The 57,671-nt window shown below is 63.7% G+C and carries 50 protein-coding genes and 4 tRNA genes (2 of these 54 cut by a window edge); 14 read left to right on the forward strand and 40 right to left on the reverse strand.

Translation table 11 applies throughout. From position 1 onward, the window contains the following. From pstC to BJG93_RS10970, 6 genes are all read right to left on the reverse strand, one after another. Nucleotides 1-380: the beginning of a phosphate ABC transporter permease PstC gene (pstC, locus tag BJG93_RS10945; RefSeq protein ID WP_027198298.1), read on the reverse strand. The gene continues 622 nt to the left of window position 1, outside the view; only the first 380 of its 1,002 coding nucleotides appear in the window; the start codon lies at nt 378-380; its stop codon lies beyond the left edge, outside the window. 160 nt (nt 381-540) lie between these two features. Next, nucleotides 541-1,572, reverse strand: a complete 1,032-nt coding sequence (gene pstS, locus BJG93_RS10950) for a phosphate ABC transporter substrate-binding protein PstS (RefSeq protein WP_027198299.1) — start codon at nt 1,570-1,572, stop codon at nt 541-543. Nucleotides 1,573-1,912: 340 nt separating this feature from the next. Continuing rightward, nucleotides 1,913-3,271, reverse strand: a complete 1,359-nt coding sequence (glmM, locus tag BJG93_RS10955; protein ID WP_027198300.1) for a phosphoglucosamine mutase — start codon at nt 3,269-3,271, stop codon at nt 1,913-1,915. A 29-nt stretch (nt 3,272-3,300) separates the two neighbouring features. After that, the gene (gene folP / locus BJG93_RS10960; protein WP_034480077.1) at nt 3,301-4,197 is read right to left on the reverse strand and encodes a dihydropteroate synthase; all 897 of its coding nucleotides are present in this window, start codon (nt 4,195-4,197) and stop codon (nt 3,301-3,303) included. Between the two features lie 83 nt (nt 4,198-4,280). Beyond that, nucleotides 4,281-6,170 (reverse strand): ATP-dependent zinc metalloprotease FtsH, encoded by a 1,890-nt coding sequence (gene ftsH, locus BJG93_RS10965; protein WP_027198302.1) that lies wholly within the window; start codon nt 6,168-6,170, stop codon nt 4,281-4,283. Nucleotides 6,171-6,358: 188 nt separating this feature from the next. Then, complete coding sequence (locus tag BJG93_RS10970; RefSeq protein ID WP_027198303.1) at nt 6,359-7,021, reverse strand: RlmE family RNA methyltransferase; 663 nt, start codon at nt 7,019-7,021, stop codon at nt 6,359-6,361. A gap of 189 nt (nt 7,022-7,210) precedes the next feature. Here BJG93_RS10970 and BJG93_RS10975 point away from each other — a divergent pair, with 189 nt between their 5' ends. Continuing rightward, nucleotides 7,211-7,738, forward strand: coding sequence for a YhbY family RNA-binding protein (locus BJG93_RS10975; protein WP_027198304.1), 528 nt, complete (start codon nt 7,211-7,213; stop codon nt 7,736-7,738). 200 nt (nt 7,739-7,938) lie between these two features. Here BJG93_RS10975 and BJG93_RS10980 read toward each other — a convergent pair whose 3' ends face one another. The 7 genes from BJG93_RS10980 to gloB all read right to left on the reverse strand — a co-directional run bounded on the left by BJG93_RS10980 (nt 7,939) and on the right by gloB (nt 18,257). Continuing rightward, nucleotides 7,939-8,448 carry a DUF4149 domain-containing protein gene (locus BJG93_RS10980; RefSeq protein ID WP_027198305.1) on the reverse strand — a complete coding sequence of 170 codons (510 nt, stop codon included), beginning with the start codon at nt 8,446-8,448 and terminating at the stop codon, nt 7,939-7,941. Between the two features lie 20 nt (nt 8,449-8,468). Next, the gene (gene greA / locus BJG93_RS10985; RefSeq protein WP_027198306.1) at nt 8,469-8,945 is read right to left on the reverse strand and encodes a transcription elongation factor GreA; all 477 of its coding nucleotides are present in this window, start codon (nt 8,943-8,945) and stop codon (nt 8,469-8,471) included. Nucleotides 8,946-9,096: 151 nt separating this feature from the next. Beyond that, on the reverse strand, nt 9,097-12,351 hold the full coding sequence (gene carB / locus BJG93_RS10990; RefSeq protein WP_027198307.1) for a carbamoyl-phosphate synthase large subunit: 3,255 nt from the start codon (nt 12,349-12,351) through the stop codon (nt 9,097-9,099). A gap of 157 nt (nt 12,352-12,508) precedes the next feature. Continuing rightward, on the reverse strand, nt 12,509-13,663 hold the full coding sequence (carA, locus tag BJG93_RS10995) for a glutamine-hydrolyzing carbamoyl-phosphate synthase small subunit (protein ID WP_027198308.1): 1,155 nt from the start codon (nt 13,661-13,663) through the stop codon (nt 12,509-12,511). 451 nt (nt 13,664-14,114) lie between these two features. Then, nucleotides 14,115-15,356 carry an MFS transporter gene (locus BJG93_RS11000; protein WP_027198309.1) on the reverse strand — a complete coding sequence of 414 codons (1,242 nt, stop codon included), beginning with the start codon at nt 15,354-15,356 and terminating at the stop codon, nt 14,115-14,117. A gap of 261 nt (nt 15,357-15,617) precedes the next feature. Then, nucleotides 15,618-17,306 carry a transglycosylase SLT domain-containing protein gene (locus tag BJG93_RS11005; protein ID WP_027198310.1) on the reverse strand — a complete coding sequence of 563 codons (1,689 nt, stop codon included), beginning with the start codon at nt 17,304-17,306 and terminating at the stop codon, nt 15,618-15,620. Between the two features lie 159 nt (nt 17,307-17,465). Continuing rightward, the gene (gloB, locus tag BJG93_RS11010) at nt 17,466-18,257 is read right to left on the reverse strand and encodes a hydroxyacylglutathione hydrolase (RefSeq protein ID WP_027198311.1); all 792 of its coding nucleotides are present in this window, start codon (nt 18,255-18,257) and stop codon (nt 17,466-17,468) included. Between the two features lie 18 nt (nt 18,258-18,275). Between gloB and BJG93_RS11015 the strand changes: the two genes are divergently transcribed. From BJG93_RS11015 to BJG93_RS11035, 5 genes are all read left to right on the forward strand, one after another. Then, on the forward strand, nt 18,276-19,154 hold the full coding sequence (locus BJG93_RS11015) for a class I SAM-dependent methyltransferase (RefSeq protein WP_027198312.1): 879 nt from the start codon (nt 18,276-18,278) through the stop codon (nt 19,152-19,154). After that, on the forward strand, nt 19,151-19,597 hold the full coding sequence (gene rnhA / locus BJG93_RS11020) for a ribonuclease HI (RefSeq protein WP_027198313.1): 447 nt from the start codon (nt 19,151-19,153) through the stop codon (nt 19,595-19,597). The genes BJG93_RS11015 and rnhA overlap by 4 nt, the downstream gene beginning before the upstream one ends. An 80-nt stretch (nt 19,598-19,677) precedes the next feature. Beyond that, nucleotides 19,678-20,412, forward strand: a complete 735-nt coding sequence (gene dnaQ / locus BJG93_RS11025; RefSeq protein ID WP_027198314.1) for a DNA polymerase III subunit epsilon — start codon at nt 19,678-19,680, stop codon at nt 20,410-20,412. Between the two features lie 47 nt (nt 20,413-20,459). Beyond that, nucleotides 20,460-20,534 (forward strand) — tRNA-Val (locus BJG93_RS11030). A 517-nt stretch (nt 20,535-21,051) separates the two neighbouring features. Further along, nucleotides 21,052-22,926, forward strand: a complete 1,875-nt coding sequence (locus tag BJG93_RS11035; protein ID WP_027198315.1) for an ABC transporter ATP-binding protein — start codon at nt 21,052-21,054, stop codon at nt 22,924-22,926. 84 nt (nt 22,927-23,010) lie between these two features. On the opposite strand, the gene BJG93_RS11040 is transcribed toward BJG93_RS11035, so the two are convergent. The 3 genes from BJG93_RS11040 to BJG93_RS11050 all read right to left on the reverse strand — a co-directional run bounded on the left by BJG93_RS11040 (nt 23,011) and on the right by BJG93_RS11050 (nt 25,803). Then, on the reverse strand, nt 23,011-23,475 hold the full coding sequence (locus BJG93_RS11040; protein ID WP_027198316.1) for a DUF2214 family protein: 465 nt from the start codon (nt 23,473-23,475) through the stop codon (nt 23,011-23,013). Between the two features lie 157 nt (nt 23,476-23,632). After that, nucleotides 23,633-24,481 carry a hypothetical protein gene (locus BJG93_RS11045; RefSeq protein ID WP_027198317.1) on the reverse strand — a complete coding sequence of 283 codons (849 nt, stop codon included), beginning with the start codon at nt 24,479-24,481 and terminating at the stop codon, nt 23,633-23,635. A gap of 257 nt (nt 24,482-24,738) precedes the next feature. Next, nucleotides 24,739-25,803, reverse strand: coding sequence for a glycosyltransferase family 4 protein (locus BJG93_RS11050; RefSeq protein ID WP_027198318.1), 1,065 nt, complete (start codon nt 25,801-25,803; stop codon nt 24,739-24,741). A gap of 696 nt (nt 25,804-26,499) precedes the next feature. Between BJG93_RS11050 and BJG93_RS11055 the strand changes: the two genes are divergently transcribed. Next, nucleotides 26,500-28,335, forward strand: a complete 1,836-nt coding sequence (locus BJG93_RS11055; RefSeq protein WP_027198319.1) for an ABC transporter ATP-binding protein — start codon at nt 26,500-26,502, stop codon at nt 28,333-28,335. Nucleotides 28,336-28,413: 78 nt separating this feature from the next. Here BJG93_RS11055 and otsA read toward each other — a convergent pair whose 3' ends face one another. Both otsA and otsB read right to left on the reverse strand, forming a co-directional pair. Further along, complete coding sequence (gene otsA / locus BJG93_RS11060) at nt 28,414-29,892, reverse strand: alpha,alpha-trehalose-phosphate synthase (UDP-forming) (protein ID WP_027198320.1); 1,479 nt, start codon at nt 29,890-29,892, stop codon at nt 28,414-28,416. A 52-nt stretch (nt 29,893-29,944) separates the two neighbouring features. After that, complete coding sequence (gene otsB / locus BJG93_RS11065; protein ID WP_027198321.1) at nt 29,945-30,694, reverse strand: trehalose-phosphatase; 750 nt, start codon at nt 30,692-30,694, stop codon at nt 29,945-29,947. A 487-nt stretch (nt 30,695-31,181) separates the two neighbouring features. On the opposite strand from otsB, the gene BJG93_RS11070 reads away from it, so the two are divergent. Genes BJG93_RS11070 through BJG93_RS11080 form a run of 3 tightly spaced genes read left to right on the forward strand, consistent with a single transcriptional unit; the run spans nt 31,182 to nt 33,209 of the window. Further along, nucleotides 31,182-31,796, forward strand: a complete 615-nt coding sequence (locus tag BJG93_RS11070) for an SCO family protein (protein ID WP_174566100.1) — start codon at nt 31,182-31,184, stop codon at nt 31,794-31,796. Between the two features lie 28 nt (nt 31,797-31,824). Then, nucleotides 31,825-32,286 carry a copper chaperone PCu(A)C gene (locus BJG93_RS11075; RefSeq protein ID WP_027198324.1) on the forward strand — a complete coding sequence of 154 codons (462 nt, stop codon included), beginning with the start codon at nt 31,825-31,827 and terminating at the stop codon, nt 32,284-32,286. A gap of 38 nt (nt 32,287-32,324) precedes the next feature. Then, nucleotides 32,325-33,209, forward strand: coding sequence for a cytochrome c oxidase assembly protein (locus tag BJG93_RS11080; RefSeq protein ID WP_027198325.1), 885 nt, complete (start codon nt 32,325-32,327; stop codon nt 33,207-33,209). A gap of 11 nt (nt 33,210-33,220) precedes the next feature. Here the strand turns inward: BJG93_RS11080 and BJG93_RS11085 are convergent, their stop codons facing one another. The 7 genes from BJG93_RS11085 to uvrC form a co-directional block, all read right to left on the reverse strand. Next, nucleotides 33,221-33,721: a GNAT family N-acetyltransferase gene (locus tag BJG93_RS11085; protein ID WP_027198326.1), complete on the reverse strand. Its 501-nt coding sequence runs from the start codon at nt 33,719-33,721 to the stop codon at nt 33,221-33,223. A 186-nt stretch (nt 33,722-33,907) separates the two neighbouring features. After that, nucleotides 33,908-34,657 (reverse strand): TraB/GumN family protein, encoded by a 750-nt coding sequence (locus BJG93_RS11090; protein ID WP_027198327.1) that lies wholly within the window; start codon nt 34,655-34,657, stop codon nt 33,908-33,910. A gap of 430 nt (nt 34,658-35,087) precedes the next feature. After that, nucleotides 35,088-35,161, reverse strand: a tRNA-Cys gene (locus BJG93_RS11095). A 124-nt stretch (nt 35,162-35,285) separates the two neighbouring features. After that, nucleotides 35,286-35,361 (reverse strand) — tRNA-Gly (locus BJG93_RS11100). 63 nt (nt 35,362-35,424) lie between these two features. Beyond that, nucleotides 35,425-35,500: transfer RNA gene (locus BJG93_RS11105), tRNA-Gly, on the reverse strand. Between the two features lie 189 nt (nt 35,501-35,689). Beyond that, nucleotides 35,690-36,283, reverse strand: coding sequence for a CDP-diacylglycerol--glycerol-3-phosphate 3-phosphatidyltransferase (gene pgsA, locus BJG93_RS11110; RefSeq protein ID WP_027198328.1), 594 nt, complete (start codon nt 36,281-36,283; stop codon nt 35,690-35,692). 191 nt (nt 36,284-36,474) lie between these two features. After that, nucleotides 36,475-38,706 carry an excinuclease ABC subunit UvrC gene (gene uvrC / locus BJG93_RS11115; protein ID WP_027198329.1) on the reverse strand — a complete coding sequence of 744 codons (2,232 nt, stop codon included), beginning with the start codon at nt 38,704-38,706 and terminating at the stop codon, nt 36,475-36,477. A 244-nt stretch (nt 38,707-38,950) separates the two neighbouring features. On the opposite strand from uvrC, the gene earP reads away from it, so the two are divergent. The 4 genes from earP to BJG93_RS11135 all read left to right on the forward strand — a co-directional run bounded on the left by earP (nt 38,951) and on the right by BJG93_RS11135 (nt 43,138). Further along, nucleotides 38,951-40,144 (forward strand): elongation factor P maturation arginine rhamnosyltransferase EarP, encoded by a 1,194-nt coding sequence (gene earP / locus BJG93_RS11120; RefSeq protein WP_027198330.1) that lies wholly within the window; start codon nt 38,951-38,953, stop codon nt 40,142-40,144. Between the two features lie 391 nt (nt 40,145-40,535). Next, nucleotides 40,536-41,093, forward strand: coding sequence for an elongation factor P (efp, locus tag BJG93_RS11125; RefSeq protein ID WP_027198331.1), 558 nt, complete (start codon nt 40,536-40,538; stop codon nt 41,091-41,093). Between the two features lie 266 nt (nt 41,094-41,359). Beyond that, complete coding sequence (locus BJG93_RS11130; RefSeq protein ID WP_027198332.1) at nt 41,360-41,566, forward strand: CsbD family protein; 207 nt, start codon at nt 41,360-41,362, stop codon at nt 41,564-41,566. Nucleotides 41,567-41,755: 189 nt separating this feature from the next. After that, a complete protein-coding gene (locus BJG93_RS11135) occupies nt 41,756-43,138 on the forward strand; it encodes a sigma-54-dependent transcriptional regulator (protein ID WP_027198333.1) in 1,383 nt (460 codons plus the stop codon). Between the two features lie 110 nt (nt 43,139-43,248). On the opposite strand, the gene nagZ is transcribed toward BJG93_RS11135, so the two are convergent. The 15 genes from nagZ to fabF all read right to left on the reverse strand — a co-directional run. Next, nucleotides 43,249-44,277 (reverse strand): beta-N-acetylhexosaminidase, encoded by a 1,029-nt coding sequence (gene nagZ / locus BJG93_RS11140; RefSeq protein WP_027198334.1) that lies wholly within the window; start codon nt 44,275-44,277, stop codon nt 43,249-43,251. 66 nt (nt 44,278-44,343) lie between these two features. Beyond that, a complete protein-coding gene (acpS, locus tag BJG93_RS11145; protein WP_027198335.1) occupies nt 44,344-44,811 on the reverse strand; it encodes a holo-ACP synthase in 468 nt (155 codons plus the stop codon). A gap of 24 nt (nt 44,812-44,835) precedes the next feature. Then, the gene (pdxJ, locus tag BJG93_RS11150) at nt 44,836-45,600 is read right to left on the reverse strand and encodes a pyridoxine 5'-phosphate synthase (RefSeq protein WP_027198336.1); all 765 of its coding nucleotides are present in this window, start codon (nt 45,598-45,600) and stop codon (nt 44,836-44,838) included. Beyond that, entirely contained in the window at nt 45,597-46,502 is a 906-nt protein-coding gene (gene recO / locus BJG93_RS11155) for a DNA repair protein RecO (RefSeq protein ID WP_027198337.1), read from the reverse strand. Before recO ends, pdxJ begins: the two co-directional genes overlap by 4 nt. Then, a complete protein-coding gene (gene era, locus BJG93_RS11160) occupies nt 46,489-47,388 on the reverse strand; it encodes a GTPase Era (protein ID WP_027198338.1) in 900 nt (299 codons plus the stop codon). The genes recO and era overlap by 14 nt, the downstream gene beginning before the upstream one ends. 54 nt (nt 47,389-47,442) lie before the next feature. Continuing rightward, nucleotides 47,443-48,723 carry a ribonuclease III gene (gene rnc, locus BJG93_RS11165; protein ID WP_027198339.1) on the reverse strand — a complete coding sequence of 427 codons (1,281 nt, stop codon included), beginning with the start codon at nt 48,721-48,723 and terminating at the stop codon, nt 47,443-47,445. Nucleotides 48,724-48,897: 174 nt separating this feature from the next. After that, nucleotides 48,898-49,791 (reverse strand): signal peptidase I, encoded by an 894-nt coding sequence (lepB, locus tag BJG93_RS11170; RefSeq protein WP_027198340.1) that lies wholly within the window; start codon nt 49,789-49,791, stop codon nt 48,898-48,900. Nucleotides 49,792-49,809: 18 nt separating this feature from the next. Further along, nucleotides 49,810-51,603 carry a translation elongation factor 4 gene (lepA, locus tag BJG93_RS11175; RefSeq protein WP_027198341.1) on the reverse strand — a complete coding sequence of 598 codons (1,794 nt, stop codon included), beginning with the start codon at nt 51,601-51,603 and terminating at the stop codon, nt 49,810-49,812. Between the two features lie 227 nt (nt 51,604-51,830). Further along, nucleotides 51,831-52,103, reverse strand: coding sequence for a glutaredoxin family protein (locus BJG93_RS11180; RefSeq protein ID WP_027198342.1), 273 nt, complete (start codon nt 52,101-52,103; stop codon nt 51,831-51,833). Then, nucleotides 52,100-53,614: a DegQ family serine endoprotease gene (locus BJG93_RS11185; protein WP_027198343.1), complete on the reverse strand. Its 1,515-nt coding sequence runs from the start codon at nt 53,612-53,614 to the stop codon at nt 52,100-52,102. The genes BJG93_RS11180 and BJG93_RS11185 overlap by 4 nt, the downstream gene beginning before the upstream one ends. Before the next feature lie 37 nt (nt 53,615-53,651). Beyond that, on the reverse strand, nt 53,652-54,692 hold the full coding sequence (locus BJG93_RS11190; RefSeq protein WP_027198344.1) for a MucB/RseB C-terminal domain-containing protein: 1,041 nt from the start codon (nt 54,690-54,692) through the stop codon (nt 53,652-53,654). Between the two features lie 4 nt (nt 54,693-54,696). Beyond that, nucleotides 54,697-55,314 carry a sigma-E factor negative regulatory protein gene (locus BJG93_RS11195; RefSeq protein WP_027198345.1) on the reverse strand — a complete coding sequence of 206 codons (618 nt, stop codon included), beginning with the start codon at nt 55,312-55,314 and terminating at the stop codon, nt 54,697-54,699. 90 nt (nt 55,315-55,404) lie between these two features. Then, nucleotides 55,405-56,004: an RNA polymerase sigma factor RpoE gene (gene rpoE / locus BJG93_RS11200; protein ID WP_027198346.1), complete on the reverse strand. Its 600-nt coding sequence runs from the start codon at nt 56,002-56,004 to the stop codon at nt 55,405-55,407. A gap of 100 nt (nt 56,005-56,104) precedes the next feature. Then, entirely contained in the window at nt 56,105-56,623 is a 519-nt protein-coding gene (locus tag BJG93_RS11205) for a protein YgfX (RefSeq protein ID WP_407675276.1), read from the reverse strand. A 14-nt stretch (nt 56,624-56,637) separates the two neighbouring features. Continuing rightward, nucleotides 56,638-57,671 carry the 3' portion of a beta-ketoacyl-ACP synthase II gene (fabF, locus tag BJG93_RS11210; RefSeq protein WP_027198348.1) on the reverse strand. Its footprint extends 205 nt past the window's final position, so the window shows 1,034 of its 1,239 coding nt (coding positions 206-1,239); its start codon lies off the right edge, out of view; it ends in the stop codon at nt 56,638-56,640.

A 57,671-nucleotide genomic window follows, 5' to 3' on the forward strand; every position in this document is an offset into this window, starting at 1 on the left:
CCGAGCGGCCGGCGCAGCCAAGCGGGCGACTGTTCAGTCAGAAACAGCGCGATGCCGAAGCTAACGGGTACCGCGATGATGAGAGCGATGATCGACGTCGCGAGGGTGCCGTAGATCGGCACGAGCGCCCCAAATTGCTTGCTGGGTGGATCCCAGACCGCCGTCCACAGGAACGCGAGACCGAACTCGCGAATCGACGGCATCGAGGCGATTATGAGGGACAAGATGATGCCGCCCAGCAGCAACAGCGTGACGATGGCGGAAAGGCGTGCGAGGCCACCGAAGATCACATCGCCGGAGCGGCCAGGCGCTTTCTGCTGCGACGCGCTGCCAGGCGGAGTGGCCCGGCTCGTGCCGGACGCTAAATGAATATCGGACATGAGAGCCTGAGGGACCTGTTTCCAGTTGCCGGACGACACATGTCGGGCGGTCGGTGATGCATGCGGCGCATGCCGCGTGAATGCCACCGGCCGTTCTCGCACGAGCACGGCCGGGGTGCTACGGGGCGCAGTCCTGATCGACCGCGCCCGCTTACGCCTGTTACTCGGCGAGCGTCTTGCCGGCCGAATCCTTCACCTTCTGCTTCCACTGCGTGCGAATTTCCGACACAACCGATTCCGGCAGCGAGATGTAGTCCAACTCGTTCGCAGCCTGACCGCCGTTCTTGAACGCCCAGTCGAAGAACTTCAGCGTTTCCGTGCCTTGCGGTGCCTTGTCCTGCGTCGTGTGCAGCAGCACGAAGGTCGCGCCGACGATCGGCCATGCGTTCTTGCCGGGCTCGTTCGTCAGGATCTGGTAGAACGACTTCGACCAGTCGGCGCCAGCAGCCGCTGCCTTGAAGGTTTCGGTTTGCGGCTCGACCACTGCGCCGGCTTCGTTCTTCATCGCGACGTAGTTCATGTGGTTCTGCTTAGCGTACGCCCATTCGACGTAGCCGATCGCGCCCGGCAGACGCTGCACGAAAGCCGCGACGCCGTCGTTGCCCTTGCCGCCCGTACCGGTCGGCCAGTTGACCGTCGAACCTTCGCCGACCTTCGCCTTCCATTCGGGGTTGACCTTCGACAGGTAGTTCGTCCAGATGAAGCTGGTGCCCGAACCATCAGCGCGGCGCACCACGGCGATGTCCAGATCCGGCAGCTTGACCTTCGGGTTCAGCGCGGCGATTGCCGGGTCGTTCCACTTCTTGATCTTGCCCAGGTAGATGTCGCCGAGGACTTCACCCGACAGCACCAATTCGCCCGGCTTCACGCCCGGCACGTTGACTGCCGGCACCACGCCGCCGACCACCGTCGGGAACTGGAACAGGCCGTCCTTGGCGAGTTGGTCGTCCTTCAGCGGCGCGTCCGAACCGGCGAAATCGACGGTCTTCGCGACGATCTGCTTCACACCGCCCGACGAACCGATACCTTGATAGTTGACCTTGCCGCCGCCGGACTTCTGATAAGCGTCGGCCCACTTCGTGTAAATCGGTGCCGCGAACGTGCTGCCCGCGCCGGTGATGTCTGCGGCTTGCGCTGCGATTGCGAAGAGCGCGCCAGCGACGCCAGCGAACACGGTTTGCATCAATTTCATGAGACCTCCAGGGAGTGTGAGCGTGTGGTGGGAGCGGAAAACTCGATCACCGCGAAGCTTAGGGTCTCTTTATGACAAAAACGTGACTGATCGTGAATCAGATGTGACAGCAATATTACCCGGTGAAAGGTTTCGGGATGGACTGATCGCGACCGGTGCGATGCACGTCCGGTCGCAATTTTTAAGGTGGGTGAAAAAAGCTCGGGCGCGAACGTTTGCGCGCTGCGTGAAGAGGAATTTTGCGCGGCAGGCGTCGATGTTTTGGCGGGTGCGCGTGGGGTTTCATCGGGCCGGGGATTGCGCCGAGGTCTGCGGGTAAAGCCCGGCCTGACGGCGACGGTCAGGCCGTCGCTTCCCGCACGGCTTCGGCGATCGCCTCAGAATGCTCGAGCGCGTCCGCGACGTTTTGCGCCTCCACCATCACGCGCAGTACCGGCTCGGTACCCGACGCCCGGATCAGCACGCGACCGCGGCCGTCGAGCGCGCCTTCGGCCACCTTGATCGCGCTGCGAATCGTCTCGCTGCCCCTCCAGTCCGCGCCGGGCTTCATGCGCACGTTGATCAGCTTCTGCGGGAACAGCGTGACACCCTCGAGCAGATCCGCGAGCGATTTGCCGCTGCGCTGCATCGCCGCGAGCACGAGCAGCGCGGAGACGATTCCGTCGCCGGTCGAATGGCGATCGAGCGACAGAATGTGGCCCGAGCCTTCCGCGCCGAGTTGCCAGCCGTGCTCGCGAAGCTGTTCGAGCACATAGCGGTCGCCGACCGCGGCGCGCACGAACTTCACACCGGCGTTCTGCAGCGCGACCTCCACAGCCATGTTGGTCATCAGCGTACCGACCGCTCCTTCCACATGGCCGGCGGTCGCGATACGGTCTTTGACCAGGACGTACAACAGCTCGTCGCCGTTGAACAGACGGCCGGATTCGTCGACGACCTGCAGACGGTCGGCGTCGCCATCGAGCGCGATACCGAGGTCCGCGTGGTTTGCACGCACCGCGCGCACCAGCGCATCGGGCGCCGTCGCGCCGACGCCGTCGTTGATATTGAAGCCGTTCGGCGAGACGCCGATCGGGATCACTTCCGCGCCGAGCTCGTGGAACACATGCGGCGCGACGTCGTAAGCGGCGCCATGCGCGCAATCGACGACGAGCTTCATGCCGCGCAGGTCGTACGCGGCCGGGAACGTGCTCTTGCAGAATTCGATGTAGCGGCCAGCCGCGTCGTCGAGACGGCGCGCCTTGCCCAGTTGCTCCGAGGCCGCGCACGCGAGCGGCAGCTCGAGCTGCACCTCGATCTGCGCTTCGACGTCGTCCGGCAGCTTGTTGCCGTCGGCCGAGAAGAACTTGATCCCGTTGTCGTAGTACGGGTTGTGCGATGCGCTGATAACGACGCCCGCGGCAAGCCGCAGTGCGCGCGTCAGATAGGCGATGCCGGGCGTCGGCATCGGGCCGGCCAGCATCACGTCGACACCGGCCGCCGAAAAGCCCGATTCCAGCGCAGCCTCGAGCATGTAGCCCGATACCCGCGTGTCCTTGCCGATCAAGACCGTCGGGCGGGTGCCCGTTTTCGCCCATTGATCGGCGCCCGCGAGCACCTTGCCGGCCGCGTAGCCGAGCCGTAACACGAATTCCGGCGTGATCGGGCTTTCGCCCACCTTGCCTCGAATGCCGTCCGTTCCGAAGTAACGACGCGCCATATTTGTTCTCCCTGTATGTGGCTGCGGGTTCAACCGTGCGCGCGGCTCTGATTGGCAGCGTCGCGCAGGGTTGCCCATACTTTCAATGCATCGAGTGTTTGCGCGACGTCGTGTACGCGCAGAATCGCGGCGCCTCGCTCGGCGGCACACACTGCCGCGGCGATGCTGCCGGCCACGCGCTCCGGCGCCGGCCGCGCCGTCACCGCGCCCACCATCGACTTGCGCGACATGCCCGCAAGGATCGGATACGGTGACGCGGCGCGCGGCGCCGTGTCGCGCAGATGCGCGAGCAACGCGTAGTTGTGCTCGACGACGGCCTTGCCGAAGCCGAAACCCGGATCGACGCAAATGCGCTCGCGCGCAATCCCCGCCTGCTGCAACGTCGCGACGCGCTCCTCGAGGAAGTGGCGTACGTCGCTGACAACGTCGACATAGTGCGGCTCGCCGAGCTGCATGGTCTGCGGCTCACCTAGCATATGCATGACACAAAGGCCGCAGTCGCTGTCGCGCACCGCGTCGATCGCACCGGGCATACGGAAGCCCCATATGTCGTTGATCAGGTCGGCGCCCGCGCTCAACGCACGACGCATCACTTCGGGCTTGTATGTATCGACCGACAACGGCACGTTCGCACCGTGCAGTTGCTCGACGAGCGGTATCACGCGCTCCAGCTCTTCGTCGAGCGGCACCGGCGGCGCGCCGGGACGCGTCGATTCCCCGCCGATATCGATGATGTCCGCGCCCTCGAGCATCATGCGCTCGGCCTGGCGCAGCGCATCGCCGCGCATCGCGTACATGCCGCCATCGGAGAAGGAATCGGGAGTGACGTTCAGGATGCCCATGACCAACGGGCGTTCAAACGTCAGCTTGAAGCGGCCGCATTGCAGCGGCTCGGGAAGGGGTACGGAAGAATCGACTTTCGACACGTAGCAATGCTTCACTTGGAACGGATAAATGCAAAACGGGCCGGTGTGTAGCACACCGGCCCGCACTTTCTACTGGCTGCCGATCAGGCCGGCGCGGTTGCGCTGCCCGGCTTGACTTCGGTGCCCGGGCTGCCGCCCGACGAGGCGTCGGTTGCCGACGGCGGCGAGCTCTTTGGCGAACGCGGCGGACGGCCTGCCATGATGTCGTTGATCTGATCAGCGTCGATCGTCTCCCACTCCATCAGTGCGGCGGTCATCGCTTCGACCTTGTCGCGGTTCTCTTCGAGCAGGCGCCGTGAGAGATTGTACTGCTCGTCCAGCACACGGCGGATTTCCGCGTCGACCTTCTGCTGCGTCGCTTCCGAAATGGTCCGCGTAAAGCCGCGGCCGAACGGCGAAGCGTCGTTTTCATCGTCGACATAGACCATCGGTCCGAGCGCGTCCGTCATGCCGAAGCGGGCAACCATTGCGCGGGCCGTCTGGGTCGCCTTGTTGAAGTCGTCCGACGCGCCGGTGCTGATCAGGTTCAGGAACAGCTCTTCCGCCACGCGGCCACCGAACAGGATGGCAAGACGGTCGAGCAGATATTCCTTCGAGTACGTTTCGTTGTCATGCTCCGGCAACTGCCACGTGACCCCCAGCGCACGGCCGCGCGGAATGATCGTGACCTTGTGCACCGGATCGGCCTTCGGCAACAGCTTCGCGATCACCGCGTGACCCGATTCGTGATAGGCGGTAGCACGCTTCGATTCTTCGCGAATGACGGCCGACTTGCGCTCCGGGCCCATGAAGATCTTGTCCTTCGCGTCCTCGAAGTCCGTCATTTCGACGATGCGCTTGCCGCGGCGCGCCGCGAACAGTGCTGCTTCGTTGACGAGATTCGCGAGATCGGCGCCCGAGAAACCCGGCGTGCCGCGCGCGATCACTGCCGCATCGACGTCGTTCGAGATCGGCACCTTGCGCAGGTGCACCTTCATGATGTGCTCGCGGCCGCGGATATCGGGCAGACCGACGTACACCTGACGGTCGAAACGCCCCGGACGCAGGAGCGCCTTGTCGAGCACATCCGAACGGTTCGTCGCGGCGATTACGATGACGCCCGAGTTCGCCTCGAAGCCGTCCATTTCGACGAGCATCTGGTTCAGCGTCTGTTCGCGCTCGTCGTTACCGCCGCCCATGCCGGCGCCGCGATGACGGCCAACTGCGTCGATTTCGTCGATGAACACGATACACGGCGCGTGCTTCTTCGCCTGCTCGAACATGTCGCGCACGCGAGCCGCGCCGACGCCGACGAACATTTCCACGAAGTCCGAACCCGAAATACTGAAGAACGGCACCTTCGCCTCGCCGGCGATAGCACGCGCGAGCAGCGTCTTACCGGTTCCCGGCGGGCCAACGAGCAGCACGCCGCGCGGAATACGACCACCGAGCTTCTGGAATTTCTGCGGATCGCGCAGGAAGTCGACGAGCTCCGACACTTCTTCCTTGGCTTCGTCGCACCCAGCGACGTCGGTGAAATTGATCGCGTTGTTGTTCTCGTCAATCAGCCGCGCGCGCGACTTGCCAAACGAGAAGGCCCCGCCTTTGCCGCCCCCCTGCATCTGTCGCATCATGTAGAACCAGAAACCGATGATCAGGATCGTCGGGCCGAGGTAATACAGCACGGACATCAGTGCATTGGGTTCGTCGTCAGCCTTGCCGCTCACCTGGACGCCATACTTCATCAGATCGCCGACCATCCAGATGTCGCCGGGCGACACGATCTGGTATTTCTGGCCGTCTGCTGGAGTGACCGTGAGGTTCCGCCCCTGGACAATGACGTTCTTGACTTTGCCGTTCTTCGCGTCGTCCATGAACTGCGAATAGGAAACACCTTCCTGGACACGGGGCTTGTCGAACTGCTTGAACACCGTAAACAGCACCAGTGCGATTACCAGCCACACTGCTGCTTTCGAAAACATATTGTTGTTCAAAGCACCACTCCTTCACTTAGACGGGCGCCTACATTTGCCTTGCGGCACCACGAAAGCATTCTAATCCAGTCCGCAAACCCCTGCCATAACGTTTCACTACCACGGAAATAGGGTAGCGGGCCAGCTCGATGCCGACCTCCGACGCATAGCCTCATTATTTGCAGAGGTGGAAATGGATCGCTGCACCCCTATGCGGGACGCTTCAGATGCTTACCCAAAATAAACGTTTCTGACGATTTATCCCGCGACGCCTTCGGCTTGCGGGCAGCCACCACCTTGAATTGGCGCTTGAACTTTTCGACAATCTGACTATAGCCGCTTCCATGAAAGCATTTGACTAAAAGGGCACCATCCGATTTCAGGTGATTTTGCGCGAATTCGAGCGCGAGATCGCATAAATGCTCGATCCGCGCCGCATCCGCGAGTGCCACGCCAGACAGGTTGGGCGCCATATCGGAAATTACAAGGTCTACCTGGCGCGCACCGACCAATTCTTCGAGCTGAACCAGCACCGAGTCTTCGCGAAAATCGCCCTGGATGAAGTGCACGTCGGCGACGGGCTCCATCGGCAGCAGGTCCAAAGCGATGATCGTGCCGTCGATGCCACCTTCGCGCTCTATGTTGCGCTGCGCGCCACCCGCGAGCTTATTGCGCGCGTACTGGCTCCAGCTGCCTGGCGACGAACCCAGATCGACGATCACCTGCCCCGGGCGGATCAGCTTGTCCTGCTCGTCGATTTCCTTCAGCTTGTAAGCCGCACGGGCGCGATATCCTTCCCGCTGCGCCATTTTGACGTACGGATCGTTGATGTGGTCATGCAGCCACGCGGTGTTGAACTTGTTTTTTGCCATTAAAGATTGAACTATTGCTGCGTCGGGTCGCGCTTTAGGGGATAATACGCGGTTAATTCGCGCGGCCACCGCCAAACTGGCGGCTGTCCGCGATTCTGTTGTTCTGACGCGCGCCCTGCCGAATCGAGCCGCCCGAATCGCTCGGACAAAACGCAGGAGCCGCCATTTTAGTCGAGTCTTCCACTTTCCATGCCAGCCCTCAAAGTCTCATCCGACCGACGCGCCGAGTTGCGCTCCCAGGCACATGCGCTCAAACCGGTCGTGCTCGTCGGGGCCGAAGGCTTGACCGACGCTGTGCTCGCCGAGATCAAGGTGCACCTCGCCGCACACCAGCTGATCAAAATCCGCGTGTTCGGTGATGAGCGCGAGGACCGTATCGCCATCTACGAAGAAATCTGCGACGCGCTGAACGCGGCGCCAATCCAGCATATCGGCAAGCTGCTCGTGATCTGGAAACCCGAATCGGCGCAGCCGGCGCCAAAAGCGAAGCGCGGCGCGTTGCCGAGCGCCCGCGAAGCGGCTGCCGAAGAAGCCCGGCCGGCCAAAGGGCGCGCGCCGCGCGTCGTCAAGGTGGTCAAGCCGACCGACGTACCGATGCGCAAGCCGCGAGCCAAAGCCGTGCTGGTGCGCGGCAATGAACGCGTGACGCAGGGTGGCAACATCAAACGTGCGAAGAAGCGTCAAACCAGCGCGAAGCGCTCGCATCAGTCGAAGTAAGAGAACACGCGGTCGGGGTCCGGACCGGCTCCGCGCCGCGTATCGGTGTGGCATCGAGCGCAACGCCCGAAGCCGCGTGCCAATGAGTCGAAGTTGGCCACCGGGTTCCCGGCGACTCGCCGCAACCCGACGCTCATCGCAGGCATTGTGATCAACCGGCGGCAGTGGCGCCGCGTCACACCATCAGCGACCCGCGAGCTTCAGCCCGCCACCTTCCCCGCAACGTCGCGCGCGCCCTCTTCCTCGGCCGCCGCACCGACACGCGCCGGTAGCAGCCACACGAGCGCAAGACCCAGCAGGCTCTCGATCAGATAGAACAGACTCGACACGCCATGCAGGATACCGAACCGCGTCGCATAAGCGGAATGCCCGATGTCGCTGCCCGCCTCGAGCGCAGCGACGCGCATCGCGTTCATGAACGGCTGCAACGCGAAATAGCCAACCAGCACGCATACGAGCATCCCGGCGAGCAGCCAGCGCAAGCGGCGGTACGCGCCGCTACCGCGCCGCACGAGCAGATTGGCGAGACCGAGCAGCAAAATGCCACACACGACGCCAATCACACCCTGAATGCGAAACAGCTGGGCGGCCACGGCACCCGCCGTCATCCGGTCGAGCGTCGTGAACAGCACAGGCGCGACCGCATAGCCGATAGTCAACAGACTACCAACCCACACAACCGTCAACAGGCGGAAAAAACGATGCGGCATCAGAGACACCGGCGTCACCCTCAGATGTAGCTGACCGCGATGATTTCGTATTCACGCACGCCGCCCGGCGCCTGCACCGACGCGACGTCGCCTTCCGACTTGCCGATCAGCGCACGCGCGATCGGCGAGCTGATCGAGATCAGGCCGTGGTCGATGTCCGCTTCGTCGTCGCCGACGATCTGGTATTTGACCGATGCGCCCGACTCGAGGTCTTCGAGCTCGAGCGTCGCGCCGAACACCACGCGGCCGTCCGCTTCGACTTGCGACGGATCGATCACCTGCGCGGCGGCAAGCTTCGACTCGATTTCGGCGATGCGGCCTTCGATGAAGCCCTGCTTTTCCTTTGCAGCGTCGTATTCGGCGTTTTCCGACAGATCGCCCTGGGCGCGCGCTTCCGCAATCGAGTTGATCACGGCCGGACGTTCAACCGATTTCAGGCGCTGCAATTCATCACGCAGCATGTCTGCGCCGCGCTTCGTCAATGGAATAGTGCTCATAAACAACTCTGAAGGCAAAAAACGGCCATAAAAAAAATCACCGCGGTTAAGTGCATTCCGCGAAAGCCGCCGCCCGTGCAAACTCGGGCCGCAGCACCTGCGGAACGCCGCTTAACCGCGGCACTTACATCTTGGACAAGTAGTCGAAGCCTTAGTTTAGGCGAGCATGGAGTCCTTGTAAATCATAGACTTCCAGGTTCTTCAGATACCGAAGACCCTCCACCGCCGCGCGTGCCCCCGACATCGTCGTGTAGTAGGTGACCTTGTTCGCCTGCGCGCTCATGCGGATCGAACGCGAGTCGGCGATCGCCGCGCGCGTTTCGTCGACCGTCGTGAAAACGAGCGCGATCTCTCCGTTCTTGATCATGTCGACGATGTGCGGACGGCCGTCCTTCACCTTGTTGACGACCTTGACCGGCACGCCGGCCGCTTCGATCGCGGCAGCCGTACCTTTGGTCGCGACGATCGGATAGCCGAGCTCGTGCAGCATGCGAGCGACTTCGACTGCCTTCGGCTTGTCGGCGTCCATCACGGTCAGCAGCACCGTGCCCGATTCCGGCAGACGCGAACCCGCCGCGAGCTGCGACTTGAACAGCGCCTCGCCGAATGTCTGGCCAACGCCCATCACTTCGCCGGTCGAACGCATTTCCGGTCCGAGCACCGGATCGACCGCCGGGAACTTGACGAACGGGAACACCGCTTCCTTCACGCTGAAGTACGGCGGCTCGACTTCCTTCGTCACGCGTTGCGCGGAAAGCTTCTGGCCGACCATCGCGCGCGCCGCGATCTTTGCGAGCGGCAGGCTGGTCGCCTTCGACACGTACGGCACCGTGCGCGACGCGCGCGGGTTCACTTCGAGCACATAGATGATGTCGTCCTTCGAACCGTCAGCCTGCGGTACCTGCTGAATCGCGAATTGCACGTTCATCAGGCCGATCACGTTCAGCGCCTTCGCCATCGCGGCGGTCTGGCGCTTCAGTTCAGCGACGGTCGCCTTCGACAGCGAATAGGGCGGCAGCGAGCAGGCCGAGTCGCCCGAGTGCACACCCGCCTGTTCGATGTGCTCCATCACGCCGCCGATAAACACGGCCTCGCCATCCGAAATGCAATCGACGTCGCATTCGATCGCATCGTTCAGGAAGCGGTCGAGCAGCACCGGCGAATCATTCGACACCTTGACGGCCTCGCGCATATACCGTTCGAGGTCGCGCGGCTCGTGGACGATTTCCATGGCTCGGCCGCCCAGCACGTATGACGGACGCACGACGAGCGGATAGCCGATTTCGTCGGCGAGCTTCAGCGCTTCGTCTTCGGTACGTGCGGTACGGTTCGGCGGCTGACGCAGACCGAGCTCTTGCAGCAGCTTCTGGAAGCGCTCACGGTCTTCGGCCGCGTCGATCATGTCCGGCGACGTACCGATGATCGGCACGCCGTTCGCCTCGAGATCGAGCGCGAGCTTCAGCGGCGTTTGGCCGCCGTACTGCACGATCACGCCGACCGGCTTTTCCTTGTCGACGATTTCGAGCACGTCTTCGAGCGTCAGCGATTCGAAGTACAGACGGTCGGAGGTGTCGTAGTCGGTCGACACGGTTTCCGGGTTGCAGTTGACCATGATCGTTTCATAGCCGTCCTCGCGCATCGCGAGCGCGGCGTGCACGCAGCAGTAGTCGAACTCGATGCCCTGGCCGATCCGGTTCGGGCCGCCGCCCAGCACCATGATTTTCTTGTTGCTGGTCGGATTCGCTTCGCACTCTTCCTCGTAGGTCGAGTACATGTACGCGGTCTTCGTTGCAAACTCGGCCGCGCAGGTATCGACGCGCTTGTACACCGGACGCACGTTCAACTCGATACGACGCGCGCGCACGTCCGCCGGCTTCGCGCCAAGCAGCCTGGCGAGACGGCGATCCGAGAAGCCGCTCTGCTTCAGATACTTCAACTCTTCCTTCGTGAGGCTCGCGAGCGTGCGGCCCGTGAGCGCCTTTTCCTTCAACACGATCTGTTCGATCTGCGCGAGGAACCACGGGTCGATCGCGGTCTCCTCGAAGATCTCTTGCACGCTCATGCCGGCACGGAACGCATCGCCGACATACCAGATGCGATCCGGACCGGCTTCGCCGATCTCGCGGATGATCTCGTCGCGATTGGTGGTCTTTTCGTCGAGACCGTCGACGCCGACTTCGAGGCCGCGCAGCGCTTTCTGGAACGACTCCTGGAAGGTGCGGCCGATCGCCATCACTTCGCCGACCGATTTCATCTGCGTGGTCAGGCGCGAATCGGCTTCGCGGAACTTCTCGAACGCGAAACGCGGGATTTTGGTGACGACGTAGTCGATCGTCGGCTCGAACGACGCCGGCGTCTGGCCGCCGGTGATTTCGTTCTTGAGTTCATCCAGCGTATAGCCGACAGCCAGCTTTGCCGCGACCTTCGCGATCGGGAAGCCGGTTGCCTTCGACGCCAGCGCCGACGAGCGCGACACCCGCGGATTCATTTCGATCACGATCATCCGGCCGTCTTTCGGATTGATCGAGAACTGCACGTTCGAGCCGCCCGTGTCGACGCCGATCTCGCGCAGCACCGCGAGCGACGCGTTACGCAGGATCTGGTATTCCTTGTCAGTCAGCGTCTGCGCCGGCGCGACCGTGATCGAGTCGCCGGTATGGATGCCCATCGGGTCGAGGTTTTCGATCGAGCAAACGATGATGCAGTTATCCGCCTTGTCGCGGACCACTTCCATCTCGTACTCTTTCCAGCCGAGCAGCGACTCTTCGATCAGCAGTTCGCGCGTCGGCGACAGGTCGAGACCGCGCTTGCAGATCTCTTCGAATTCGTCGCGGTTGTACGCGATGCCGCCGCCCGAACCGCCCAGCGTGAACGACGGACGGATCACGACTGGATAGCCGCCGCTGCCGGTTTCCGCGGCGATCTGCGCCTGCACCTGCAGCGCTTCTTCCATCGAATGCGCGGTGCCCGATTTGGCCGAACCGAGGCCGATCTTCGTCATCGCGTCCTTGAACTTCTGGCGGTCTTCCGCCTTGTCGATCGCTTCCGGCGATGCACCGATCAGCTCGACCTCGTATTTCGCCAGCACGCCGTGCGCGTGCAGATCGAGCGCGCAGTTCAGCGCGGTCTGGCCGCCCATCGTCGGCAGGATCGCGTCCGGGCGCTCCTTCGCGATGATGCGCTCGACGACTTCCCACGTGATCGGCTCGATATAGGTTACGTCGGCCGTGTTCGGGTCGGTCATGATCGTCGCCGGATTACTGTTGACGAGAATGACCTTGTAGCCTTCCTCACGCAGCGCCTTGCATGCCTGCGCGCCCGAATAATCGAACTCGCACGCCTGGCCGATGATGATCGGACCCGCGCCGATGATGAGGATGCTCTTGATGTCTGTCCGCTTGGGCATAACGCTCTCGCTAATGTATTCCTGAATTCTTTCCGTCGGCGCACGCAGTTTTGAGGTTGCGCGCGCAGTGTCGCAGCGCGCCCGCAGCGCGGTGCCGCAGGCCGCCGCAGTCGCCGCGAGCCATCTCCGGCTGGCTTTTGCGGCCGGCCTTACTGCGTCAAGCCGCTGCGCTCTTGCCGTTCTTCTGCGCGTCCATCAACGCGGTGAAGCGGTCGAACAGATACGCGATATCGTTCGGACCGGGCGATGCCTCCGGGTGTCCCTGGAAGCAGAACGCGGGTTTGTCGGTCAAGGCGAAGCCCTGCAAGGTGCCGTCGAACAGCGACACGTGGGTCACGCGCGCGTTGGCGGGCAACGTGCTGGCATCGACCGCGAAGCCGTGGTTCTGCGACGTGATCACCACGCGGCCGTCTTCGAGATCCTTGACCGGATGATTCGCGCCGTGGTGGCCGGTCTTCATCTTCATCGTCCTCGCGCCGACCGCGAGGCCCATGATCTGGTGTCCAAGGCAAATGCCGAAGGTCGGAATGCCGCGCTCGATGAACTCCTTCGTCGCCGCGATCGCGTAGTCGCACGGTTCCGGGTCGCCGGGGCCGTTCGACAGGAACACGCCGTCCGGGTTGAGCGCCAGCGCATCCGCGGCGCTCGACTGCGCCGGCAGCACGGTGACATGGCAGCCGCGCTCGGCCAGCATGCGCAGGATGTTCTGCTTGACGCCGTAGTCGAAAGCGACCACGCGGTACTTCGGCGCCTTCTGCTCGCCGTAGCCCGTGCCCAGACGCCATTCGGTTTTGGTCCACTCGTAGGTTTGCCGGGTCGACACGACCTTCGCGAGGTCCATGCCGGAGAGGCCCGGAAACGAGCGCGCGAGTTCGATGGCCTTGGCTTCGTCGTCGGAACCGGCGAGGATCGCGCCGTTTTGCGCGCCCTTGTCGCGCAGTACGCGAGTCAGCTTGCGCGTGTCGATGCCGGCAATGGCGACCACGCCTTCGTCCTGCAGGTATTGCGGAAGCGTACGCTCCATGCGGAAGTTCGACGCGAGAATCGGCAGATCACGGATGATCAGCCCGGCGGCATGGACTTTCGTCGCTTCGACGTCTTCGGCGTTCACGCCGACATTGCCGATATGCGGGTACGTGAGGGTCACGATCTGGCGCGCGTAGCTCGGGTCAGTCAGAATTTCCTGATAGCCGGTAATGGCGGTGTTGAACACGACTTCACCGATGGTATGCCCGGAGGCGCCGATCGAGTAACCACGAAAGACCGTGCCGTCGGCGAGCGCGAGTAGAGCGGGAGAAAATGACGGCAACACGGGAGACTCCTTGGGGGAACACCCTGTTGCCACCTGTCTATCCGATTGTGAGCCGCAGCGAAACGCATTCTGGATGCGCGCGCAGACTCGCTCGCGAGCTGCCGGTGACGCTGCAAGGGGCGCGATGGGTCCATTGTGTGGACGACTCGGCGGGTGCGGGCCCTTCTTGCTACGCCAATGGCGCGCGGCGGATGAACGGTATGGGGGAGGTAGGCGCTAGGGTGCGGGTTGATAAGCTCAAACCTTGAAATTATAGCCTGAATCCGCCCTTCCCTCCAAATCCGAGATAGGACGTGGACTTGGGCCGGCTTGCTGGGCGGACGTTCAAAGCCTTCCCAGGCGGCGTCGCGTGATTCCTCGCCCTGCGACACGGCTCGGGGGTACAACGTCGGGGAGAACGGAACCGCCGTCGCAGCCCGTCGCGCCGACGCAAGAACCGCCGCGCGGTCGCTCAAGCCTCCTGCCTTGCGCACGTCTCGGCCGAGCGGGCAAGCTGCCGACCCGGCCACACGTACCAGATCGCGCTCAACACCTGCAGCGCGACGAGGATTTCCCACGCGCTCAGATGTGCGACCACCGGGTAATGCCCGCGGCTCGCCGGCCAATGCGACAGCACGGCGCCGACGCCGATCTGAAAACCGAAAATCAGCAGGAAAATAATCAGCGTCAGCGTCGTGTTGACTCGCCCGATCATCTGCGGCGGGAAATGCCGCGCCATCACCGCATAGCTCAGAATGCCGGTGCCGCCGAACATGCCGTAGGCGGCCCACAATAGGCTCGCCGGCAATGGCGCGTTGAACATGATCAGCATCTGCGTCAGCACGTACAGCGCCATGCCGATGCCGCAAAACGCGTACAGCGAGATGCCGCGCCGCTCGAGGCCACGCGCCGCCGCGCCGAAACCGACGCAGCCGGCCATCATCGCGAAGCCGAGAATCGACACGAGCGCCGCCGCCTGGTGCGGCTCGAAGCCTTGAACATCTCGCAGCCATGCTCCGACCCACAACGACTGCATCGCGTAAAAGACCCCTTGCGTCACGACCGAGAACGACGCGATTTTCCAGAACGCCGCGCTGCGCAGGATATGCCACGTTCCCTTGAACTGCGCGACGAGGTTCGCCTGACGATGCGTTTCGCGCGCGTCCGGCGCGAGCGTCCATTGTGCGAGCGCGACCACCACTGTCAGCACGCCCAGCCCAACGCAGACCGAGCGCCAACTGGAAAACCCGAGCACCCACGTGAGCGGCGAGCCGACCATGACGCCGCCGAACCCGCCGATCGCCATCACGAGCCCGTTCATCAATGGCAAACGCGCCACCGGAAAATGCTGCGCGAGCGCTTTGAACGCGGCGCCGAGACATACGGACACGCCGACGCCAATCAGCAACCGCCCGACCATCATCATGCCGAGACTGTGCGCGGCGCCGAATACCCAGATGCCGAGCGCCGCAAATAGCAACGTGGCGGCCGTCACGCGACGCGCGCCGAAGTGGTCGAGCAGCACGCCGGCGGGGATCTGCGCGCCCGCGAAACCGAGGAAATACAGACTCGTCAGCACACCCAGATCAGCGGCGGACAGACCGAGATCGCGCGTGATGAACGGCGCGAAACCGAGATTGACACCGCGGAACACGTAGGAGACGAAGTAGCCGGCGGAAAAAAGCACAAAGATGCGCAGTTGGGTCGACGACATAAATCAGAAGTAAGTCTGGAAATGACCTCGAGAACCTCGCCTCAGGTCCGCACGGATCGGGACGGGTCGCATCGCACGGCCAATGCGACCGAATCACGTACGATAAAGTAAAGACGGCCAACCCGCAGAGCTCGGCTGCGCAATGAAAAACGCCGTCACCCCAAGGTGACGGCGTTGCATGAACACGGTGCGTGATCGGAGCGCAATCCATGCGCTGCCCCCGCAACGCATGTGGTCACTACCGTGGGAGCCGCTATTGGTCTATTTGCCCTTCTTCTTCGCGCTGGCCGCGGTCTTCGGGCGGCTCTCTGCCGCGGCCTTCGACGCATTGCCGGGCCCCGGGTCCGACACTTTCTCGACCTTGCCTTTGCTGGCAGCAGGCGCCGCCGGCTTGTTACCCTTGCCGCCCGGCTCGGAGACCTTGACGATCGCCGAGCGGCCGCGCCCTTTCTTCTTATCGTAGCGTGAACCACCGTGCGTGTCCGCGACACGCACGCCTATCTTCTGCACACTGCCGCCTTGCACGTCGGCGGCGATCTTTTCCGGACCCGGCTCGCTCGGCACCGGCTTGCCGACCGGTACGTGCAGCACGATGACCTGACCGCGCGAAACCTGATCGCGATGGGTCTTGTTCCACGCTTTCAACTGACCGACCGACACACCATAGCGCAGCGCAATCGCGCCCATCGACTGATTGCGGCGCACGCGGATCAGCATCTTGCGCGTGTCGGGGACGTCGGGCTCCATCGCGAGCACCGCGCTCTCGGCAACGTCGGCGCTGATGTCCTCGTCGTCATCCGAGCCGCGCGGCACGACGATCGTCGAGCCCGGCTTCAGGCGCATGCCGACCGGAATCTTGTTCACCTCCATCAGCGTGTCGGCGTCGACGCCGATTTGCTGCGCGATCGCCGCGGGCGTCGCGCGTTTGTCGACCGTGTAGGTGGTCCAGGACGACAGCGAGCCCGAGTAGGTTTTCAGGTTGCGCTCGAACGCGGACGCATTGTCGAACGGCAACAGGATCTGCGGCTGCGTCGCGCCGAGAATCACCGGCTTCTTGAACGACGGATTCAGCGAGCGGAACTCGTCCGTCGACATGTTGGCAAGCCGCGCTGCGACATCCACGTCGATGTCGTGCGAGGTCGTGACGGTCACGAAGTACGGGTGGTTCGGAATCGACGGCAGCGTGAGCCCGTACATCTGCGGGTTCATCACGAGGTTTTTGACCGCCTGCAGCTTCGGCACGTAGTTGCGCGTTTCGTTCGGCATCCGCAGACTCAGGTAGTCGGTTGGCAGACCCGCCGCCTCGTTGCGCGCGATCGCGCGCTGCACGTTGCCCTCGCCCCAGTTATACGCGGCAAGCGCGAGTTGCCAGTCGCCAAACATGTCGTGCAGGTTCGACAGGTAGTCGAGCGCAGCGCTGGTCGATGCGAGCACGTCGCGGCGCTCGTCCTGCCACATATTCTGCTTCAGGTTATAGGTGCGACCCGTGCCCGGCATGAACTGCCACATACCCGCCGCCTTGGCGACCGACAAAGCCTGCGGGCTATACGCGGACTCGATGAACGGCAAGAGCGCGAGCTCGGTCGGCATATGGCGCGCCTCGAGCTCCTCGACGATGTGATACAGGTATTTTTGCGAGCGCTCGGTCATGCGCTGCACGTAATCGGGACGCTGCAAATACCAGTTCAGCTGCATGTCGACGAGGTCGCTCTGCAGGTCCGGCATCTGGAAGCCGCGACGAATGCGGCCCCACAGATCGGCGTCCTGGCTCGTCAACTGAGTGACGGAGCTCTGGTCGACATTGATGGTTTCTTTAGCGGTGGCGTTGTTGCGAAGGGCGTCGGCTACGGTTTGCTGGTTGGCGGGATTGTTGGCGGTGTTCGTCGTCGGTCCCTGGCTCGCGCACGCGGCGAGTGTCAGGACCAATAACGCACTTAAGATAAATCGCATGAACGTCTCGGTTTCCACAAGGGGCTGGAATTTGCAGCCGATAGTACGAAACGTCAACGTTTCCGTCAATCGGAAAATCGAGAAAAAAATCAACTAAATCTTGGGCTTGGCGAATTCTTCCGATTCATCGCGTGAAGAACCGCCGAATGGGCCGCAGGATCAACGGAAGCGGTTCTTCCATTCGCGCATCAGTGTGAACGCTTTCAGCCGGTCGGACACCGTTTCGTGCAATTGCGCTTCGAGGTTCGATTGGATCGCCGGATCGCCGGCCCGCAGGAACGGATTGACCGCGCGCTCATGCGCGATCGTGGTCGGCAGCGTCGGCTGGTGGCGCGCGCGTAGCTCGGTCGCCTTGTCGCGCCACGCCTGCAGTTCGACGTTGTGCGGGTCGCAGACCAGCGCGAAGCGAATATTCGAGAGCGTATATTCGTGCGCGCAATGCACTTCGGTCGCGCCGGGCAGCGCGGCGAGCGCATCGAGCGAACTCAGCATCTGCTGCGGCGTGCCTTCGAAAAGGCGCCCGCAACCGCACGCGAACAGCGTGTCGCCACAAAACACATGCGGCGTGCCGCGCGAGTCGGCCGCCTGAAAATAGGCAATGTGTCCACTCGTGTGACCGGGCACGTCGAGCACGCTGAATTCGAGTGCGGGTGCCGCGATCGTTACGTGATCGCCGTTTTTGACACGATGCGTCAGGTGCGCGATCGCTTCGCCGGCGGGGCCGTAGACCGGTATCTGCTGGCCGTTCAGCAGATCGGCTACCCCGCCGACGTGGTCTTGATGATGGTGCGTGAGTAAAATAGCGCTCAGCCGCCAGCCTCGTTGGGCCAAACAGGCGCGCACGGGGGCGGCTTCGCCCGGATCGACGACGACCGCGTGGTGTCCGTCGGCAACGACCCAGATGTAATTGTCTTCAAACGCCGGGACCGGTACGTACTCGAGCGCATTCATAGGCGACGCATTTTTAATATGACTGACCGAGCGATTATAGACTGGCCCGCCTGGACCGATTCGCCGCCGGGCCGCTACGTGCTCGACTGGGAGCAAACCCAGCTCGATCGCGTGGTGTCGGACGTGTTCGGCTATCATGCGCTGCAACTCGGCCTGCCGCAGCTCGACGCGCTGCGCGAGAACCGCATGCCGTGCCGCGGCCTCGTGCTCGACGCGGCGAGCGGCGCGAGCGCGCCGTACACGTATCCGCGCCCGACACGCCATGGCAGCGTGAGCGGCGCACGCAAAGCTGGCGGCGAAAATCCCGCCAACTCCACGTCCACGGCCGGCGCCCCAGGTCCGCACGCGCCGGCCGGGCGCAGCGCGCTCTGGTGCGATCTGCTCGATCTGCCGTTCGAAGCGCAAAGCGTCGACCTGCTCGTGATGCCGCACACGCTCGAATTCACCAGCGACCCGCACCGGCTGCTGCGCGAAGCCGAACGCGTGCTGGTGCCCGAAGGGCAGCTGATCATCCTCGGCTTCAATTCGTTGTCGCTATGGGGCGTACGGCAGTCGGTCGGCAAGATGACGGGTCGCCCGTTCGTGCCCTCCGCCGTCGACCTGATCGCATTCACGCGCCTGAAGGACTGGATCAAGTTGCTCGGCTTCGACCTTGAACGCGGGCGCTTCGGCTGCTATCGTCCGCCGCTTGCGAGCGATCAATGGCTCGCACGCTACGGCTTCATGGAAGCCGCCGGCGACCGCTGGTGGCCAATTTTCGGCGCCACCTACATGATCAAGGCGATCAAGCGCGTGCGCGGCATGCGCCTCGTCGGGCCGCTCAAAGTGAAAAAACCGGTGCTCGCGGCAGGTCTCGCGCCCGCCGCCACCCCGAATACACGTAACCACACGCAATGACTCCGGATCACATCGACATCTACACCGACGGCGCCTGCAAGGGCAATCCCGGCCCTGGCGGCTGGGGCGCGTTGCTGCGTTTCGGCAGCCAGGAAAAAGAACTGTTCGGCGGCGAGGCCAACACGACCAACAATCGCATGGAGCTGATGGGCGTGATTTCCGCGCTCGAGGCGTTGAAGCGCCCGTGCAAGGCGATCGTGCACACCGACTCGCAGTACGTGCAAAAAGGCATCAGCGAGTGGATTCACGGCTGGAAAAAGAAAGGCTGGGTCACTGCGGCGAAGCAGCCGGTCAAAAACGCCGATCTGTGGAAGCGGCTCGATGCGCTCGTCGCGCAACACGACATTGAATGGCGGTGGGTGCGCGGCCACAACGGGCATCCGGAAAACGAGCGCGCCGATCAGTTGGCCAATCGCGGCGTGGCGTCGCTCGCGGAGATGTAAAAGAGACCGCGCGCATCCGCAACGACCCGCAACGTCCTCTCCGTTTTTTCTGCAATTTTCTGGAAGCTCGCTAATCCGACATGCGTCAACTGATCCTTGACACCGAAACTACCGGCCTGAACGCCCGCGGCGGCGACCGCATTCTCGAATTGGGTTGCGTCGAGCTGGTGAACCGCCGGCTGACCGGCAACAACCTGCACTTCTATATCAACCCGGAGCGCGACAGCGATCCGGGCGCACTCGCGGTGCACGGTCTCACCACGGAATTTTTGAGCGACAAGCCCAAGTTCGCCGAGATCATCGACCAGTTCCGCGACTTTATCCGGGACGCGGACCTGATCATTCACAACGCGCCATTCGACATCGGCTTCCTCGACGCCGAGTTCGCGCTGCTCGGTCTGCCGCCGGTGAGCACCCACTGCGGCGAGATCATCGACACGCTCGCGCAAGCCAAGCAGATGTTCCCCGGCAAGCGCAATTCGCTCGATGCGCTGTGCGACCGCTTTGGCATCAGCAATGCGCACCGCACGTTGCACGGCGCGCTGCTCGACTCCGAACTGCTCGCCGAAGTCTATCTCGCGATGACGCGCGGCCAGGAGAGCCTCGTCATCGATATGCTTGGCGAAGCGCAGACCGGCGGCGATACGCATGCGCCGCGTGTCGCGCTCGACTCGCTCGAACTGGTCGTGATCGCCGCGAGCGACGATGAAAATGCGGCGCACGAAGCGGTGCTCGACGATCTCGACAAAGCGATTAAAGGCGCAAGCGTATGGCGGATCGAATCAGCGCCGGCAGCCGATGAGCAAACTGCTTAAAAACACTGGACGACCCCGCAAATCCCTGACATAATCTTAATCTCTTCGGGTGGTTAGCTCAGCGGTAGAGCACTGCCTTCACACGGCAGGGGTCACTGGTTCGATCCCAGTACTACCCACCAGATTCTTGGTGTGTCGATCACCGAAGACAAAAGGGCTTACGCAGCAATGCGTAAGCCCTTTTTCTATTTGCCGGCAATTCTTCGCGTGCGCCATCCGAGATCCCGCTGGCCGTAGAACCACGTCGTTCCGTAGGTTGGCGAGCGCCACGCGTTGTTGCTATATTCTGCAAACGGGCATTCGCCCGGTCCGGCTCCGTCCGGTTTCTCCATCTTGAACCATCCCAGGGAGGCGCCACATGTTCGCAGTGCATTGCGCGCACCCTCGCATGGTGTCGCGACCGTCGGCCCGTCCGCCACGACCGATGCGGCCATAACAACGCCGCGTCGTCGCCGATGCGGGGCCGCCTCGACAGGCGCGCCGCCGCATTCATTCCAGACAGTCCGTCGTTCCGTTACCGTTGTCTGCCGTCGCATTTTTCGCGCGTTCCCACGCAGATTCCGGCATCCGCTGGCTGTCTATTCTTTTCGCTTCTGACTGGAACCTGGTCGCGCTCGTGCGTCGCCGGGTCGAAAGCAAATGGCCAACAAAAAACTCGACTTTCGCGGACAAGCCTTCAAGGATGTCCTCGGCTTCACCTTCCGTCACTGGGCACAACAGCCCTGGCGCATCGTCGTGATCTCGGCGCTCGCGCTCTTCACGGCAGGCGCCGACATCCTGACGCCGGTCTTCGCCGGACGTCTCGTCGACGCGATCGCTGCCGGCCCGGCGTCGTCGGCGCCCGTCTGGCACCAGGCGCTCGAGGCCTTCGGCGTGCTTGCCGCGCTTGGCCTCGCCGCGACACTGCTGCGCCAGGGCGTGTACTTCAACATCATCCGCTTCACGCTGAAGATGATGAGCGAGATCGCCGCGCGCGCATTTCATCGCGTGCAGCGCTTTTCGACCGACTGGCACGCGAACAGCTTCGCTGGCTCCACCGTGCGCAAGATCACGCGCGGTATGTGGGCGCTAGATCTGCTGAACGACACCCTGCTGATCGCGCTGCTGCCATCGCTCGTGATGCTGGCGGGTGCCACCGCGCTGCTCGGCTGGCGCTGGCCAATGATGGGCGTCGTCGTCGGCATCGGCTCGCTGCTGTACATCGGCGTGACGGTGGCCGTGTCGCTCGGCTTCGTCGCGCCGTCCGCGCGTCTCGCGAACGCGTGGGACACGCGCATGGGCGGCGCGCTCGCCGATGCGGTCAGTTGCAACGGCGTCGTCAAGGCGTTCGGCGCGGAAGCACGCGAGGAAGCGCGCCTCGCGCGGGTGATCGGCAAATGGCGGCAGCGCACGCGCCGCACTTGGGTGCGCGGCACGCTCAACGGCGGCCTCCAGGGCGGCATGCTGGCCGCGATCCAGGCCGCGATTCTGGGCGTGGCGCTGCTGCTGTGGGCGCGCGGCGAAGCGGGCGTCGGCGACATCACGTTCGCGCTGACGATGTTCTTCATGCTGCAAGGCTATCTGCGCGACATCGGCATGCACATCCGCAACCTGCAACGCTCGGTCAACGATATGGAGGAACTGGTGTCGCTCGAAAGCCAGCCGCTCGGCATCGAGGATCGCCCCGGCGCCGGCCCGATCGCGATCCGTAACGGCGAGATCCGCTTCGAGCACGTGTCGTTTCGCTATGGCGCGCACACCCGGCCGCTCTACAACGACTTCTCCCTACGCATCGCGCCGGGCGAGCGGGTCGGGCTGGTCGGTCATTCCGGCTCGGGCAAGACGACCTTCATCAAGCTGATCCAGCGCCTTCACGACATTTCGGGCGGCCGGATTACGATCGACGGTCAGGACATCGCGCAGGTCCAGCAAGCGTCGCTGCGCGGCCAGATTGCGATCGTCCAGCAGGAGCCGGTGCTGTTTCACCGCTCGCTGGCCGAGAATATCGCGTATGCACGGCCAGGCGCGAGCCGGGCCGACATCGAGCGTGCCGCGCGGCTCGCGAGCGCGCACGACTTCATCGCCGCGCTGCCGCACGGCTACGACACGCTGGTCGGCGAACGCGGGATCAAGCTATCGGGCGGCGAGCGTCAACGCGTCGCGATCGCGCGCGCGTTTCTCGCCGACGCGCCGATCCTGATCCTCGACGAAGCGACGTCGAGCCTCGACAGCGAAAGCGAAGTGCTGATCCAGCACGCGATGGAGCGGCTGATGCAAGGACGCACGACGCTGGTGATTGCGCATCGGTTGTCGACGGTGCGGGCACTGGACCGGCTGCTGGTGCTCGATAAGGGCAAGGTGATCGAGGAAGGCAGCCACGACGCGCTGATCAAACGCGACGGCGGCTTGTACCGCCGCTTGTTCGAGCGTCAGGCGCTGGCGTTGATCAAGGGTCTCGGCGAGCCGGAGCCGGCGCGCGAGACGGCAGAGGTCAAAGCCGACCGGGTCGACGATTCCGGCTTGCTAGTCGGCTAGTGCGATGCAGGGATGCAAAGCGGCCGCGGCAAGCGGCGCCACGCTTAACGGCACTTGCCTCGCAGGAACAGAAAGCCCGCCGCGCTAAACCACGCCGGCGGGCAGCCCGATGCCGCGCGCCATTCCAGTTGCGGCAAACACCATCAGAACCAGTAGAACGGTCTGGATCACGCTGAAATGCGCGTAGGAACGCGCCTTCTTCAGATTCGGCGCCGCGCCGCTCCTGATCGACGCGCGCCAGCGCATCAGGCCGAGCATGGTGGGCACCTCCAGGATCAGGATCAGCACCAGAAACGCCATCTTCACGTGAAAGAGCGGCTCGTGCAGGTAGTAGTCCGCGCCCTTCTCGTAGCCGCCGAACACGCGCATCAGACCGGTCACGATCAGCACCAGCGCGGCGATGCCCCAGCGTGAATCAGCACGGAACACCGAACGCAACGCGGCGGGCACCGACGCGCGACGCAGCGACCACGTGCGCCTGAGAATCGACGCGAGCGCAAAACCATAAGCAAGCAGATGAAGGGCGGCAAGCAACCAGCGAACCAGCATGGCGACTCCTGCGAAAGACGCAATACGATCGATGAGTGTTCCACTCGCCCAGCTTCAGGCCGGGCGCCGTGATTGCATTATCGGTGAAGCTTCGCTGCGAGACGCGCGCATCGGTCACGCGATGTGACCGATAGCACAAAACGTGCAGCCTCAGATCTCAGACCTGACGCAGCGTCGTATCGAGCGCGCGGGCGGCCACGCGATCGCCTTCGGTCGTCAGCGCTGCGCGGAAAACTGTCTGCCGGTTATGACCCGCGGCGGCCGGCGAATCCCACAGCAGCTCGACCTTCGGACGTACGCCGAGCGCACTGCGCGCAAGCGAGGGCGCCGCGGCCGATCTCATCGGCGCCGCTGACGCCCCGGATTCGCCCGCCGCGCCGAACGCGACCGCGGGCGTCGGCGCCGCACGTGCATTGGAACCGCTCGCCCAACGGACCGACAACTCGCGGGCATCGTATTGCCCGACCTTGCGCCGCTCGGCCCACACGACGACGGTGCGCGTCATCGGATCGAGCGACACCGCAAAGCGGCCGATCGCATAGCGCCGCGCCGCCACATTGGTGCGCCACAATGGCAACGGACGGCAGATCCACAAGACGATCGCATACAGCACCGGCGCCGCGACGAGCCAGCCGTTGGTGGCCGCGACCGCCTGCATCGCGCGACGCCAGCCGGCACTCGCGACGAATGCGCCGACCGACCACAGCGCAAACAGAAACCCGAGGAACGCGAACAGGCGCAGCGCCTGACGCAGCCATTGCGGCAGCGGATGAAACGGACGCTCGGCGGCGGCGCGCGCGCCCGGCAGGAAGATCAGCAGGAACAGAAAAACGAGGTTGATACATGCCCACGGCGAAGACGCCATCGCGGTCAGCGCGGTGGTCAGATTCATCTCGGACATCGAGAAAAGCCAGCGGGCGGCGAGCACGAGACCGATGGCGCGCAACGTAAAAATCGTTCCGGCGCCGGGCGCGGCGTTCGCACGCGTCTCTTTCGTTCTCGCCAAGGCATCCTCCTGTCGTCGGCGGCGCCGCAGCCCATTTTGCGGCACGGCCATTATAGGGATATTACCGAGACTGGCTCGTTCGCGCCGCGCGGAAATCCGAATTTTCAGTTGCGTGCCGACGAAAAACGCAGCGCGCATGCAACAACGCCCCGCGGCGAGGTGCCGGCGGGGCGTTGAAAGCAGCGAAGGAAGTCTGCAACGGGTCCCTGCTGCCAGGTTCTTCTAATGTAAATCAACGACGGCCAATCAACCGCCAATCAGCCCGCGTTGACTTCGCGCAGCACCGCGCGATGCTTGCGTCGCAGCAGCTCTTCGTACGTGGCGACGTAGTTCTGCGCCATCACCTTCGACGAGAAGCGCGATTCGAACGCCTTACGCACGCCAGCACGCGACAGCGTGTTCAGACGCTTGACGGCAGCGACCGCGCTGATTTCGTCTTCGACGACGAAACCCGACACGCCGTTTTCGATCACTTCGGGCACCGAACCGCGATTGAACGCGATCACCGGCGTGCCGCAAGCCATCGCCTCGATCATCACGAGACCGAACGGCTCCGGCCAGTCGATCGGGAACACCAGTGCGTGCGCATTGCCGAGAAACTCGCGCTTTTCAGCTTCGCCGATTTCGCCGATGTACTCGACGTACGGCAACGACATCAGCGGCTTGATGACTTCTTCGTAGTAGGCACGATCGGCCTTGTCGATTTTGGCGGCGACCTTGAGCTTCATGCCTGCCTGCCCGGCGATGCGAATCGCCCTGTCAAGCCCCTTCTCCGGCGAGACGCGGCCCAGGAATGCGAGGTAGCCGGGCTCGACGTTGGGAATCGGCTTGAGCACGTCTTCCGGCAGACCGTGATAGACGGTTTGCAGCCAGTGCGCCTGGGGCAGCGGAATGCGCTGGTTGTCCGAGATCGACACGACCGGTACGTCGCTGAACGTGTTGAAGATCGGCTGCAGTTCCGGCAGATCGAGGCGGCCGTGCAGCGTCGTCACGAACGGCACCGGCTGACGCGCGAACAGCGAGAACGGGTAGTAGTCGATGTGGAAATGCAGCACGTCGAATTCGTCCGCGCGGCGGCGCACTTCTTCGAGCAGCAGCATATGCGGCGCCATCACGTCGCGAATCGTCGGGTCGAGGCGCAGCGCCTGCGGCCAGAAAGCTTCGAGCTTCGCCGAGGTTTGCGAATCGCCGCTTGCAAACAGCGTGACGTCGTGGCCTTGCTCGACCAGCGCCTCGGTCAGATAGGACACCACGCGTTCCGTACCACCGTACAGCTTGGGAGGAACCGCCTCGTGCAGCGGAGCGATTTGAGCGATTCGCATAATGACGAACTCCTAGTAAAAAATCAGGCAAAAGTACTGCATGTGGAAAAAGCGACTCGCTTGCTCGCCAGGGCGGTCTGGCCGGAAATGCCGGCGCGGGCCTGATTCTTTCGAGAAATCCTGCGATGGATCGCTTGGGTATCGAGCGCAGACGCATGGATCAGCGTCTGCGCATCATCTGCGAGTAAACGCGCACTGCGTACCTGCGTTGACAAACTGTCAGAAAATTCGTCGAGCTAGCGAGCACGCATTATCGATGCCCGGATTGCTGCCGCGCCGCGACATTTCAAAGACTTTAGGTTGTTACAAGCGCGAAACACTTTGCAAACCCTTGTTTTCCAAGACAGTTCTACAGTAGCCGTGAGGTTTCGGCGAGGCACGAGGGTTCCGTGTCGGCGAACTCTCGCGCATCAACCTGCCGGTAAGAATGCCAAAGCGTCGCGGCGAAGTTGAATGCAATCTGTAAGTATATCTCGAAATTTTCCGCGATCTGCCTGGAGAGCCCGACGGCTGGTGTGTCGAGACAGCAGATCGCGGAGGTCCATCGCGAAAATCGATCGCGTCAAAGCCCGGATACACAGGGCGCAATCGCCTTTGCATGTTTACAATGCGAAGCATCGACTTCGCGGAGAGCATGCTTGTCTGTATGGCCCGCGCTTTTGCATGCACAACCGCAACACATTGATCCCAGCTCAATTGGAACACTTGACCATCGCCCAGCGTAACGCCCAGAACGCAAAGCTCGCGAGCTATGCGCACCGGCCGCTCGCGTTTCTCTTCCGCTTTATTCGCCGCCATCCGCTCGCGCATGCGATCGTGCTGGGCAGCGTCATTGCGGCCGTGGGCTGTGCACTCGCTTCGCAATACGCGATTAAACATCTGATCGACGTGCTCGGCGGCGGCCGGCATCATCCGGGGCCGCTGTGGGGCGCGTTCGCGATCCTCGTCGGCCTGATCGCCGCCGACAACCTGTTGTGGCGGGTCGGTGGCTGGTTCGCCGCGCACACGTTCGTCGTCGTGACGGGCGATTTGCGGCGGGACCTGTTCCAGTACCTAAGCGGCCACTCGCCGACTTACTACGCCGAAAAGCAGCCCGGCATGCTGGCAAGCCGGATCACCGCGACCTCGAACGCCGTCTACACCGCCGAAAACACCACTGCCTGGAACGTGCTGCCGCCGTGCATCGCGGTGCTCGGCGCGATCGTCATGATCATCGCGGTGAACCCGCTGATGGCCGCCGGCCTGTTGCTGTGCTCGGCGATCCTGTCGGTGGTCCTGTACAAGCTCGCGGGCCGCGGCTCCGCGCGCCACCATAACTTCGCGACCAAAGCGGCATCGGTCGACGGCGAACTCGTCGACGTGATCAGCAACATGGGCCTCGTGCGCGCGTTCGGCATGACGTTTCGCGAGCAGCGCCGCTTTGCCTCGACGGTCAGGTCGGAGATGGACGCACGCCAGCAGAGCCTGCTGTATCTGGAAAAGCTGCGTCTGCTGCATGCCGTGGTCACCGCGCTGCTGTCGGCCGGCCTGCTCGGCTGGGCGCTGTGGCTGTGGGATCAAGGCCGCGCGACCTCGGGCGACATCGTGCTCGTCAGCTCGCTCGGCTTCACGATCCTGCACGGCACGCGCGACCTCGCCGTCGCGCTCGTCGACGTCACCCAGCACGTCGCGCGACTCGCGGAGGCCGTGCGCACGCTGCTCGAACCGCACGGCATGCCCGATCGCGACGACGCGACCGAACTCGTGCCGCAGGGCGGCCGTGTCACGTTCGACAGCGTCACGTTCGCCTATCCGCGCCGGCGGCCGATTCTCGATCACTTCGACCTCGACATCGAACCGGGTCAGCGCGTCGGCCTGATCGGCAAGTCGGGCGCCGGCAAATCGACGGTGCTCGCGCTGTTGCAGCGCTTCTACGAAACCCAGGGCGGCGCGATCAAAATCGACGGCCAGGACATCGCGTCGATCACCCAGGACAGCCTGCGCCACGCGATCGCGCTGGTACCCCAGGACATCTCGCTATTCCATCGCTCGGTGTACGAGAACATCGCCTATGGCCGTCCGGACGCGAGCCGCGAGGAAGTGCTCGCCGCCGCGCGCGAGGCGCGTTGCGCGGACTTTGTCGAAGCGATGCCGGAAGGCTACGACACGATCGTCGGCGACCGCGGCGTGAAGCTGTCGGGCGGTCAGCGCCAGCGCATCGCGATTGCACGCGCGATTCTGAAAAACGCGCCGATCCTGCTGCTCGACGAAGCCACCTCCGCGCTCGACAGCGCGTCCGAGGAAGCGATCCAGAAGGCGCTCGACCGGCTGATGGTCGGCCGCACCGTGATCGCGATCGCGCACCGTCTGTCGACGCTGAACAACTTCGACCGGATCATCGTGATGAGTGCCGGCAAGGTCATCGACGACGGCACGCCGGAAGAACTGCGCCAGCGTCCGGGTCTCTATCGCGATCTGCTCGCGAAGCAGTACGGCAAGGGCCAGACGCTGCATATCGGCGGCAAGAAGGTCGACGAACAGCACGTAGCCTGACGCACGCAGGCGCCGAGCGCTGCGTCGCATGCAAAAAAGCCGCTCGCTGGAGCGGCTTTTTGCTGTCTGGCTTGCGATTTAGCTCGTCACGCTCTCGCGCGTCGCACGCTTGCGCGCGGCGCCCGCCCCACTCGACGGCACCCGCGCTTTCGCGCTTCTGGCGCGCTTCGCGCCATCGACGCCCTGCAGATCGCGCATGAAGTTATCGCGCCACACCGACACGTTGTTCTCGCGCAGTTGGGCCATCATGTCGCGATATCGTGCCTGGCGTTCGGCAAGCGGCATGCCGAGCGCCTGCGCGAGCGCCTCGGCCATGCCGTCGATATCGACGGGATTGACGATCAGCGCGCCATCGAGCTCCTGCGCCGCGCCCGCGAAGCGCGACAGCACGAGCACGCCGGGATTCTCCGGATCCTGCGCCGACACATATTCCTTCGCGACCAGGTTCATGCCGTCGCGCAGCGGCGTCACATAGCCCACATGCGCGGTACGGAACAGCGCCGCCAGCACCGAGCGCTCGTACTGTTTGTGGATATACAGAATCGGCGTCCAGTCCAGCTCGGCGAAACGTCCGTTGATCCGTCCCGACTCGCCTTCGAGCTGCAGACGGATGTCCTGATACGCGTGCAGGTCGGCGCGCGTCGGCGGCGCGATCTGCAGGAACGACACCTTGTTACGCTGCGCGACCGCCTGTTCGAGCAGGCGCTCGAACGCGCGGAATCGCTCGACCAGCCCTTTCGAATAATCGAGCCGGTCGACGCTCATGATCAGCTTGCGCGAATGCAGCGTCGCCTTCATCGTGCGCACCGGCTTGCCGCGCTCGCCCGCCTTCGCAAGCTCGGCGATCTCGTCCGGATAGACGCCGATCGGATAGGCCGACGCGCGCAGCGTGCGACCGAACGCATGCACGGTGAGCGGTCCTTTCGCCGATGCGTCGATCGAGCCGCTCGCCTCGTTGACGACGTAGTCGCAGAACGCGCGCACATCGGGGCCGGTCTGGAAGCCGAGCAGGTCGAACGAACACAGTGCCTCGACGAGCTCGCGATGCGGCGGTACCGACAGCAGCACCTGCGAGGCCGGAAACGGAATGTGCAGGAAAAAACCGATGCGGTTCTTCACGCCTGCCGAGCGCAGCGCCTGCGCGAACGGGATCAGATGATAGTCGTGCACCCAGATCACGTCGTCTTCGCGCAGGAGCGGCAGCAGTTGCTGCGCGAGCCATGTGTTGACGCGGCAGTAGCCTTCGAAGTCGTGCCGGTCGTAATGCAGCAGGTCGGATCGATAGTGGAACGCGGGCCACAGCGTCGCGTTCGAGAAACCGCGGTAGTACTGGTCGTAATCGCGGCGCATCAGCGGGACGGTCGCGAAGGTCACCGGACCGCGCTCCTCGAGCTTGATCTGCGGCTGGCCGGAGCTGAGCACCTCGCCGCTCCAGCCGAACCACATGCCGCCGGTTTCCTTCAGCGCATCGTACACGCCGACCGCCAGACCGCCCGCCGCCGGGCCGCCCTCCGAAATAGGCGCCACCCGGTTCGAAACAATGATCAGTCGGCCCATGAAGCGCGATTCCCGATGCGGTAGGTTGTTTTCGTCGAACGGGGCGCCAGCGTCATGCGCCGCGCGCCGCCGCAACGATCGTTTCCAGCCAGTCGAGCAGTGACGACACCGATTCGACGCGCGTGCGCGCCATCGTTTCGCCCGCGCCGATCTTGATCGACAGACCGCCGCGCTCGTTGACGACCGCGAAGCCCTTCTCGTCGGTCAGATCGTCGCCGGCGAAGATCGGCGTGCGGCCGGCGAACGGAAGTTCCTCGAGGAAGGCGCGCATCGCGCGGCCTTTGTCGACGTCCGTCGGCTTGATTTCGTAGACCATCTTGCCGGGCTGCAGGACGTACGACGCGGGGTAATCGGCGACGAGCCGCTCGGTCGCCTCGCGCGCGACCGGCTCGCGGTCGGGCGCGTTGCGGTAGTGCAGCGCGAGCGCCGCCCCTTTGATCTCGAGCAGCATGCCGGGGTGTTCGTTGACGACCTGCGCGAGCACCTGCTCCATGCGCAGCAGGCGCTGGTCATGAAAGCCGATGCGCTGCGTGTCGCCATTCGCATCGCGCCGCTCGGCGCCATGCAGACCGGCGACCGGCAGATCGGGCAGGCCGAGAAAACCGTCGATGCTGTCGATGCCGCGCCCCGACACCACCGCGACCGCGCCATTCGTCAGACTGCGCAGCTCGCGCAGCAGGTCGATCACGCGCGGCTGCACCAGCACGCCGTCCGGGGTGGGGGCCAGTTCGACGAGCGTGCCGTCGAAATCGAAGAAAAATGCCGTCTCGCTCGGAGACAGAACAGCCGGAAGTGCTTGCATCGCCTGGGTTCGCCTTTCAGCCATCGATGGCCGGAAAAGTGTGCGCATCTTACCGCGCATCCGTCAATTTTTCGAGAAAGTAAGCCTGGACTCAAGCCCGGCGGGCGGTCTGTCTGGCTGTTTGCGTCGATTGCGTTCAAAAGCGCAACGATTGGGCTTCACGCAGCTTTCAGCCCGCTGCGTCAAATCGACCTGCAAATCGTGCGCCCGGCGCGCCGCGCGACACTGGCGCCGATTTTGCGCTACAGTCGCTGCCACGCGGACCGCCTGGGCATGGACATCGGTGCACGCTCGTGCTCGATCGTGCGTCGCGCGCGAATCTTGCGCGGCATGATCGGGTGGCGAGGCGGCCTTCCGGCTCCATGATTCGCGCGTACCCTGCTCTCCAATCGAGTCATTGAACCCTGCTTTGTTCCCGATCCTTCCCCCCGAGCGCCCGCAGCCGAACCCGTTGCGCTCACGACCCAGGCGAGCCCCGCACCGGTTGATGCGCGGGGTGGCACGCCGGTTTGCAGCGGGAGCGGCGCTGGGTACGCTGATCGCGCTCGTCGCCTTGACCGGTTGCACGCAGCACGTCGAGCCGTGGCAGTTGACCAACGTGACCGGCCACCTGCCGGATCTGGACTTCACATTGACCGACGACACCGGCCGCGCCGTCAACGCTGCTTCGTTCAAGGGCCGCGCCTCGCTGGTCTACTTCGGCTACACGCATTGCCCGGACGTCTGCCCCGAAACGATGGGCCGCCTCATGCAGGTGCTCGGCAAGCTCGGCCCCGATGCGCAGAAGGTGCGCATCCTGTTCATCACCGTGGATCCCGCGCGCGATACGCCGCGGGCCTTGCACGACTACGTCGCGGCGTTCGACGCACAGCACGCGCAAGGGCTGACCGGCACCGACCGGCAGATCGAGTCGCTGGCGAAGCGCTATCGTGTCGCTTATCAGATGGAAAAGCGCGACCCGAACGGCAACTACGAGGTCACGCACAGCTCCGCGGTCTATGTGTTCGACAGCCAGGGCCGCGCTCGCCTGCTCGCCACCGATCACGACACGCCCGATGCGATCGCGCAGGACCTGCGCCGCATCATCGATGACCCAACCTGATTCTTATCCGATCCCAATCCATTCCATCATGACGATCAAGCTAAAACCATTCGCTTCCCTCGCTTGCGCGCTCGCGCTGTCGTTCGGTGTCGCATCGGCCGCCCAGGCCGCCGCTGCTCATGCGATCAGCGTCAAGAACGCGTGGGTGCGCTGGCTGCCGAACAACCTGCCCGCGGCCGGCTACGCGACGCTCGTCAACGCGAGCGACAAGCCGATCGAACTCGTCGAGGTGTCGAGTGACGACTACGGCGACGCGATGCTGCATCAAACGGTATCGAACGGTTCGACACAGAAGATGGTGATGGTCGACAAGCTGACGGTGCCCGCGCACGGCCAGGTCGCGATCGCGCCGGGCGGCTATCACGTGATGCTCGAGGACGCGAAGCACAAGATCGCGCCAGGCGACACCGTGCATCTGACGCTGAAGTTCTCCGATGGCGAAACGCTGAGCGCGCCGTTCGCGGTGAAGTCGCCGGGTCAGACCAAGTAAGCGGCAGCACGGGCCGCCGCCACCGCAGACCATCTGCCATGAACCTGCTCTACTGGCTCGATCCCTGGGAGTTTTCGCCGACCGTCGTGATCGCGTTGCTAATCCCCGCGATCCTGTTCGTGCGTGGTGCGCGCAAGGCGCGGCTGTCGCTGCCGCGCCGCCTATCGTTCTGGTTCGGGCTCGTCGCGCTGTATGTCGTGCTGCATACGCGTCTCGATTATTTCTTCGAGCATGAGTTTTTCATGCATCGCTTGCAGCATCTGGTGCTGCACCATCTCGGGCCGTTCTTCATTGCGCTGTCGTATCCTGGCGCGGCGTTGCGGGCGGGCATTCCGTTGCGCTGGCGACAGCGCTTCGTACGGCCCGCGCTGCAGGCACCGCTCGTGCGCCGGGTGCTCGACGTCGTCATGCACCCGGTCGTGGCGGTCACGCTGTTCGTCGGCTTGATCTACTTCTGGCTGCTATCGCCGATTCATTTTGTCGCGATGCTCGACTGGCGGCTTTATCGCGTGATGAACTGGAGCATGGCGATCGACGGCATGCTGTTCTGGTGGCTCGTGCTCGATCCGCGTCCGGCGCCGCCTGCGCGTCTGTCGCCGGGCAAGCGCGTGCTGGTCGTGATCGCGGCGATTCCGCCGCAGATCATCCTCGGCGCGTTCATCTTCTTTACGCCGCACGAGCTGTATCCGATCTATTCGATCTGCGGTCGCGCGTTCACGTGGCTGAGCCCGATGCGCGATCAGCAGCTCGGCGGACTCCTGCTATGGATTCCGGGTTCGATGATGAGCGTGATCGGCGCGCTGATCGCGCTGCGTCACTGGATGCGGCTGTCGTCGCGCGGACGCCTGCGCGCGGAGCGGCGCGCCAAAGCGACGCGCGGGCTCACGCACGCGGCGTCGACGACCGCGAACGGGCACCGCTGACCCGCTCGCGCTCAGAGCGAGCGCATCCACACGTGCGCGATGCCGTCTTCGTCGTGGATGTCCGAGACCGGGCTGAAGCCGAATGCACCGTAAAACCCTTGCAGATGCGCCTGCGCGTGCAGACGGATCGGCGTACCGGGCCACTGCGCACGGATATGCATGAGCGAGCGTTCGAGCATCGCGTTGCCGAGACCGATGCCGCGAAACGGCACGGTCGTCAACACCCGGCCGATGCGCATGTCGGCGTCTGCCGCATCGGGCAACAACACCCGCAGGTAGCCGGCCAGGGTCGGCAGCGCCGCATCGTCGCCGGTGCCATACGCGAGCAGATGCCAGGCTTCGACGTCGAGCCCATCGATATCGCCATACACGCAGTGCTGTTCGACGACGAACACCGCGCTGCGGGCGGCCAGCATCTCGTAGACTTCCACGCTCGTAAGGTCCACGAACGGCTTCCAACGCCATTCGAGTTGGGCGAGCCGCGCGGCGGCGGTGTGCTGCAAATCAGTCATTGGTAGCTTTCGGGGTCAATGCGCGACAGCGCGGGCAACGATCCGAATTATGCCGCGCGTGCCCGCCTCGGGCTATCGCGCGGGTCGGCTGACGACTGGTTGCGAATCGGCTGAAAAGGGATTATGGCGAAAGCGCGCGGCGGCGAGCCGACTGCCCGTGTCGGGTCGCGAAATCCGCGCACGCGCTCATAACACCGCTTGCACCGGTCGCGCGAGATGGTCGAGCAGATTGCCGGGGCCGCACAGATGCAGCGCGCCGACGACCACCAGCGTGCGCTCGCGCGCGTCCAGCAATTCGTTCAGCCGCGCGGCCCACGCGTGATTGCGCACGTCGAGGATCGCCTGACGGATGCCGCTCAGATTGAACATCGGCGATTCGACGGCGATGTGCTGTATCGCGCGCAGGTCGCCTTCCAGCCATGCGGCGTGCATCCGTTCGAGCGTGCGCTGCGGTTCGCCACGGTCGGCCATCAGCAGGTCGAGCGCGGCGGCGATGGCTTCGAGCGGAATCGATCCCAGCGCAACTGCCACGTCCTGCGCGGACTCGAGATAGCGATACGGCTTCGCCTGCGAGATCGCCGAGCGCAGCATGCGCGGCTCGACACCTTCGACGACCTGCTGCAGCAGCGTCGGCGCGGCGATCATCGCGGCCCACGGACGCAGTGTTTCAAGGGGCGCGAGCAGACCGTCGGTCGGCCAGAGTGCCCGCAGCTGCGTCCAGGCTTCGTCGCGCATCAGGGGTCGCAGTTGCGCGGCGGCGGGGTGCGCTTCGGCTTTGAGAAACGGCAGGATCGTCGCTGGGTCGGACTCGAACACGAGCGCGTCGGCCCAGTCATAGGCTCCGGTGACCCACGGCGGCGTTCGACGGCTGGTCGCGGGGAACAGATGCATCGAGCCGAGCAGCCGGAGCTGGGTGCCGGTGAGTTGAAAATACATGCGGCTTCAATGAAAACGGGCGATGACGATGCTGCGATTCTATCGCCCGATGTGCAGTCAGGCAGGAATCAAAATCAACGGCGATCAATTGCGTACATCGATAAATTCGGCGACCTATCAAACGCTTAATGCCGATTATTGGCCACCTTTGAACGACTCGAGTTCTCGCTTAACGGGCGACTTCCGGCACATGCGAGAATGCTTTATATGCGCCCCGTCGCCTGAAGCGGTCTCTCGTCGACGCTCGACATTCGCGCCGCAGCGCGTTTGTGCTTCGGTGCCCAACTGCGCGCCCGAAGTAGCACGTCTGCAACGGGCGATCCGATCGAACGATCCCGATCGCACTGGTGGCGACGTTCAAGAAAGGCCGGCGAAAAAGGAACGGAAAAAGAAAAGCCCCGACTTGTCGGGGCTTTTCTTCGTCAAAGACTGGAGGCGCGAGCCGGAGTCGAACCGGCCTAAACGGCTTTGCAGGCCGCTGCATAACCGCTTTGCTATCGCGCCGCAAACGGACTGGAACCTGGACATGGGTTCGCAGATTTATCCGGTAACCGGAGGGCGGAAGCTCTGGAAAATTCAGAACGACCGCCGTTCCAAACAAAAAGGGAAGCGTTGCTTCCCTGATGTATGGAGCGGGAGACGAGGCTCGAACTCGCGACCTCAACCTTGGCAAGGTTGCGCTCTACCAACTGAGCTACTCCCGCATTGAACTGCTTCACATCGCGCTGCGTTTTTTACTTCGCCAAACAACGCGATGCTTAGAAAACTGGAGCGGGAAACGAGGCTCGAACTCGCGACCTCAACCTTGGCAAGGTTGCGCTCTACCAACTGAGCTATTCCCGCGTTGTACTGCACTTACTGCTCGACTACGTTTCCGGTGTTTCGCGTTGCGTGCATCGGAGAAACGAGATTATGGAGAAGCGACTGAAACGTGTCAACCCCTGTGCCTGTCCGCTTTAAAGAAAATATTTCGCTCGTAGTGCGGCGGGTTCGAACAGCCTTTTGCGCGCCCGCCTCCTTCTTTTCACGCCGTCACGCAATGCCGCCGCGCTCGCGAATCTGCGGCCATGCGAGCTTCATGTAGTACAGCATCGACCAGATGGTCAGGAACGCCGCGAGATAGATCAGCCACAGCCCCCACACGCGTGTATCGACCGTCAGGCCGCGCCCGAGCGGCAGCGGGCCATAGAACAGCAGCATCGGAATCGCGACCATCTGGCACGCGGTCTTGAACTTGCCGAGCGAGTTCACCGCGACGCTCTTCGACGCGCCGATCTGCGCCATCCATTCCCGCAGCGCCGAGATCGCGATTTCGCGTCCGACGATCACGAGCGCGATCGCCGAATCGATCCGCGTGAGCTGCACGAGCACGAGCAGTGCCGCGGTCACCATCAGCTTGTCGGCGACGGGATCGAGAAACGCGCCGAATGCCGAAGTCTGATTCCATTTGCGGGCCAGAAAACCGTCGAACCAGTCGGTGAGCGCGGCCAGAATGAAGATCGTCGCGGCCGCGAGATTGCGGTGCGCGAGGCTCATCATCATGTCGGGCAAATAGAACACACCGACGACGAGCGGAATGAGCACGATCCGCAGCCAGGTCAGGAATATCGGGAAATTAAACGGCATGGGGCAGGCGCAGCGTCTGACGAGTGAGTTGCAATTGTGCCGTGTCGCAAGGCCTGCCACAAGCAAGCGGGCGCGGGGGTGGCAAACGGGTCGCGCCCGGGCGTGATTCGCCAAAGCCGGCGTATCGGCAGCGAGGCGCCTCGGGTCCGGCGCGCCGTCTTGTCGATAACCGCGCGGCGCGGCCGGCAAATTCAATGCAATTGCCGGTAGATCTGCTCGGCAAGCGCCTGCGATATGCCTTCGACGCTCGCGAGATCCTCGACGCTCGCGGCCACCACGCCGCGCAGGCCGCCAAACCGCGCGAGCAGGCGCTGACGCCGCTTCGCCCCGACGCCTTCCAGTTCTTCGAGCCGCGAGGTCTGGCGCGTCTTGCCGCGTTTGGCGCGCATGCCGGTGATCGCGAAACGGTGCGCTTCGTCGCGGATCTGCGCGACCAGCATCAGCGCGGCACTTTCCTTGCCGAGTTCAAGCGGCGTGCGGCCGTCCGCGAAAATCAGCGTCTCGAGACCCACCTTGCGCCCCTCGCCCTTCGCGACGCCGACCAGCATCCCGGTATCGAGCCCCAGCTCCGTGAACACCTGCCGCGCGATCTCCACCTGTCCCTTGCCGCCGTCGATCAGCACGATGGTCGGCAGGACGCCGCCGGCCGCGGCCGGCTCGGCGGCATCGGCGGCGAGCGACGGATCGGCCGCCGCGTCGCTTTGCGATTCGGCGGCTTCGTCGCTGGCATTCGCGGCGGCTTGCGCGACCATCTTCTCGTAGCGGCGCGTGAGCACCTGGCGCATCGCCGCGTAATCGTCGCCGGGCGTGATGCCGGTGATGTTGTAGCGCCGATACTCGGACGACTGCATCTTGTGATGGTGATAGACGACGCACGACGCCTGCGTCGCCTCGCCCATCGTGTGACTGATGTCGAAGCATTCGATGCGCAGATGCGCGAGGTCGTCGCACTCCATGCCAAGCGTGTCGGTCAGCGCGCGCGTGCGCGCCTGCTGCGAGCCCTGCTCGGAGAGCAGGCGCGCGAGCGCGAGCCGCGCGTTCTGCTCGGCCATCGCGAGCCACGCGCGCCGCTGCCCTTGCGGTTGACGCAGCACCGTCACCTTATGGCCCGCCTGTTCGCTCAGCACGTCGACGAGTTCGCGCGCCGGCGCATGGCTGACCACGAGCACCGGCGGTACCCGATTGCCGAGGTAATGCTGTGCGATGAACGCTTCGAGCACTTCCGATTCGATGCCGCCGGGCGCGCGGCCCCGGCGACGCTGCGTAGCAAAGGCCGATTCCGCGTTGCCGTCGGCGCCTTCATCGCTGAGTCCGTCCGCGCTCGCTTCGGCAGCTGCGTCGATCGCAGCTTCGTCACTGGCGTCGGCGTCTTCGTCCTCGTCTTCGTCTTCCGCTGGCATGTCGCGCGCGATCGCAAGCGCATCGGCCGTGGCACTGGCCGCTTCGGCTGACGGCGCGGCTACCTGCGCATCCGCCGAAGCGGCATGCTGATCGCCGTCTTCTTCGAGCCCGCCTTCCTCCGCCGTCAACGCGCTCTCCACGTGGGCGGGAAAGTACGCCTTGTCGCCGAGATGCCGCCCGCCGCGCACCATCGCGAGATTCACGCAAACGCGGCCACCGAGCGCGACCACCGCGAGAATGTCGACGTCGCTATCGCTGCCGACTTCGATCGCCTGCTGATGCAGCACCGTGGACAGCGAACTCATCTGATTACGCACCGCCGCGGCTTGCTCGAACTTCAGTTCGCTCGCGAACGCATGCATCTTCTGCTCGAGCTCCTTCATCACCTCGCTTTGGCGGCCAAGCAGAAAGCGCGACGCGTTGGCAACGTCGCGCGCGTAATCCTCTTCGCTGATGTTCGCGACGCACGGCGCCGTGCAACGGCCGATCTGATGCAGCAGACACGGCCGCGTGCGGTTGTTGAACACCGAGTCTTCGCAGGTGCGCAGCTGAAATACGCGCTGCAGGATCTGGATGCTCTCGCGCACCGCCCACGCGCTCGGGAAAGGGCCGAAGTACTGGTTCTTGCGATCGACCGAGCCGCGGTAATAGGCCATCCGCGGAAATTTGTGACCGGTCAGCTTCAGATACGGGTACGACTTGTCGTCGCGAAACAGGATGTTGTAACGCGGCGTGAGCGCCTTGATCAGGTTGTTTTCGAGCAGCAACGCCTCGGCCTCGGAACGCGTGGCCGTCGTCTCGATACGCGCGATGCGCGTGACCATCATCGCGATGCGCGGTGACAGCTGCGTCTTGGTGAAGTAGCTCGATACGCGCTTTTTCAGATCGCGCGCCTTGCCGACGTAGAGCACCGCGCCAGTCGTGTCGTAATAACGGTAGACGCCGGGCAGATGCGGCAGTTGAGCGAGCACCTTTTTCGGCTCGAACGTGTCGGGGGCGTCGCTTGCTTCGGGTTCGGTCATGCGGCTCGATTGGATGGGACGGTCTCGCGCTGCCTCGCCGCTTGCACCGATTGCGCCGACCGCGCTGGCTGGTGCCCGGCGTCGTGCACCGTCGGTCGTTTCGCGCGTTGCGCCATGCGGCCCGCGTGTCGGGCAAAGGACGCGCGCGATCGCGAGGGAGGCTTTAGAATCGCCAGTTTAGAACATTCCGCGTGGGTTCGGACCCGCTCCGCGTCGCCGGAGTCACCGAGCCAGCATAGCCGCCATGCCCTCCGTCGCGCCCGATTCCGGATCACCCGCCGCCCCTGCCACCCCGATCGCCTGCGATATCTTCTGCGCGGTGATCGACAACTTCGGCGACATCGGCGTGTGCTGGCGCCTGGCGCGCCAACTCGCGCGCGAGCACGGCTGGCAGGTCCGCGTGTTCGTCGACGATCTGCACGCGTTCAAGAGGCTGTGCCCGTCGCTCGCGCTCGAGCGTGCACGGCAGACGCTCGACGGCATCGTCATCGAGCATTGGCATCCGCCGTCCCATGCCGGCGATACGCTCGAAGTCGCCGATGTCGTGATCGAGGCGTTCGCCTGCGAGTTGCCGCCCGTCTATATCGCGGCGATGGCCGAACGCGCGCGTACGCCGCTGTGGATCAACCTCGAATATCTGAGCGCCGAGGACTGGATCGCCGATTTTCATCTGCGGCCGTCGCCCCACCCGCGCCATGCGCTCAGCAAGACCTTCTTTTTTCCCGGCCTCGGCCCCGGCACCGGTGGCGTCCTGAAGGAGCGCGATCTCGACGCGGCGCGAGCCGCGTTCGAAGGCTCGCCGGCCGCGCGCACGGACTGGTGGCGCAACGCCACCGGCCACGCGCCGCCGCCTGCCGATGCCACCGTCGTATCGCTGTTCGCCTACGAAAACCCGGCCGTCGACAGCCTGCTCGACCAATGGCGCGACAGCGCAAGTCCGATCGTACTGCTGGTGCCCGAAGGTCGCATTTCGGGCGCGGTCGCGCGTTTTTTCGGTTTAGCGTCGTTTGCAGCGGGCACCCATGCGACGCGCAGCAACCTCACCGCGCACGCGCTCGCGTTCACCGCACAGCCGGGGTACGACGCACTGCTCTGGGCGAGCGACGTCAATTTCGTGCGCGGCGAGGACTCGTTCGTGCGCGCGCAGTGGACCGCGAAGCCGTTCGTCTGGCACATCTATCCGCAGGCCGACGACGCCCATCTGCCCAAGCTCGACGCCGCACTCGCGCATTACACCCGCACGCTGCCCACGGACGCGCGCGCCGCGCTCGAGCGTTTCTGGCACGCGTGGAACGGCGCGGGCCAGCCGAACTGGGCGGAATTCGTGCGCCACTATCCGGCGCTGAAGCGGCGCGCCGCGGCCTGGGCGGTCGAACTCGCGCAAGCCGGCGATCTCGCCGGAAATCTGACCTCGTTCGCAAAAACTCAGTTAAAATAAGCGGTTATCCAACGGCCGACGACGCAAGCGCGGCCCGATTCGAGCAACAACCGCGTGGTCAGCCCGTTTGACCGGTCCCCTCGAAAAACACAGCAAGCGTCCCGACCTTCTAGCCGGGCGCGCAAATGTCAAAAAAGGGACGTATGTTGTGGTGTTGCAGATCGGCGCCACTCGTGTACACGCCCGAGCAGGGTAAAAATCAGGTAACGGACAGGTGAGAACGCCGGGGCATCACGCCGTGGATCTTCACCGCGCGCCGGTCGCGTTTCACGCATCCGAGCTGCGGCCGCTGCACGCGGCGCGCGGCAGGCGGTGAGTGAAACACCGACGCCGCTTGCGCCGTATGCCGTTGAGCAACAGTTAAGCTATTTATCTCGTACAGGACAGTTTTATGAAGACCGCACAGGAACTCCGCACCGGCAACGTGGTGATGATCGGCGCAGACGCAATGGTCGTGCAAAAGGCCGAATACAACAAATCGGGCCGCAACTCCGCCGTCGTCAAGATGAAGTTCAAGAACCTGCTGACCGGCGCAGGCATGGAAGCCGTGTACAAGGCGGACGACAAGTTCGACGTCGTCGTGCTCGAGCGCAAGGAAGTGACGTACTCGTACTTCGCCGACCCGATGTACGTGTTCATGGACGCCGACTACAACCAGTACGAAGTCGAAGCCGAAATGATGGGCGACGCGATGCACTACCTCGAAGACGGCATGGCTTGCGAAGTCGTGTTCTACAACGAGAAGGCGATCTCGGTCGAACTGCCGACCACGCTGGTTCGCGAAATCATCTACACGGAACCGGCTGTCAAGGGCGATACGTCGTCCGGCAAGGTGCTGAAGAACGCCAAGCTGAATACCGGCTTCGAACTGCAAGTGCCGCTGTTTTGCAACATCGGCGACAAGATCGAAATCGACACACGCACGCACGAATACCGCAGCCGCGCCTAAGCGGCGCCCTGCCTCATCCTCAGCGCCGGCACTCTGCCGGCCTGCACAAAAAGCGCTCGATTTTGGGCGCTTTTTCTTTTCTGTCCCGCCGTGTATGGTTTAGGAAAACTTTACCGGCAAGTTTCTCAAAATTACCATCGCGGCCTCCGCATTTCGCGTCGCGCGCCCCGCAAGCTGTTGATCCGTTTCACCAAAACTGTTTGGCACAATCTCTGCTAAGTGGTGAGTTACGCGAGTACCGCTGATTTTCAAAAGGGGGAGGCACCATGAACAACGACATCACTGAAGGCAAGTGGAAACAAATGATCGGCAAGGCAAAGGCCGCATGGGGCGAACTGACGGACGACGAGTTGACCAAGGCGGAAGGCCGGGCCGAGAGGCTCACCGGTCTGATCCAGGAACGCTATGGCAAAACCCGTGAACAGGCAGAACTCGAGGTGCGCCGGTTTTTCGATAGCAACCGGGATTTCTGACAGGACTAGTGAAGGAACTACAGGCGCCGGCACCGAGCGACTCAGGCGCGGTGCCGGCAGCTGTCGTTGCTTCACTGTCCAGGGACCGTTTGTCTAGCCCTGTCATCGAGCCCGCCAGAGCCCGGGTTGTGCGCCATCAGTGTTGGCGGCGCACCGGGCGTTCAACCCATTCATAAAATTGCGCTCGCCATGCCACACGCCCTGATTGTTGAAGACGATCCGAACAGCCTGTCTGGTCTGTCGGCGATCCTCGCCGCCGACGGCTTTTCTGTCGACACCGCCACCACGCTCGCCGAGGCTCGCGCCGCATTGACGCGCTTCATTCCCGACGTCGTGCTCGTCGACCTGAATCTGCCGGACGGCAGCGGCCTCGATCTGTTGCAGCATCTTCCCGCGCATCCGCCGGGCGGCGCGCTTCCGGTGATCGTGATGACCGGCAATGCGACGGTCGAGAGTGCGATCGAGGGCTTGCGGCACGGCATCTGGGACTATCTGCTGAAGCCGGTCAACATCCCGCGTCTGCGCAGCCTGCTCGCGCGCATTCCGCGGCCCTACGAGCTGACCGAGGAAGTGCAGGCGCTGCGCGCGTCGCTGCGTCAGCTCGGGCGCTTCGGCTCGATGCTCGGCCGCAGCGACGCGATTCAGCACGTGTACGACACGATCGAGCGTCTTGCGCCGACCGAAGCGGCGGTGCTGATCTCCGGCGAGGCCGGTACCGGCAAGCACATCGCGGCGCGCACGCTGCACGACATGAGCCGCCGCCGCAAAGGCCCGTTCGTCCCGTTCGATTGTCGCGAGGCGGCCGCGGGCGGCGCCACTCGTTCGCTCGAAAGCATGCTGTTCGGCCACGAACGCGCCGCGTTCGGCGGCACCGAGCAGCGCGAGCCGGGCCTGTTCGAACAGGCGAGCGGCGGCACGCTGTTCATCAATGAAATCACCGAATTGCCGCGCACGCAGCAGGAGGCCCTGTTGCGCTCGCTCGATTCGCAGACCTTCATGCGCGTGGGTGGTACCAACCAGATCGTGACCGACTTCCGGCTGATCGCGTCGACGCGCAAGCCGCCGCGCACGGCGGTCGCGGACGGCTCGCTGCATCAGGACCTCGCGCTGCGCCTCGAAGCCGCCGCGGTCACGTTGCCGCCGCTGCGCGAGCGCGGCGAAGATCCGGTGCTGATCGCGCAGGCAGTCGTCGATCAACTGAACGTGGACGAGACCGCGCACCGTACGTCCGAGGTCGCGAAGCAGGCGGGGCCGAACTTCCTGCGCGAATGCCTCGCTTACGACTGGCCGGGCAACGTGCGAGAGCTGCACGAACGCGTGCGGCGCGCGTATCAGGCATCGGGTGACGTCATCGAGTCGTTGCGCGCCGACGAGGCAGGCACGGCGAACGGCCGCGATCTGAACGGCAGCCGCGTGCAGGTCACGGTCGGCACGCCGCTCGCGGATGTCGAAGAAATGCTGATTCGCGCGACGCTCGACGCGGTCGGCGGCACGCGCCATCGCGCGGCATCGTTGCTGGGAATCAGTCCGAAGACGCTATACAACAAGTTGCAGCGCATGCGCTTGAACTGAACGATCGGATGACCCGTGCCGCGGATGCGTGCCAAAGCTCGACGGCGGCTCGCACCGTTCGACGTGAATAAGAAATGGCGCCTTGAATCGCTTCGAGGCGCCATTTCCGTTTATGCGAATGCGCTGCGCACCAGCCTCTGCGCTTCGGCGTACCGCGGCTCGGCCATCAGCTTGCTCCACGTAAGCGCCTTGCCGCGCGGCCGCATGCGCTTCAGACGCCGCCGCGATTCCTTCGACGGCGTGACGCGCAGCGCGTCCAGCACCTTCTCCGCCTGGTCCGGCTGGTTGCAGATCAACACCATGTCGCAGCCGGCCTCGAGGGCGGCTGTCGCGCCTTCGGTCAACGTGCCGCCCTGGCGCGCAGCTTCCATCGACAGATCATCGCTGAAGATGGCACCTTCGAAGCCAAGCTTGCCGCGCAGGATGTCCTGCAACCAGATGCGCGAGAAGCCGGCCGGTTTCGCATCGACCTGCGGATAGACGACGTGCGCGGGCAGCACCGCGCCAAGCGATAGACCGAGCCAGTCGTACGGCGCGACGTCGTTGCCGAGGATCGCGTCGAGCGGGCGTTCGTCGACCGGCATCGCGACGTGCGAGTCCGCCTGCGCGAAGCCATGCCCCGGGAAATGCTTGCCGCAGTTGCTCATGCCGGCGAGTGCAAGGCCGTGGTTCAAGCTTTTCGCGAGCAGCGCGACCACGCGCGGATCGCGGTGGAAAGCGCGATCGCCGATGACCTGCGAGTGTCCGTAATCGAGGTCGAGCACCGGCGTGAAACTCATGTCGATACCGCACGCGCGCAGTTCCGCGGCGAGAATGTAGCCGACCGCGGTCGTCACCTTGCTCGCGTGCAGCACGTCCTGGTCCCACAGCGCGCCCAGCTTGCCCATCGAGGGCAGCACCGTGAAGCCGTCGCTGCGAAAGCGCTGCACGCGCCCGCCTTCATGATCGACCGCGATCAGCAGATCCGGGCGAATCGCGCGAATTGCAGCGGTCAGCGCGACCAGTTGCGCGCGGCTCTCGTAGTGACGCGCGAACAGGATCACGCCGCCGGTCATCGGGTGAGCGAGACGCCTTTTGTCATCGCGATTCAGCGTTTTGCCGACCACATCGAGCATCACTGGTCCGGGTGTGGTTTTCATCGAATTTGGCTGCAAAGGAGACTAATGCAATACGAACGCGACCGGCGACGGTCGCGTTCAACGTTTTTATTCGGTGACGGCGTGCGCGTCGGAAGTTCGAGATGCCGGCTCCTCGAGCGAGGCTTCCGTTCCGCGCGGCCGCTGCGTCTCGGCGATCACGAACGACACCGCGTAATCGCGCTCGTCGCTGATCGTCACGCGCGCCGTGATGCCGCGCGCGTCGAGCCAGTCGGCCAGTTCGCCAGAGGCGACCACCATCGGCTCGCCGCTTGGCCGGTTCAGCGTCTGCAACGCGCGCCATGTCATCGGCCAGTGCATGCCGAGGCCGATCGCCTTCGAGAACGCCTCTTTCGCCGAGAAGCGCGTCGCGAGAAACGCGAGACCACGCGCCGCCGAACGGGCGTGGCGCGCGTGGTAGACGCGCAGTTCGTCGGGACCGAGCACCTTTTCCGCGAAACGGCCATTGGTGCGACTCATCACCGCTGCTACGCGGCTCACTTGAACGATGTCGGTGCCGATTCCGTAGATTGCCATGCGTGCGTCCGTCGCGAGATTGCGTTATGCGCGCGCGCCGAGACGCGCGGCGACCATGATCGCCTTCATCTCGCGCACCGCGTTGTCCCAGCCCGCGAAGATCGCGTGCGCGACGATCGCATGGCCGATGTTGAGTTCGACGATGCCGTCGATCGCCGCGATCTGCTGCACGTTGGCGTAATGCAGGCCGTGGCCGGCGTTGACTTTGAGGCCGAGCGTCGCGCCGAATTCCACCGCGCGCACGATGCGCTCGTATTCGCGCTGTTGTTCCGCGGGATCGTGCGCTTCCGCGTAACGGCCGGTATGCAGCTCGATCACCGGCGCACCCGCCTCGTGCGCGGCCCGGATCTGCGCTTCCTCGGGGTCGATGAACAGCGACACGCGCGAGTTCGCGTCCGCGAGTTGCTTGCACGCGGCGCGCACCGCCTCGAACTGTCCTGCGACGTCGAGACCGCCTTCGGTCGTGAGTTCCTCGCGCTTTTCCGGCACGAGGCACACGTCGTGCGGTTGCACTGCGCACGCGATGTCGAGCATTTCCGGCGTGACCGCGCATTCGAGATTCATGCGCGTTTTCAGCAGCGGACGCAGCGTGTGGACGTCCGCATCGACGATGTGCCGGCGGTCTTCACGCAGATGCAGCGTGATCGCGTCCGCGCCGGCTTCTTCGGCCATTAGCGCGGCGCGAATCGGATCGGGATAGGCCGTGCCGCGCGCGTTGCGCAGCGTGGCGACGTGGTCGATATTCACGCCCAGGTCGATCACGGTCGGCGAAGTCAGGAAGAAGCTCATAGGTTCTGCAGGTCGATCAGGATCTGGCGGGTAGCAAGCGGCGCGCCGCCGAGATAGGTGTTGAGCAGGAAGCGCATCAGCGTTTTGCTTTGCGCGACGGTCTGCGCTCGATGGTAATCGTCCTTTTCCATATCGAGCAAGGTTTGTCCCGACACCACCGGCCACTGCGCGGGCCATTCGTCCGATGCCTCGCGCACCCCGCGCTCGGGATCGAATACATAGCGGCGATCGGCGAGCACCGCTTGGCGCGCGACCGTGCGGTCGAGCGCCATCGCGTAACCGGTCTCGCGCAGCAGCACGCGTTCGAACGAGCGCAGCACCTGCACCGGCGGCTCATCGTGCGCGAGTCGCGTCAGCGTGACGACGTAGTGATGGAACAACTGAGGATGCGGGTCTTCGCGCGCGCAGAAGCGCACCAGCAGTTCGTTGACGTAGAAGCCGCACAGCAGCGCGTCGCCGGTCAGCGGCAGCATCCCGCCGACCCATTCGGCGCCGGTCAGCGTGCGCATTTCAGATTTGCCCGACCACGCGAGCGATAGCGGCTGGAACGTTTGCAGCACGCCGCGCAGCGCGGAGTGCGGGCGCTTTGCGCCCTTCGCGACGAGCGCGAGACGGCCGTGATCGCGCGACAGCACGTCGATGATCAGGCTGGTCTCGCGATACGGGTAGCTATGCAGTACGAACGCAGGCTGTTCGGTGATCCGGTATTCGGATGCGGAGGCGCGCGGCGCGCGACGCGCCGGCTTTTTGCCCGGCTCGCCATCGTCGGCGGATGCGCTTTTCGCGCTTTTTGCCAGGGCCGATGATTTCCGCGCGCTACGCGCGGGCGGCGACGGCTCGTGCTCCGGGTCGTCCCCAGCCGAGTCCGAATTCAGCGTCATCCACGCGTCATTCGTACCCATACGCACGAAGCCCGGCTTCGTTGTCAGCCCAGCCGCTCTTCACCTTGACGAAGGTTTCGAGGTACACCGGCCCGTCGAACAGCTTTGCCATGTCGAGGCGCGCCTCGGTGCTGATCTGCTTCAGCTTCGCGCCCTTCTGGCCGATGATCATCGCCTTGTGCGTGTCGCGATCGACGAGGATCGTCGCGAAGATACGGCGCAGCCGCCCTTCGGTTTCGAACTTCTCGATCAGAACAGTGCTCGTGTACGGCAGTTCGTCGCCGGTCCAGCGGAACACTTTCTCGCGCAGGATTTCAGCGGCAAGAAAGCGCTCGCTGCGATCGGTGAGGTCGTCCTCGCCGTAGATCGGCTCGCCTTCCGGCAGGAACGGCTTGACGGTCGCCATCAGACGCTTGATGTCGTCGGCATTTTTCGCCGACAGCGGCACGATCTCGTTGAACTCGCGCAGCGTACTCATCTGCTGCATGAACGGAAACAGCGAGTCCTTGTCCGACACGCGATCAAGCTTGTTCGCGATCAGCAGCGTCGGCACCTTCGTCGGGATCAGGTCGAGCACCTTCTGGTCGTCGGGGCCGAAGCGACCCGCCTCGATGACGAACAGGATGGCGTCGACCGAAGTCAGCGTCGACGTGACGGCGCGATTCAGCGACCGGTTCAGCGCGCCGCTATGTTTGGTCTGGAAACCCGGCGTATCGACGAAGACATACTGCGCGTCTTCGAGCGTGTGGATGCCGGTGATGCGATGGCGCGTGGTCTGCGCCTTACGCGACGTGATGCTGACTTTCTGGCCGACCAGCGCGTTCATCAGCGTGGACTTGCCGACATTCGGACGGCCGACGATGGCGACCATGCCGCAGCGAAAACCAGTGGGAGTGGGAGCGTTCATATTGGGACTACGGCAGGTTCGGTTCGGCGCGCGCGAAGCGCACGCCGATGGCAATCAATGGCCCGCATCGGCGACGCGCGTTTGCACCGCGCCGGCGACGCCGGGTTCGTGTTCGGCAGGCGCCGGAGCCGCCGAGACGACCGGTACGGGCGCAGCCGGTACGCTCGAGGCAGCAGTGCCCGGCACGGCTTCGCGGCCACGCTGACGATCTGCGCCGCGAGCGTGCGACGGAACGTCGGCTTTGACGTCGGGAGTTTTATCCGCTACGGACGTTTCGGCCGGCTTGTCGACAGGTTTCTCGCCCGTATGGATCGAAACCTTGTCGGCCCTCTCCGCTTTGTCGGATTTGTCGACGCGCTCCGGCTTGTCCTGCCCGCTGTACTCCACATGCGCAGCACGGATCACGGCCAGCGGCGCACCGGCCGCACCCGGCGCGGCACGCTCGGCTGCGGCTCTTTCGGTCGCTGATTTTTCCGCGCTGGGCTTGTCGGTATGGCCTTCGAGTGCGGCAGCCACACGCCCTTCACCGCGCGCCCCCTTGCGATCCGGTGTGCGTAAATCCAGCGCGGCCTGCACGCCGGTCACGCCCGGCACGATTTCCTGCTCGGCGTTTTTTGCTGCGCGCGCGCCCTTCGAGCGCTTCGACTTCGCAACCACGGCTGGCGCCGCGGCCATCACTTCGTCGAGCGCCTTCTTTGCGGCCGCCTGCTCGGCCGCGCGTCGGCTCGCGCCAGAGCCGGACACCTTGACCTCCAGCTTCGGCACGGTGCATTCGACTTCGAACTGCTGATTGTGCGCCGCACCATGCGTCGCAACGACCGTATAGGTCGGCAACGCGATTTTGCGGCCCTGCAGGTACTCCTGCAGCAGCGTCTTCGCGTCTTTGCCGAGTGTTCGTGGGTCGATATGGTCGAGAATCGGCACGTAAAGACGCTTAATGACCGTCTGAGCAGCGTCGAAGCCACCATCGAGAAAGATCGCGCCGAGCACCGCCTCGAGAGTATCCGCGAGAATCGACGGCCGGCGGAAACCGCCGCTGCGCAACTCGCCCTCGCCGAGCCGCAGGCCCTCCGAAATATTGAGTGCCTGAGCGATCTCATACAGGGACTGCTGCTTGACCAGATTGGCGCGCACGCGCGACAGGTCGCCTTCGTCGAGTTTGCCGAAACGTTGGAACAAAAGCGCAGCCACCGCGCAATTGAGAACGGAGTCGCCGAGAAATTCGAGCCGTTCGTTATGCGTGGAGCTATGACTGCGGTGGGTCAAAGCCTGGCGCAGCAATTCCGCATTGCGGAATTCGTAGCGCAAACGGCTTTCCAACGGAGATAGGGGCATGGGCAGAGTATAACGCGGGCACCTGACCCGGCGGAAACGCGGGGCGCCAGCGGAAAAAGCGTGGTGAAGCGACGTTACCGCAACTTCTTAAAGTAGCATGACAACACGCCGCGGCCGAGGTAACCGGCTGCCGGTTATCGGCGCGGCGTGCGAGAAGCGATCAATACGCGCGACTCACTGGAAAGAGCCGATGCGTCGCAGATCGCTGAAGTTCATCCAGATGAAAAATGCGCGGCCGACGATATTACGCTCGGGCGCAAAGCCCCAGTACCGGCTATCCGCGCTGTTGTCGCGGTTATCGCCCATCATGAAGAGATTGCCCGGCGGCACTTTGCAGATCACCCCACGCGCGTTGTACTGGCAGTTGTCGCGATATGGATAATCTTCCGCACCAACGATGAACGGCGGCACCGCCGGATTATTCAGAATCGCATTCTTGCGGCCGTCGATATCTTCCTGGAACTGCTTGGCATAACCGAGCCGCTCTTCGTCGAGATAATCGGGCAGCGGCGTTTCGGGCACCGGCTTGCCGTTGATCGTCAGCTTCTTGTCCTGATACTCGATGACGTCGCCCGGCAGACCAATCACGCGCTTGATGTAGTCGACCGATTCGTCCTTCGGATAACGGAACACCACCACGTCGCCACGCTGGACTGGACGCCCCTGCGTGATCTGCGTGTTGATGATTGGCAAACGAAGACCGTATTCGAATTTATTGACGAGGATGAAGTCGCCTACCAGCAGCGTCGGCACCATGGAGCCCGATGGGATCTTGAACGGCTCGACCACGAACGAACGCACGACGAACACAACCAGAATCACCGGAAAAAAGCTCGCCGTATATTCGAGCCACCACGGCTGACGTAGTTTGTCGTCGCGCAGACGCGCGCGCGTTTGCGCGGCATTTTCATCGGCGAAACGCTCGCCGATGCGTGCCTGCTGCCGATCGAACTCTGCGACCGCGGCTTCCGCCTCGCGGCGCCGTTTCGGCAGAAAAACCAGTTTGTCCGCGACCCATGCGACACCCGTCAAAACGACGAGCACAAAAAGAATCAGCGCAAAATTCATAGGGTTCCGTTATTCAACTTATTTGTCTTCGACACGCAGGATCGCGAGGAAAGCCTCTTGCGGGATTTCAACCGAGCCCACCTGCTTCATTCGCTTCTTGCCTGCTTTCTGCTTTTCGAGCAGCTTCTTCTTACGCGTAATATCGCCGCCGTAGCATTTTGCCAGCACGTTCTTACGCAACGCTTTAATGTTTTCGCGCGCAATGATGTTCGAGCCGATCGTGGCCTGCACTGCCACGTCGTACATCTGACGCGGAATCAGTTCGCGCATTTTCGCTGCCACTTCGCGGCCGCGGTACTGACTTTGCGAGCGGTGCACGATGACCGACAGCGCATCGACCTTGTCGCCGTTGATCAGCATGTCGACTTTCACGACGTCGGAGGCGCGGTATTCCTTGAACTCGTAATCCATCGACGCATAACCACGCGAAATCGACTTCAGACGGTCAAAGAAATCGAGCACGACTTCGCCCATCGGGATTTCGTACGTGAGCTGGACCTGACGGCCGTGATACTGCATGTTGATCTGGTTGCCGCGCTTGTGCGTACACAACGTGATCACCGCGCCGACGTAGTCTTGCGGCATATACAGGTTCACGGTGACGATCGGCTCGCGCACTTCCTCGATCTTGGACGGCTCCGGCATCTTGGCCGGGTTCTCGACCATGAGAGTCGTGCCGTCGCGCTGCAGGACTTCGTAGACCACGGTCGGCGCCGTCGTGATCAGGTCCATGTCGAACTCGCGTTCGAGACGTTCCTGCACGATTTCCATGTGCAACAGACCGAGGAAGCCACAGCGGAAACCGAAACCGAGCGCCTGCGACACTTCCGGTTCGTACTGCAGGGACGCGTCGTTCAGCTTCAGCTTTTCGAGCGAGTCGCGCAGCGCGTCGTACTGGTTCGCTTCGACCGGATAGAGCCCCGCGAACACCTGCGGCTTCACTTCCTTGAAGCCCGGCAGCGGCTCGGCCGCCGGCTGATTCACGAGCGTAACCGTGTCGCCGACCTTCGCCGCCGCGAGTTCCTTGATACCGGCGATGATGAAGCCCACCTGCCCCGCCGACAGCGACTCAAGATTCTTCGACTTCGGCGTGAATACGCCGACATGTTCAACCGGATACTGCGCGCCGGTTGCCATCAGCCGGATCCTGTCCTTCGGACGCAGCGTGCCGTTGACGATGCGTACGAGCATCACGACGCCGACGTAGTTGTCGAACCACGAGTCGATGATCAGCGCCTGCAGCGGGGCTTTCTGATCGCCCTTCGGTGGCGGCACTTTTGCGATCAGCGCTTCGAGCACGTCTTCGACGCCGAGGCCCGTCTTCGCGCTGCAATGCGTCGCGTCGGTCGCATCGATACCGATCACGTCCTCGATCTCGGCGATCGCGTTTTCGGGGTTCGCCGCCGGCAGATCGATCTTGTTCAACACCGGAACCACTTCGACGCCGAGTTCGATGGCCGTGTAACAGTTGGCGACGGTTTGCGCCTCGACCCCCTGGCTCGCGTCGACGACGAGCAGCGCGCCTTCGCACGCGGACAGCGAGCGGCTGACTTCGTATGAGAAGTCGACGTGCCCCGGTGTGTCGATCATGTTCAGGTTGTAGATCTGCCCGTCGCGTGCGCGATACGACAACGCGGCGGTCTGCGCCTTGATGGTAATGCCGCGCTCGCGCTCGAGATCCATCGAGTCGAGCACCTGCGCTTCCATCTCGCGGTCGGACAGACCGCCACAAATCTGGATGATGCGATCGGCGAGCGTCGACTTGCCATGGTCGATGTGCGCAATGATCGAGAAGTTACGAATATGATCCATTCAGTGCCGATCAAGCGAAAAGGCGCGCCCGGACAATAGCGGAGCACGCCTTGTAAGTAGGTGAAAAACCTATCTATTTTAGCCGAAAAGCCCATCGGCCGGCGCATCTTGCAGAGCGCAGGCCGAAAGACGGCGCGGAAGATGCGAGGAATTTGTCGCGGGCATCGTGGCGCGGCGCGACAAAACGCCCATGGATCGCGCGCTTCGCAATGCCGCGCGGATGCGTATCAGGATGCCGCCGCGACGCGCGACGCGTGCGCGACCAATGCCGCCCGCACGCGCGCTTCGTCGAAATGGTAGTGGCACAGTTCGACGCCATCGCAAACAAGCACCGGTACCAACTCGTCGTAACGCGCTTGGAGCAGCGGATCGCTGTCGACGTCGATCACCTTCAGCTGCGCGCCGAACTCGGCCAGCAACGGCTCGAGCGCGGCGCGCATCTGTTCGCACAGATGGCACCACGCGCGCCCATACAGCGAGAGTGACGCCGCCTTCGTCATTTCTGCGCGACGCGCGGGCGGATCGGCACAAACTGCGTGTTGTCGCCGCGACGAACCAGCAACGCGACCATCTTCTGAGCGTCGAGGTGCGAGGTCAGTTCGTCGAACTGCTTCGCGCTCGTCACGTCGGTATCGCCGACCCGCAGGATGACGTCGCCCTTTTGCAGGCCGACACGCGCGGCCGGACCGTCGACCGCGTCGATTTGCACGCCGTTCTGAATCTTCAGCGCTTTCTGCTGGTCGGCGGAAATGTCGCTGACTGCGATGCCGAGCGCGTTCGTTGCGCGCTGCTTGGGCGCCTGCGGCTTCTTCTGATCTGCCTTCGCGACCTTGTCCGGCTGCATTTCTGCGATCGTGATCGACAGGTCGCGCGATTGACCCTTGCGCCAGATCGTGATGGTCGCTTTCGTGCCCGGTTTCGTATCGCCGACCATGCGCGGCAGGTCCGTCGCGGTGTCGACCGAATGGCCGTTGAACTTCAGAATGATGTCGCCCGGCTGCACCCCGGCCTTGTCGGCCGGGCCACCCGGCTCGACGCTGCTGACGAGCGCGCCCTGTGCCTTCGGCAGGCCGAGCGAATCGGCGACGTCCTTCGTCACTTCACCGATCGCTACCGCGATGCGACCGCGCACCACTTTGCCCGAGCTCTTGAGTTGATCGGCCACGCGCATCGCTTCGTCGATAGGAATCGCGAACGAAATGCCCATGAAACCGCCGGTGCGGCTGTAGATCTGCGAGTTGATGCCGATCACTTCACCCTGCATGTTAATGAGCGGACCGCCCGAGTTGCCCGGATTGACCGCCACGTCGGTCTGAATGAACGGCAGATAATCGCCGGTGTCGCGCCCCTTCGCGCTGACGATACCGGCCGTCACCGTATTTTCGAGACCGAACGGTGAACCGATCGCGACGACCCATTCGCCGACGCGCACCTTGTTCGAATCGCCGATCGTGATGGTCGGCAGGTTCGACGCGTTGATCTTCACGACCGCCACGTCGGTGCGGTCATCGACGCCGATCAGCTTCGCCTTGAACTCGCGTTTGTCGGTCAACGTCACGTAGATGGTGTCCGCGTCGTCGATGACATGCGCATTGGTCATCACGTAACCGTCCGCCGACAGGATGAAGCCCGAGCCAACCCCGCTGTTCTGTTCGGAATCGGTGTTGTCCGGCGAATCCTGGCTGCTGCCGCCACTGCCACCGCCGCCACCACCGTTGTCGCCCCCGTGCGGCGATTGCGGCGACTGCGGCAACGGAATCCCGAAGAAGCGACGGAAGAATTCCGACATGTCGCCATCGTCCATACCCGGTGGCAGGCCGCCGCGGGTACCGCTGTTCGACACGCGTGTTGTCGTGCGAATGTTGACGACCGCCGGCCCGACCTTGTCGACGAGGTCAGTGAAGTCGGGCAGATTGGCAGCGGGAGCCGCCGATGCCACATGCGGCACAAGCGGCAAACACGCTGCCACCACTACGGCCGCGAGGAATTTGCGCACCGAGAAAGTCGTCATATCGTAGCAAGCCGAGGGATTTCAGGATTCGGAAGGGTTACTTCGGAGCTTTGTATTCTATGGCAGACGCGAACTGCTGCAATGTGGTTTGGGGCACTTCACCGAGCAGGGTAATCCAGAAGTCGCCCTGACGCTTGACCAGTACGTGAGTCGCGCCGCTATCGCCCGTTCCCTCTTTGCGCGTATTGTTCTCGACCGGCTCGACGAACACCGAAATCGCCGCAAGGCCGTCGGAAAACACGGCCTGATCCACAGGGATCGGCGGCTGCCCGGCCTCGCGCGACGCCATCGGGCGGCGCAGCTGGCGGATCTTGTGGAAGCCCGGCACCGACGGCGCGATCTGCCAACCCTGCGCGGCCATGTCGACCGGCTCGACTGGCGGACGCACGACCGTCCAGCCCGCGAGATTGCGAATGCCGTTGACGATGCCGGCCTTGTCGACCGGCACGCCGATGCGGACCTGCGAAAACGACAGCTGCTCAAGCACCTGGCCGTTCGGGTCAAGCGTCTGCGCGCGCAGCAAAAGACCGGTCTTTTTGTCAGCCCATAACTTGTACGCAAAGCGGTAGGCGTCTTTCGGGTCGAGTTCCATCACGAGGCAGTCGACGCCCGCGACGCGGTCGTCGCCGAGCATTTTCGGCTCGTAGACGGACAGCACCTGCTCCCCGTTCACAGATAGCAGCGCAGGGAACGAGTCCTTGTTCTGCCGTTTTTCGAAGACGACGATATGCCGCTCCGGTACGAACGTGTACATGTCGTCGTTATGCCGCAGCATTTTGCGGGGCTTGCCGTCGAGGCTTTCTAGCTGCTCGAACTCGCCATCGGTACGCGTGGCGTAATGTGCGATGCGCGACGTCTGCACGAAATTGCCGCGCTGATAGACGAACGCGCCCTCGTAGTTCTGCTGCTGGGCGGCCTGATGGATGCGGTCGAGCAGTTCCGCGGCCGTGTGACGGGCGGCGACCGGATCGTCTTGTGCGAAAACCCGCGGTGTAGCGGACAACAACACGGCTGCGCAGAACAGAAATGCTGGCAACCGGCCCCAGATAGTCGTTTTATTGAACCGCGGAGTCTGCATCAAACTATTGGCCCTGCGTGGAGACTGAGGCAGCGCGGATCACCGGCATCGAGCCTGCCATCGCCGGTTGTTGCGCGAATTGCTGATGAGCTTGCAGATATTGGTCGAGGCTCGCGTCGCGAATGATGTTGGAGTCCTGCGGCGCGGGCACCGAGGCCATGGCGACACGCTGCACCGCGTCTCCATGCGATTGCAGCGAAGCCAGCTGAGCGCCCGGACCACCCGGTACACCCTGCAACTGCGGCACGACAATCCAGGTCAACGTAACGGCGGCGGCGGCGACGGCAAAAGCCGGCACGACCCGACGGCGCAGCCTGAGCAGCCGGCGCGCGACCGACGCGGACGCGGCGGCTGGAGCCAGCAAATGCGGCTCGCTTTCGAGACGCGCCGCAAAACCGCTCAGAAAAGCGCTGCTCCTTGCTGGGTTGACCGCCAGATCATCGGAACGCAGCGCGTCGCCGATCAGGTGGTAGCCAGACCAGGCGGCGCGATCATCGCCGTCTAGTTCCGCAAGAAACTTGTCCAGATCCACATGCTCTTCGCCGAACAGCTCGCCGTCGACGAAGGCGGACAGTCGCTCGCTGTGCGAGCCCGCTTGCGATTGCATCGAGACCGACCCCATGATGCTCCCCATCTTCCATACCCCGTAGTGACACCACTAATCCAGATATTGCACCGCTGCCCCGCCAAGCCCGCTGAACGTTCAAAACGTCTACCAGCGCTTGCCTTCGGGTGTGTCAAGCAACGGTCGCAATTTTGCCGCAATGGCTTCGCGAGCGCGGAAAATTCGTGATCTGACTGTGCCAATTGGGCACCCCATCATCTCAGCGATTTCCTCATAGCTCAAACCCTCAATTTCTCGAAGAGTAATGGCGGTGCGCAATTCTTCCGGTAAAACCGCCATCGCAGCATTGACCGTCTCGGCGATCTGCTTGCTCATCAACATCGACTCAGGCGTGTTGATATCCCTTAGTTGGTCAGCGTCGGAGAAAGTTTCAGCTTCTTCAGCATCCGCTTCGGTCGAGGTCGGCGCACGCCGGCCTTGGGTGGCAAGGTAGTTCTTCGCGGTATTGACCGCAATCCGGTACAACCACGTATAAAACGCCGACTCGCCGCGAAACTGCGGCAACGCGCGATACGCCTTGATAAAAGCGTCCTGCGCGACGTCTTCGACTTCGGCGGGGTCCCGCACGAGACGCGAGATCAGCCGGAGAATCTTGCGGTGGTATTTGGAGACCAGAAGCGCGAACGCGGCCTTGTCGCCCTTCTGGACGCGCTCGACCAGCACCTGATCAATTTCTTTTTCGCTCACCTGATAAATCCGTTAACTATGGCGCGCATGGCGGGGGACCATTGTAGCGTCCCCCTCGTGAGGCACGTTACTACGGTAACAGCGGTTACAGTCGTTACAGTCAGGCGCCAGCCGCACGGCGGCCTAGCACGGAAAGTTCGCGGAAAACGGTGGCTGGCAGCGCGTCGGCGGTGACCAGCAGGGAGCGCGCGCGGCCGGTTGGCGCACGTGTGAGGCCGCCCCGTCGACCGCCCTCGGACTCAAGCGCAAGAACCAGCAAACGGCCACTCCACTGCGCGCAACCGACTACGCGGCCTCGCGCGAGCAACACGCCCGTACGGTTCCAGGCGGAAACCTCGCCCATCGCGATATGCAGCGCAACGGGCTGCGCCGCCTCATGCCTCGCCGCGCACAGGGCGAGCAGCGCTGCTACCGCGAGCGTCAACGGAACGGTCTGCCACGCGCCCAACCGCGGCGCGGCGCAGATATGGACGGCTAAGGTCGCGATCAGCACGAACGCCACCAACGCGGCACGCATTGCGACCGAGGGACGCAGCGCAATCCGCTGCGTCGCCCTGTCCAACGTTGCCGGTGGCGGGGAAAGCGCCGGCGAAGCCGGCGTCGTAAGCTGACGCGTCACCGGTGCTCAGGCGATCAGGCGCGCTTGAACACCAGCGTGCCGTTCGTGCCGCCGAACCCGAACGAGTTCTTCAGCGCGACGTCGATCTTCATGTCCCGCGCGGTGTTCGCGCAGTAGTCGAGATCGCAGGCCGGGTCCTGGTTGAAGATGTTGATGGTCGGAGGTGAGACCTGGTGATGCACGGCGAGCACCGTGAACACCGACTCCAGACCGCCGGCGCCACCCAGCAGGTGACCCGTCATCGACTTGGTCGAGTTGACCACCATGTCCTTGGCGTGGTCGCCGAACGCCCGCTTGATGCCGGTCGTTTCCGCCAGATCGCCAAGCGGCGTGGACGTGCCGTGCGCGTTCAGGTAGTTCACCTGATCGCCGCTGATGCCCGCGTTCTTGAGCGCGGCGAGCATGCAGCGGCGTGCGCCGTCGCCGTCTTCGAGCGGCGCGGTCATGTGATACGCGTCGCCGCTCATGCCGTAGCCGGCGATTTCCGCGTAGATCTTTGCGCCGCGCGCCTTCGCGTGCTCGTATTCTTCGAGCACCATCACGCCCGCGCCTTCGCCGAGCACGAAGCCGTCGCGGTCCTTGTCCCACGGACGGCTCGCGGTCGCAGGGTCGTCATTGCGTTGCGACAGCGCGCGCGCCGCCGCGAAGCCGCCAATACCGAGCGGTGATACGGTCGATTCCGCGCCACCGGCGATCATCACATCGGCGTCGCCGTACTCGATCAGGCGCGAAGCTTCGCCGATGCAGTGCAAACCGGTCGTACACGCGGTGACGATCGACAGATTCGGACCCTTGATGCCGAACTTGATCGACAGATGGCCGGAGATCATGTTGATGATCGAAGCCGGCACGAAGAACGGCGAGATGCGACGCGGGCCGCGATTGAGCAATTCGGTTTGGGTGATTTCGATCATCGGCAGACCGCCGATGCCCGAACCGACCACCACGCCAATGCGCTCAGAATTCTCGTCGGTGACTTCGAGGCCGCTGTCCTGCATCGCCTGGATGCCCGCAGCCACGCCGTAATGGATGAACGTGTCCATGTGGC

The organism is Paraburkholderia sprentiae WSM5005 (assembly GCF_001865575.2).
Lineage (GTDB): Bacteria > Pseudomonadota > Gammaproteobacteria > Burkholderiales > Burkholderiaceae > Paraburkholderia > Paraburkholderia sprentiae.

Bases quoted from the DNA above. Each gene is read 5' to 3' on its own strand.
- lepB (WP_027198340.1), bottom strand. From the start codon at position 49,791: ATGAATTTTGCGCTGATTCTTTTTGTGCTCGTCGTTTTGACGGGTGTC.
- efp (WP_027198331.1), top strand. From the start codon at position 40,536: ATGAAGACCGCACAGGAACTCCGCACCGGCAACGTGGTGATGATCGGC.
- BJG93_RS10970 (WP_027198303.1), bottom strand. From the start codon at position 7,021: ATGGCAAAAAACAAGTTCAACACCGCGTGGCTGCATGACCACATCAAC.
- BJG93_RS11000 (WP_027198309.1), bottom strand. From the start codon at position 15,356: ATGTCGTCGACCCAACTGCGCATCTTTGTGCTTTTTTCCGCCGGCTAC.
- BJG93_RS11070 (WP_174566100.1), top strand. From the start codon at position 31,182: ATGCGCGGGGTGGCACGCCGGTTTGCAGCGGGAGCGGCGCTGGGTACG.
- BJG93_RS11130 (WP_027198332.1), top strand. From the start codon at position 41,360: ATGAACAACGACATCACTGAAGGCAAGTGGAAACAAATGATCGGCAAG.
- acpS (WP_027198335.1), bottom strand. From the start codon at position 44,811: ATGGCAATCTACGGAATCGGCACCGACATCGTTCAAGTGAGCCGCGTA.
- rnhA (WP_027198313.1), top strand. From the start codon at position 19,151: ATGACTCCGGATCACATCGACATCTACACCGACGGCGCCTGCAAGGGC.
- BJG93_RS10975 (WP_027198304.1), top strand. From the start codon at position 7,211: ATGCCAGCCCTCAAAGTCTCATCCGACCGACGCGCCGAGTTGCGCTCC.
- dnaQ (WP_027198314.1), top strand. From the start codon at position 19,678: ATGCGTCAACTGATCCTTGACACCGAAACTACCGGCCTGAACGCCCGC.
- earP (WP_027198330.1), top strand. From the start codon at position 38,951: ATGCCCTCCGTCGCGCCCGATTCCGGATCACCCGCCGCCCCTGCCACC.
- BJG93_RS11050 (WP_027198318.1), bottom strand. From the start codon at position 25,803: ATGCGAATCGCTCAAATCGCTCCGCTGCACGAGGCGGTTCCTCCCAAG.
- BJG93_RS11190 (WP_027198344.1), bottom strand. From the start codon at position 54,692: ATGCAGACTCCGCGGTTCAATAAAACGACTATCTGGGGCCGGTTGCCA.
- BJG93_RS11180 (WP_027198342.1), bottom strand. From the start codon at position 52,103: ATGACGAAGGCGGCGTCACTCTCGCTGTATGGGCGCGCGTGGTGCCAT.
- BJG93_RS11080 (WP_027198325.1), top strand. From the start codon at position 32,325: ATGAACCTGCTCTACTGGCTCGATCCCTGGGAGTTTTCGCCGACCGTC.
- BJG93_RS11195 (WP_027198345.1), bottom strand. From the start codon at position 55,314: ATGGGGTCGGTCTCGATGCAATCGCAAGCGGGCTCGCACAGCGAGCGA.
- carB (WP_027198307.1), bottom strand. From the start codon at position 12,351: ATGCCCAAGCGGACAGACATCAAGAGCATCCTCATCATCGGCGCGGGT.
- pgsA (WP_027198328.1), bottom strand. From the start codon at position 36,283: ATGCCGTTTAATTTCCCGATATTCCTGACCTGGCTGCGGATCGTGCTC.
- otsB (WP_027198321.1), bottom strand. From the start codon at position 30,694: ATGCAAGCACTTCCGGCTGTTCTGTCTCCGAGCGAGACGGCATTTTTC.
- greA (WP_027198306.1), bottom strand. From the start codon at position 8,945: ATGAGCACTATTCCATTGACGAAGCGCGGCGCAGACATGCTGCGTGAT.
- era (WP_027198338.1), bottom strand. From the start codon at position 47,388: ATGAACGCTCCCACTCCCACTGGTTTTCGCTGCGGCATGGTCGCCATC.
- BJG93_RS11185 (WP_027198343.1), bottom strand. From the start codon at position 53,614: ATGACGACTTTCTCGGTGCGCAAATTCCTCGCGGCCGTAGTGGTGGCA.
- BJG93_RS11005 (WP_027198310.1), bottom strand. From the start codon at position 17,306: ATGCGATTTATCTTAAGTGCGTTATTGGTCCTGACACTCGCCGCGTGC.
- pdxJ (WP_027198336.1), bottom strand. From the start codon at position 45,600: ATGAGCTTCTTCCTGACTTCGCCGACCGTGATCGACCTGGGCGTGAAT.
- pstS (WP_027198299.1), bottom strand. From the start codon at position 1,572: ATGAAATTGATGCAAACCGTGTTCGCTGGCGTCGCTGGCGCGCTCTTC.
- BJG93_RS11090 (WP_027198327.1), bottom strand. From the start codon at position 34,657: ATGTATTTTCAACTCACCGGCACCCAGCTCCGGCTGCTCGGCTCGATG.
- BJG93_RS10980 (WP_027198305.1), bottom strand. From the start codon at position 8,448: ATGCCGCATCGTTTTTTCCGCCTGTTGACGGTTGTGTGGGTTGGTAGT.
- BJG93_RS11015 (WP_027198312.1), top strand. From the start codon at position 18,276: ATGACTGACCGAGCGATTATAGACTGGCCCGCCTGGACCGATTCGCCG.
- BJG93_RS11135 (WP_027198333.1), top strand. From the start codon at position 41,756: ATGCCACACGCCCTGATTGTTGAAGACGATCCGAACAGCCTGTCTGGT.
- recO (WP_027198337.1), bottom strand. From the start codon at position 46,502: ATGGGTACGAATGACGCGTGGATGACGCTGAATTCGGACTCGGCTGGG.
- BJG93_RS11075 (WP_027198324.1), top strand. From the start codon at position 31,825: ATGACGATCAAGCTAAAACCATTCGCTTCCCTCGCTTGCGCGCTCGCG.
- BJG93_RS11085 (WP_027198326.1), bottom strand. From the start codon at position 33,721: ATGACTGATTTGCAGCACACCGCCGCCGCGCGGCTCGCCCAACTCGAA.
- rnc (WP_027198339.1), bottom strand. From the start codon at position 48,723: ATGCCCCTATCTCCGTTGGAAAGCCGTTTGCGCTACGAATTCCGCAAT.
- otsA (WP_027198320.1), bottom strand. From the start codon at position 29,892: ATGGGCCGACTGATCATTGTTTCGAACCGGGTGGCGCCTATTTCGGAG.
- uvrC (WP_027198329.1), bottom strand. From the start codon at position 38,706: ATGACCGAACCCGAAGCAAGCGACGCCCCCGACACGTTCGAGCCGAAA.
- lepA (WP_027198341.1), bottom strand. From the start codon at position 51,603: ATGGATCATATTCGTAACTTCTCGATCATTGCGCACATCGACCATGGC.
- gloB (WP_027198311.1), bottom strand. From the start codon at position 18,257: ATGAATGCGCTCGAGTACGTACCGGTCCCGGCGTTTGAAGACAATTAC.
- nagZ (WP_027198334.1), bottom strand. From the start codon at position 44,277: ATGAAAACCACACCCGGACCAGTGATGCTCGATGTGGTCGGCAAAACG.
- BJG93_RS11035 (WP_027198315.1), top strand. From the start codon at position 21,052: ATGGCCAACAAAAAACTCGACTTTCGCGGACAAGCCTTCAAGGATGTC.
- glmM (WP_027198300.1), bottom strand. From the start codon at position 3,271: ATGGCGCGTCGTTACTTCGGAACGGACGGCATTCGAGGCAAGGTGGGC.
- BJG93_RS11040 (WP_027198316.1), bottom strand. From the start codon at position 23,475: ATGCTGGTTCGCTGGTTGCTTGCCGCCCTTCATCTGCTTGCTTATGGT.